The sequence below is a fragment of the Paenibacillus oryzisoli genome (assembly GCF_001653565.1).
In the GTDB taxonomy this organism is placed as follows: Bacteria; Bacillota; Bacilli; order Paenibacillales; family NBRC-103111; genus Paenibacillus_E; species Paenibacillus_E oryzisoli.
Genome location: NZ_LYPB01000048.1, coordinates 1 through 57,671, shown reverse-complemented (window position 1 = coordinate 57,671; position 57,671 = coordinate 1). Strand labels below are relative to the sequence as shown.

Genomic DNA, 57,671 nt, shown 5'->3' with positions numbered 1-57,671 from the left:
TTGTGAAGTAATTCTTCGCGAATACGACGTACGAAAGGTTGATTTGGTAAGAAGTTCCCAGCCTCAACATACTCCTTCCAATTCGGTGTTTGGTTAACCCCACTTTCCTCATTGGGATTCGAAACAATCGTGCCGTTGCCTTTACTACTCACCAGTAAGCCAGTAGCCCGAAGTTCTTCGTAAGCAGCCACCACGGTACTTCGATTGACTCGAAGAACAGAGGCTAATTTACGTTCGGAAGGAAGCATAGTGCCTGGAGGGAACTCTCCAAATACGATGCGGTGTTCCATATAATCCGCTATTTGTTGATAAATAGGCGTTTTGCTTGATCGATCTGGCTTCCACATAAAATATACCAACTTTTATCAAATTTTTGTCTATTCATATCCGAACTTACCTTATGTGTGCAACGAAAAAATACAAAAAAACACCCCGTGTCCCAAAGTCAGGGTTGTCTATTTTTTCAATTTTTCACACACTTGGCCAAAGATCATTATAATTTTTAAGTATCATATCATATATCTTAATCACTTGTGTATGCTTATTAAGTAAAAATATATTATTAAGTTATTAAAATGAAGTACCAATAATAAATAGGTTTTTAGGATAAACTTGGATGGTTAGTTTTCTTGATGAGTGGATGGTTACATCGTGATCAATTCTAGTTATGATGAGGAATGTGTGCCTAGTCATTATACATATCGCATGTCATTTCACACGTCATGAGGAGTTTCACAGATGAGAGCAATGAATCCACGATCTATGAGCGAGATAAATTCAAGAATTAAAATCCTTCAAATAAAAACCGATCTATTATCATTATTCGCTTCCGGTGAATCACTATCTACTATATTGAGAGCAATTGAAAAGACTAAACGAGCCATTACCTTACCACACAAACGTAGAAATTCTTTGCTTTCTTCAAGACAAGTAAAAATAAATCAAGATGAACAACAAGAGATCAAACAGATCTTAAGAGAATTGAAAGCTTGTGCGATCAAACGTAATGAAGATAAAAAGAACTTATTAGCTTTAGTGTATCACGATTCCTTAACTGGATTACGAAACAGAAGATATTTTAAGGAAAAATTAACAACCTTAGTTCAAAAACAACATAAACAAGACTTGAAAATTGAACTGATGTTTATTGATTTAGATCATTTCAAATGGATTAATGATTCTCTTGGCCATGAGGCTGGGGATCGCTTACTCATTCAGATTGCAAGGCGCATTCATGCATGTGTTGGTCCATATGGCACTGTCGCTCGTTTAGGTGGCGATGAATTTACAGTTATTCTTGAAGGGAATCATCCAAGTGGTCCAATGGTCGATGTGGCCGAGCGTATAATTGAAGCGTTTAAAGAGCCGGTATGGTTAGACAAGCATGAAATAAGGGTAACGATGAGCGCTGGCATAAGTGTATTTCCTGATCATGGATTAACTGCCAGTATGCTTATGAAGAGAGCAGATAAAGCCATGTATCATGCAAAGCAAGAAGGCAGAAATCAATTCGCTATGTATCAATCAACCTTTGATGAAGGGGAATATAAACGATTTCTATTTAAATCACAATTTGTCAAAGCACTTGCAGATCGGCAATTTTATTTGGATTATCAACCAAGAGTGGAGCTAGACAGCGGAGAAATTCAAAGTCTTGAGGCCTTGGTGAGATGGAACCATCCTGATCAAGGAATTGTAGGACCTATGGAGTTTATTACACTTGCGGAAGAAACAGGGTTTATCATGCCGTTAGGTGAATGGGTATTTCAGGAAGCTTGCAGGCAAATTAAAGAGTGGCAACAGAAAGATTTACCCCCCGTTAGAGTGGCAATTAACGTGTCACCGAAACAGTTTCTGCAACCTTCATTCGTCAATAAAATAAAAGAGATTCTTAGAGTGAACGACATTAAACCAAGTTGCATCGAAATTGAAATCACAGAAAGCGCATTAATGAAAGATGAACCACATATTATTGATGCTCTGAAAGTGATTAAGGGAATGGGGATATCCCTATCCATTGATGACTTTGGGACGGGCTATTCGTCGCTGCAGTATTTGAAAACTTTTAAATTTGATGCTTTAAAAATAGATAGAAGTTTCATTAAAGATTTGCCGCAAGACAAAGCTCTGACGAAGATGATTATCTCATTAGCACGGAAATTGAAGCTTAAAGTCATTGCTGAGGGAGTGGAAACACATGAACAGCATACTTGGTTATTGAATAGTGGCTGTCATCAAGCTCAAGGCTATCTATACAGTAAGCCGCTCGGAGCGTCGGATGTTGAATATATATTAAATGAATGAGGGAAAGTTACATGGGTCGTGAAGGGCAAATACAACATCGTAATTATGAGGAAATTGTTGAGCTCATTCTATCTTTACAACATATTGAGTTTACGGTAAATCAAGTTAACGATGAAGTGCCTGACAACTTAGATGCTCAAGCTCATTATGAGAATGAGGGAAGTAACCAATGCTTTGTGAAAGAGAATGCGTGGGGAAATGCCGTGGAACAGCTGGATACGCCTGATATCTTTCATATAAAAAAGTTTTATATATATATTGAAAATTGTGGGATCGAACATCCATATAGACAAGAATTATGTGATGTCATTCTGGAGTATGCGAGGCAGCAAGGAGCTACAACCATATTCTTGGATGCGCCTAGTGTCTCAGGAAGTTCACCCTCTTTTTTTGAGAGGAATGGGTGGGTCCCCGTCTCTAAGCACGATCTGCCGATTCGTAATCGGTATCCAGACCGAAGTTCCTCCTATCATCGCTTTGATATCATTTAGTTGGTAATCCAACTTTCGTATATGGATTCATTTCATTAATGATAACGATAGATTATCGAATATTGATACTTTTCATCAATTATTTGATAATGAAGCTGTAAGAAGCAGATGCGATTAATCATTAAGAAAGTATGATTTGATCCACGTATTAGAATGATGTGATACATGCACATAAAGAAAGTGCATCATTCATTGAGAAAGGTGGCAAAACCATGGAAACAGTTCAATACGACTTTGAATTTGATAATGCTATATTATTCGGGCAATTTATCATGGTCATGAGGGACGGAAGAATTGTTGGAGGAGATATAATTGATGCATGGAATGAAAATGAAGTCAAAGTGGGTGACAAATGGTTTTCACGTAAAAAGTGTTCATTTATTGTGTCACCTGCACCTCATACCTCTATTTTTTACTGATCAGACAAGGAGCCGCGATGCGGCTTCTTTTTTTTGACGAAGACGAAGTTAAACCGTACTTTTTTCTGCCAACTTCAATGTAACAATATGATGTGATAATAAGTCGATAAATAACCGGGCAGCCTGACTTAAATACTTATCTTTATGATGGATGATACCTATTTCCCTATGCAGCGTTGGATTTACGATTTTAATTGCTGTTAATTGTTTATCGTCGTACATGTTCAAGTAAGTTTTGGATAGCGCGGTCACGCAAGCACCTGATTTTACAAGGCCAATAATCGTTTCAATCGCGGTTGTCTCGATAATCGGCTCCATATGTATGCCACAGACTGTGCTATTTAAATCAATGACTTGACGACACTTATGCGATTGGGGGAATAGGATAAGCGGGTAACTGCTGATTTCGTCAAAGTTAATGCTTTCACGGTCGGCCAAATCGTGGTCTCTAGAAACAGCCAAATAGATATCTTCTTTGTACAATGGAATTTTACGAATACGTTCATCTTCAACAGGGAAAATCGTGATGGCTAAATCAATTTGATTCTGTATGACTCGCTCCACAATATCGTCAAGATTGAGAATTTTAATTTGCACTTCAGGATAAATGTGATGGAAGTCGAGTAATAAAGATGAAACAAGCTGCGTTAACTCACCAGGAAGTGCACCAATGGATAACGTTCCGCGGTTAACCTTCTGAAGCTCCAAAATCTGTACTTTGACATTATTTAAGGAAGAAAAAATCACTTTGCACTCCTGTAATAAAATTTTACCCGCTTCAGTGATTGCAATTTTTTTACCGATTCGATCAAATAATGGGACCCCTAACTCATCCTCTAGTGATTTAATTTGATGGCTCAACGTCGGCTGACTCATCCCCAGTTTCTCTGAAGCCCTTGTAAAATGCAACTCTTCACAGATGGCTATAAAGTATTCAAGTTGTCGAAACTCCATAATTCTACCTCACTTTTATCCGGATATTCACAAATAGTAGTATGTATCACATGAAAAGTAAATACGCCTCATCATTCATATTATTGATGATAACGATAGAATATCAAATATTGATACTTTTCATCAATTATTCAATAATGATACTTATGTTGCAGCATAAACAGTTGTGTAAGCCGAAAATAATAAAGATAGAAAGTAGTGACAATTAACTATGCAAACCATAACTGCCATACCCAAACAAAAAAGCATCGGTTCTGTACAATTTCTACCCGTTAATCTCTTTGCGTCGGTTATGGGAATTTCAGGTCTGTCATTGGCTTGGAGACAAGCAAGTAAGTTATTCGGTACTTCACTTGTAATCGCCGATATCATTGGAATTGCCGCGGTGCTTATTTTTATCATATTAAGCTTAGGATATATGTCTAAGTGGATTCTCTACCCGCAAAAAGTCAAAGATGAGTTTAAGCATCCCATCATAGGAAATTTCTTTGGTACGATCACGATTGCTATTTTATTACTGTCTTCCGTGGTTGGAAACTACAGTGAATTGACTGGTCAAGTGCTCTGGATCATCGGAACTGTAACGACATTAGTACTTAGTTTTATCATCGTTGCACGTTTGTTAGACGGGAATCATGAGCATGGTCATGCGGTGCCAGCTTGGCTCATTCCTGGGGTAGGAACACTTGATATTGCGGTTGCAGGTGGGAGTATGCCGTTTGCCTGGGCACATGAAGTAAATCTGCTTTCTTTAGCGATCGGCGGCATTGTAGCTTTAGTATTCCTTACTATGATCCTATCCAGATTGATACATCATACACCCATGCATGCAGGATTAACGCCATCTATGCTTATCATGATTGGGCCGTTTGAGGTTGGATTTCTTGGCTATGTTAATTTTGAGCATCGAATTGATCAGTTTGCATCGATCTTGTTTTACTTTGGTCTGTTCTTGTTCATTGTATTGTTCTTCAAAGTATTTAAAAAGTCAATTCCGTTTGGCGCTTCCTGGTGGGGTGTAAGCTTTCCATTGGCTGCACTCAGCAACGCTGCTTTGCAATATGCGATGTTTGTAAATTCGTGGCCGCTAATTGCCATTGCTGCAATCATTCTTGTTTTGATGAACATCGTATTGGTCGTTCTCTTTGTTCGAACATTAAAGTCGTTATTTAATGGGAATCTGCTTAAAGGATGATCCCGAATATATCCGATTAGGTCCTGATTAACTAACCTTTTAATAGATAAGTATTGATTGTCGGATAATCGAAATCTATTCATCAGATACTAAACAGTCCAAAGATTTTTAATAAATAAGAGGTATCCAGCTGCTATGAACGATTTCATTGTAAATAAAATTACGAAAAGTTCAATGAGGAAGTCATTATTTCACTTTACACGGGCACGAAATTTGCCTTCTATCTCACATATCGATGCCTTGTATTCTTGTAATCAGGTAAATCCTCAGTTATCGGATGCAAGGAGAGAAGTGAGGAGAGATATTCAATTTCATGGACATCTTTTTGTAGCAAACGCGCATTTAAAGATTGCCGATCAGGTAATGGCTAGCGACACCACTCATCTGGAATTTCACCAGTATGTGGATAAGCATGTATTTTTCTGGCCAACGCAACGAGATTGTAAGAAAATGCTAGAGATTTACTCAAAAAGAGAACCAAATGAAGATTTCGCTATCCTTCAATTAGATGCTCAGTCGTTGATGACTGACTTTTATGACAGTATTAAATTGACAAAGTACGATTCGGGAAGCTCACCTCGTTACCCAACTCGCACGTCATATAGAAAAAGTTTGGGAATGTTTTTACCAATAAACCAATTTGAGGTTGTGCATCGAAATGATGTTCCTACAAAACCATCTGAGATACGTGAAGTCCTTGTCGAAGGAAAAGTGACGAATCTGAGTCGCTATCTTCAAACCGTGTATTGTGATAATCGTAGCGTAATGAATGACAATTGGAAGGAACATGCACAGACTATACAAGGATTTTTAATGTAGGGTTGGGAAAGGGGAGCTACAAAATGATCTGGAAAACGTTGAAATCGAGAGGTTTTTTATCCGGATACATGCTAATTATTCTCATGCTAGTTGGTTCAGTAAGTCTGCAACAAAAAGAAATTCTCTTTCCAGAAATTGCTGGTATGGCTATGGGTGTGATGGTATTTCCAGTTCCCCATTGGATGAAGAAGCCTCTTCACCTGTGGCTTTCCCCAACAATAGCAGCATTCCTAGGTACTGCCCTAAATGGGTTCTCCTTAACAACTCTATCTAAACTTTGGCTAGCTTTTGTCATTATAGTTGTTCTCATGCACCTATTTCGTGTCAATTTTGGACCAACTATACCAGCTGCGTTGCTGCCAATTTTTTTAGGTTTGCATGACTATGTTTTTGCCATGACGACAGCTGTTTTTACTTTTGTAATTATGTTAGTCGCTTATAAATGGAGGAAACCAGATACGTTGACTCCCAGTGGTGCGCAAAATATTCGGAATATAACGGAAACGGTTATCATTAGCATCATTTTATGTCTTTGGATCGGACTGGCATTTGCAACTAACTTAGAAGTTATCTTGGTTCCACCTGTGTTTGCCCTCATATTCGAGGTTTTTCATACAGAAAAATTTAATTGGAAAATGATACCATCTCGGTTAGTGGTATTGACACTTACTGCTCTTTTTGCGGTTAGCGTCTATCATGTATTGCCCGGTTCAATCGTTTGGGTTGGTGTAATCAACGTGCTGATCACACTCATTCTCTGCATGTTGTTTAAAACACCTGTACCTGTTGCATTCGGTGTCTCCTTAATGCCACTGATCGCTCCTGAATGGGGGAGCTGGGCATTTCCAATAGGTGTCTTTGTCACTACAGGAGTTTTGTTGGGTATGTCAGCAGCCTATCGCCAAATAAGAAATAAACAAGCGATGATAAAAATGAGATGATCTATGAGTGGCCGTAAATTCGTACGGCATCATCCAACTTCATGTTATACTAAAATGAAAAGATGATGCAACGCGAAGTTGTCCTTAAACCGAAGGGAAAGATGAAGATGGATTCCAATCTTTATGTAAGTATCGGTGTCAAGCTTACGGTCGCTCTGATAGGTCTTCTAATCATGACTAGGCTACTGGGCAAGAAAGAGATTTCTCAATTGACTGCCTTTGATTTCGTTTCTTCATTAATGCTCAGTGAATTGGTCGGGAATACGATTTATGATGATGAGATTCATCTTAGCCATCTTGTTTTCGCACTGATTATCTGGACGATTCTAGCACTAGGTTTAGAAAAGTTTATTGCACTATTCCCCAAAATATCTCGATATGCCGCTGGAACGCCAGATTTGATTGTCTGTGACGGCGTGGTCGACTTCAAAGCGATGAAACGCAACAATCTCGATTTCGCCCAATTAGGGATGTTGCTTCGGGAAAATAATATATTCTCGCTGCGTGAAGTAGCCTATGCTTTGTTCGAGACGAACGGCAGCATCAGTGTACTGCGCCAGAAGAACCCGGAAGAGCACATCGGCAACGTCACAGAACGGCAGGGCGGCGTCAGCCTTCCCGCCTACATTATTGAAAACGGCAGCATCAATGAAGACACATTGAAGCGCTTAGGGCGAGACCGGAAATGGGTTGACCAGCTTTTGCAACTTAGTGGAATTGCGGATCATGAGTGCGTGCTTTTCGCGGAGTGGTCGGATTCGAGCGGTCTGTATTATCAGCTTAAGGAGAAGAAAAAAGCTTAATTTAATCCGGAAATAAAAAATAAAGGTGGAAGTCAAGGATTACATTCCTTTTCTTCCACCTTGAGTCGTTTTAATAGACTTATTCACATGATTTTACAATAATAGGGAGCGGATCGTCACATAGATCTGCTCCCAGATTTCGTTGTGGCAACACATTAAGATACTTTACGCAATGCAGCCGCGGCAGTACGTTGCGCTCTATCTGCGGGCAGGAGTAAGATCAACACCGCTAGGAGAGAAGCCGTCAAGAAAACGGCTGAACCCATAATCGAGACGGAGATTGCATGGGTGAAAGACGTAGTCGAAGGAACAGCCTGACGATTCACAGCCTCGAAGACGGCAATCAGTACCGCGAGACCGAGTGATGCGCCTGTCTGATGAGCAACATTGACGAGTCCTGATGCAGCTCCTGCATCCTTAGCTTCAACATCAGACAACCCCAGAGTTGTGAAGGGCTGGAAGATCATCCCCGCACCACACCCCATGACGATTAAAGGGAGAAACAAATGAGTGAAATAGCTAGAATCAGCTGAAAGCATGCTCAACCAGCTTGTTCCTGTGATCGCGATTAGTAATCCGATGATTAATACTTTCGCATTCCCGAACCGGGTTACAAGAGAAGGCATGGCATACATCATCCCAAACTGTATGACCGTGAACGGCATGATCGCAAGTCCGGCCTCCAGAGAATTGAAATGAAGGACGTTTTGTAGAAATTGTGGGACGAAGAAAAAGATTGGATAATTCCCACACAAAAGCAACAGTCTACCTAAATAGGCTCCAGATCGCGTGCGACTTGCAAACAGACGTAGAGGAGTGATCGGTTCTTTCACCCTTGCCTCAATCCACACGAAAGCCGCAAGTGAGATACTTCCGAGAGCGAGAGAGCCCCATACCTCCGGCGTCCCCCAGCCGGCAGAAGCTGCCTCAACAAAACCGAATGCTAGAGCCGTCATGCCGATCACCGAGGTCATGGCTCCCATGATGTCAAGTCGACCCGATTTCGACTCCGTTTCCTGCATGTAACGAGGCACCATAAGCAGCAAAGCGATACCGATTGGTACGTTGAGGAACATACCGGCGCGCCAAGAAATTAGATCTGTCAACAGTCCTCCGACGATTAAACCAACGCTGCCGCCGGCTCCCGCTACAGCGCTGTAGACGGCGATCGCTTTCGAGCGTTCGCGGGCTTCCGAGAAGCTAACGGACAATAAGGCGAGTGCAGACGGCGTTGCGATCGCTGCAGCTATTCCTTGCATTGCGCGAGCCACCAGCAGAAGCGTCGCGGAGGGTGCCATGCCAGCTAGCATGGAGGCAACTGAAAACAATGTAATCCCAACGCTGAATGTTTTTCTTCTGCCTAGGATGTCACCAGCTCGGGCTCCAATCAACAGGAAACCTCCGAACGCTAAGATATAAGCGTTTTGTACCCAAGTCAAAGCCGCCGTGGACAGGTGGAGTGTACGGCCAATTTCGGGTATTGCCGTGACCAACACGGAAGCATCGAGTACCATCATCAACTGACAGGTGACGATCATCGCCAAAATAATTCGTTTCGAATGTTCATTCAAGAGGAATTCCTCCCTTTCAAGGTATAGCGTTATTATGACGCGAATCCGAGTCAGGAAGTAGCTCGTTTCTGCCGAAAAATTGCACAATACTACAAATTCGATTTTTCTTAGTTGTATAAATAGGTTGGCGATCCTAGAAGAAAGCCTTATAATAAGATAAGGAATACGAATGGAGGAATAATCCTTTGGGGAAAGAATTAGAACAATTATTGAGTTATGTAGGCTCATTTAATCTTAGAGAGGGTCGTACGGAGACCTCCATACCTTTTTTTTCGCTGATTCGACGTAACCGTCCGACGGCAATTATCCCAGGCGTTCTGACACCGTCTTTTTGCCTAATTCTACAAGGGTCCAAAAAACTTCATCTCGGTGAGGAAACGGTCTACTATAGTGCAGGTGATTATTTGGTTTCGTTAATTGATATTCCAGCCTCCGGTCAAGTCGTCGGCGCTACGCGGCAATCACCGTATATTGGACTACGAATTGATATAACGACAGAAGAAATTACTTCTGTTATGACGGATGCCGGTATTCACGTGCAACCGCTTGACGGGAAGTTGAGCCCTGGCGCCTATGTAGGCAAGTCTGATGAGCATTTGCAGCTCTTATTCATCAAGCTAGTGGAGCTGCGGGGCAAGCCGGAAGCGGAAATCCGTTTTATGTCCTCGCTGATTAAGCGTGAGATGATTTTTCGTTTACTTACGGGAGATTATGGGCACTTGTTTGTCCAACGAGCCTTCATGGACCAGCAGAATGAAGGGATAGGTCAGGCCATTGAATGGATAAAAGAAAATTACAACAGAACCTTCTCAATCGAAGAGGTAGCGAAATCGTCCAAGATGAGTGTCTCAGGACTTCATCATAAATTTAAAGCTGTCACGACGATGGCTCCATTGCAGTATCAGAAGCAGCTCCGCCTTCAAGAAGCCAGAAGGCTCATGTTGAATGGCTCCGTGAATGCCACAGCCGCCGCGTTGGAAGTTGGCTATGAGAGCCCGGCACAATTCAGCCGGGAGTACCGCAGACTCTTCGGACTACCTCCATTGCAAGATATCAAAGCATTTCATAGAAAACCAATTCCGGAAGCGTTCGAGAGCAGTTAGAAAACTGCTAGTCGGGTCTAAACGACGTAAGGAAGCCGGTTAAATGAAATCGCGTAAAAAACGTTTGCAATTAGGGAGCTTTTTCTTAGCGAAAAAGGGACAACATACATCGGAATAGGATTGGGTAAAGATGGAAAAACAATCGGGAGGAAGAGCGTATGGCCGTATCCTAAATGGATTTCAATTCTCCAAACGTACAGTGTATTTCTACGATCTGAAGAACAATCGTACATTCACAAAAGATACGAACAATTATATTAACGCCTTGGGTATTCAGCAACTCAATACGCTGGGCAATGTTTGTATCTCTGCCCGACATCGAATGTAGTTGAGCCGCATATTCATCAGAACGCCAGTGAGCTGGTTTACTGTATTCAATAGGCAAGGATAAGTGTTAGTGCCAATATAATCTGGGCTGGATGTGCTCAGAGGCATTTCATTTTGACTTATTCACAAAATCCGTATTTTATACATATGTCTTTGGAGACTGTTCTCCAGTATTATTAACGATTACTGTCGGATGACAAGAATTTGTTCCGATAAATGACAAGAATGTATTCCGATTTCGCCGCCCCCTGCCCAATTATTATTATATAAAAAAAAAGAGCTGATCAAAAGTCTGTCAGCTTTTATTTAGTGATTCTATTTGAATTTTCCTTGCATATATCATCGACATCTCCGATGTGACATTCCTGAAACTTTTTATCTATTACATTGCCGTCGATTTGTATTTCCGCAAGTTTCGCTTCATCTAACTTTGGTTCATTTCCCCACACTGGTTTCCATGAAAGGTCTTGTTCGTAAGCGTCTCTTGGAAATACGTTGTCTAAATATTTCTTTTCCTTAGCCCCATAAATTATAAAGTTTCTTTGTGCTTGTCTCAAACATACAGCGTTCGCACCGCCCCAATAATCTGGGTTTTCATTCATAACAGCATCATCTTCCCAATCACAAACGTCGCAAATATCATATGTTCCAAGTGGTTCCTCATCAAAGGTTTTGTACCCACAACACGGACAAGTATATTTAGTCATGAAATTACTCCTCTTATAAAATTAAACTCTCCCTTTAGCTTAATAACTCGTCATCGTGCTTCTCTTTTTTGATGCTTTATTGATATGTTTTTTCAAACTGAAGCATCGTAGTAAAGGCAGATTCGATAAGTGTTTTTTTTGTGGCCAAATCCGAGAGCACTTTTTGCTGATCATTGTTTAAATAACGTCCATCTTTTGCGACAGCGGCTATATACTGACAAAGACTTTCTATCTCCTCAAATCCCATATAATAAATAGGCTGAAGTGCGATGATAAGAAGGTTTTGGGTTATATTTGTTCGAAACGGTGATATGGCAGCTAGCAGCTCTAAATAACCGTCCGCAGCCCCCTCACAGCTTTGACTGGGAATAAAACACCCCACTTTAACTGTAATTTCCTCATCCGATAAATTACATCTTTCTTCTTCAAGTGAAGATAGCAACTCATTAATTTCCTCACGTGTTGTTTGATTGTTAGCTTTGTTATAGATGGTTTGCCACATCGTACTTATCATTTTACTCAGTCCTCTATACGCAGAATTCTTTCATAATAATTTCTCCATTTATTGGAACTATCCTGCCCGTTAGCTGAGAAGGCTGCCGTTATTATTGTTGTCGGCAGCCTTCTCTAAATGTTTATTAAGCTTTTGTCCCTTATAACTAATTATTTTCTTTAAATAACAATGCTTTCATTACAAAACGAGGTAAAATTAATTGTCTTCTCCATCTAGATGGTTGATTTATTAATCGATAAAGCCATTCCACATTTAACTTCTGCCATATAACTGGTGCTCTTTTTACTGTCCCAGCAATGATATCAAGACTTCCTCCAACGCCAATAGCAACCCTAACATTTAATTCGTTTTTAAACTTATGTATCCAAAATTCAGCTTTTGGGGCTCCAAGTGCAACCACTAGAACATCGGGACTCAAGGTCGCAATCTCATCTACAATTTGCGCCTCGTCCTTCTGATCAAAAAAGCCATGCTGTCTACCCAAAACAGATACATTTGGGTATCTCTTACTTATTACTTCTGTTGCCATTTTACTTGTCATCTCATTCGCGCCCAGAAGATAAAATGACCACTCTTTTCTGTCCCCCGTCTCTAATAATCTGAATAGAAGATCACATCCTGTAACACGCTCGGGAAGTGGATTTCCCTTTAAACGAGAGACCATGACAATGCCTGCACCATCCGCGGTAAGGTGGCCCGCCTCATCAATTATAGTACGAAGCAGTAATTCTTGTTGACAAGACATGGTGATTTCTGGATTTAGTGTTACCACATGAAACAGTTCCGCTTTATTTTCGGTTATTACTTGGTCAATAATATGGACTGTATCTTCCATAGTTATTTTGGGAACTGGAATCCCCATTATTTGCGAACAGTTCTTCATAGAATCCACCTTAGGCTTTTTAACCATATTTTAACATAAAGGATTACTCCAAACTATCTTACTCTTCGTATTCCAGGATAACTCTTAACTGCCTAACCGTTGAAAGTATAAACCACGCTCTACTGCCCTTTAGTTTAATGAGAGTGCCCTTAGTCAAGGATAATGGTGATATGCTCGTGGTCTGAAATAATTTCCTGCAGCCAGTCAAATATAGTAGGTCCTACGCCATTCTTGGCTTGTCGCAGTTCTTCCGCAACGAGGGGAACATTTGAAGGATGGCATCCTAGTAATCGCTCTTCAAGAAGCTTTACTGTCTCCGTGTACCCTAAACTTTCCTTTAATTTACTGGAATTCTTCAAAAAGATTGAGAATGTTTCATCGTCCTCTATATCACCAAATCCGCCGCTTAAAATATCGTTAAAGGCATCTAAATTACCATTCCATTTATGCTTCCCTGATAATACAGCATCGGAAAACTCTCTACAGAAATCCTCAAAGTTGGAAATTGTACTGCCATCTATAATGAATGTCTTACTCATTCGAAATCCCCCTATTCCTTATTCATATTTGAACAAATCTCGCGTTACTTTGATGAATTAAGGGAGCAGATACCGCGACATCTGCTCCCTGTTTTTTACGCTATCGTGTTCCGTTAGGTTAATGCTGTATGCGCTATTGAAACTATTCCCAGTTTTTTAGATCATTGAAAATATCTATAAAATAACCAACTGATTTGTTTTCTTTAACAGATTTATCTAATAGATCTTCTAATGTACATCTTGCTTGGTCTTCACCAAATCTTTTTATAAGATCAGCTTTGTAGTACTCCATGTCACGGCCTTCAAAAACATAATCTAATGAACCGTAACTATCCCCAATATATATAGTGGAGTCACAACTAAAGTAATCGGCTATTTCTTTACATATGCTTCTAAGCTCTAATTGCAGTTCTGGGTCTTTCAAAAAACTATACCATCTAAAACATGAATTAAAATCACACATATATTTATTAAATATGAAGTCAAAACCTCCAGGACCGCTAACCTCGATATATTCCTCATCACCGATTGCTATTGGATCAAACGGATCAAAGTTCAAAGATTCAATTATTCGCTGACGATTTAATGACCATTCCATTCTTAAATGAGGGTTATTTTCGTTCACTTTTAAAATAAATTGAACAATTCTAGGGAATCTAACTCCTTTAATGAGCTCCTCTTTAAACTCCTGTATTGACTTGTAGTCAAAAGAATGTTGAAACGATGCAGAGAAATTTACCCCCAAAAGATCACTTCCTAACCGTTAAATTCACAATAAGTATATCATTATTTATCATCGACATTGCTGAAACTATCTGACCGTTTACTTCAAGAAAAAAGCAGCCCTCGTTGTTCTTCTGGCTGCATTGTGGTTCTATTCTGCTATCGTTCTGCTTTAGTTTAATAAATTGGTCCAGCCATTTTTGTAGTTTATTTTCTTTACAATTTTATTCTTAGAAATTTGGACTTAATTTCCTCTTCAAAATCATCAAACCAATCGGCTTTTATAGATAGAACTGTATCAAACTCTTTTTCAAGAGGGTCTATTAATTCCATTACATCAAACCCGAGTATCTTTTCCAATACTTTCACATCACTTTTAATATCTAAAGTATTCAACAAGGCTATGAGGTCACCATTAGTTATTTCCAATCCATAATCATCAGCAGATCCTTCACTTGAAACAAGTATTTTTGTAATTTGTTGTCCGTTATTAAACACATTAAGTTCAAAAACATCATCATCAAAATAACCAACAGAAATCAGAGGTAAAGTTATGTGCTTAGATAACCCAGCTGCGAAATCAGCAATACTTTCCCAATTGAACTCTTCATTTAACAAAATAGTCCAATCTGAGGTGATTTGCCCTAAATAATATACTTCTCCAGAAATGCCTACGTAAGCTTGACTAAGTCCTAGCATTTTTGCAAGTGCGCTTTTTCTAGCTTTCTTCTCTTCCTTGAAAGACTGACCAAATATCTCAATTGCACTTTTTACATGTTCAATATCATTTGTTCTTACTTGAATATTTGCGAATTTAGTACCCATCTATTCGTTATTCCCTTCTAAATTGGAACTTTTTTCTATCATCGAGATATTTATTGATTGATCACCATTTATTTCTATTTATGATTGTCATTATCCTCCCGTTACTTGAACGAGGCTGCCGATTCATGCCGGCAGCCTTGTTCTGAATTATTATTGAACAAACGTTTTCCGTTAGTTCAATATACGGCGTTTTACAGCCTGCATTTACTTACCTCATTCAATACGAATTCAATTTTTTCGATAATCTCTTTAGATTTTCTCGACTCAAAGACATAAGTGGGATTTTCCCAGTCGGGCTGTATTTCGTTCATCGAGTCAATTAGCACAAGCTTATATTTACCTTCGGGATTGAATTCGGGATACCAACCTAAGTCCAGCGTGCGATTCTCTTCATACACAAACTGTAGGAGGTCCTGTTTAAATTCCCACACATGCTCATGATTCTCGTCGACAAATGAGTCAGAATCTATATCAGTAAATTCATTAAATCTTACCTTCCAACCAGTTGGAACACAAAGCGGTACAAGTTTAAGACTCATGTAAAGCCTCCTTACTATCTGAGCATTTTAGCGAACTCAATCTTCCCTGTTAGGTATTCGACCAATTCTGAAGCACAAAGATGGTTATTTTATTGCGTTTTGATCGAACCAAACATCATGTTCTATCCCTTTAGTATTCAATCTATATCCATAAGGTAAAGCGAAATATTTGATTAGATCTGGTCTGTTAAATGCTACATGGTGATAATGAACAGTCATCAAAGATTCCACGTTACCATCATACATGTCAGTTGTAAGCCACCATCCCGACATATGCTCTGGTGAAGGATATCTCACTGCATCGATTGCTAGTCCTTCGTACACACCTTTAGAAATAACTATCATTTGATTAAAAATGGGGAATTCCGGAGTTGCCCCGTGTTCCTGACATTCTTGTTTTTGTTCTTGGACTACTTTAATTGCATAGTCTGCACCTTCTCCAAAACCTTCACCATTGTGTTCGACTTCCCATATCTCATAGTATACTTCAGAAAGTTCATAACACTTTACCAACCAAGAATGGTATGCAATGTTTTGGTCAGGCTTAATTAATGGATTAGCATCAATTACGTAATTAATTAGGTATCTGATCAGCTCTACATACTCATCATGCAACCTTTTTTTAATGGATATAATAAACTCTTTTTCAATTATTTTATACAGTCCATTTGTCCGAATGTATCCTTTTTCAAACAAAATTTCAATTCCGCGATATTCGATCATTCATTTTCTCCTCATATCAAATCAATTCGTCTTGTTAACAGTCGACTAATAATTCTAGTTTCATATCACTTTTCCTTTGTCATTAAACTAAACACCATCAACGAATCCAGGGAGCAGCTGCCGCGAGGCGATCTGCTCCTTGATTATTAAGCTATCGTTCTTCGTTAGTTGAAAGCGTTTCGATAGAGCTTGCAAGTATTATCAATCAGGGTGTACTGTCCTTCAGGCAACTTTTCATTTAACGATTGATTTATTAGAATAGCCTGAACTTATGTAGGTTATCTTTGAAATTAAGATTTGCGAAGTTATATTTTTCATTTGGCCATGCTTCATTAACATCAAACAAACCTTTCATATCTTCTTCAAATGCTAAACCACCCACGCTAAACTTTAACTCTTTATAGAGTGAGATTAATAACCTGATAAACTCATCAAGTTCATCATCTCTTATACCTGTCTGATTCCACTCTGGAGCATTATATTCAGATCCGAAAAAACACATTGAAAATGATAATAAACCTGAACTTATTTTTTCAACAAACAATAAAGCTCTCCGTTGTCGGGTTGTTTTCACAGTTAAGTTGATTTCTACTCGATGGATCATCACACTTTGGGGATCATTTTCATCAAATAGATAACCCTCGTAAAATTGCTGAATATATTCTGGCGAGTTGTGGACTTCTATTTTAATGTTAGTATTATTCAGATTAGTGATTACTTTTTCAATTTTCGTAGGTTCATTAAATATAAAACTAAGTTCTAAAAATGGTCCTCCTTGTAGCCATCTCATTAATAATCACCTCTCAAAAAATAATACCACATAGGAACTATCCTGCCCCCGTTAGCGGGCTGAAGGGATACACTCAGCAGCCTTTCAAATACTTAACTATCATTCATCATAATCGAATTTACAACTTCCCCTTTTGTATCCAAGACCAGATTCGGTAAGACCCGAAAAGTGAAATTAACAATAATAAAAAAAAGGATCACAAACCATATTCCGAGTCGATTGATATCTTTTAGCCCTTCTGAATTCGCAAATACAAACACAGAGAAACCTAAGAAAAGAATGTACATTAATATATTTGGAATAATCCAAGCCATTCTTATTCCCACATTCGGTTTAGTCATGCTCCACCTACACTGTTGGTCTTTAATAAATCATACGATTCCAAGTATTGTAAGTTCCGTTATTCTGCCCGTTACTTGAATGAAAAGAGGGAACAGCTGCCTTGGCAATCTGCTCCCTCTTTATTGTGCTATCATATCTAGCTAGTGCAATGCATTTTCTTCTTTTAACTCAGAAAAATTAGAGTAAAATACGTCATCTGGTACTGTCATACGCATATACTTCATTGTATCCTTTGCGTTAATGTCGTGGGGGTGGATGTATGCCATAAAACCAATAGACTTATCTAATTTTTCAAAAATAGGTGTTAGTCGCTTTATAACATTCACTAGCATTTCTTTGAAATTTTCGCTATGTTGATGTGAAACTTCCATCTGTGCATCCATTGCTTCATCATCGTCTGGATCAATTTCATCCATATCTCCGACGCTTACTTGATAGAATTTATCCAGAAATTCACCTAAGTCTTCTGAAAAATCAACAAAGTCTCTAAAAGAAAAAGCGCTGATGTCATATTTATAACCACAAATACCATCGATCCCATATTCCCTATAAAGATGTTTATACTTTTCTTCATATTCATTTATCCTTTTTGCAAGCCCATCTTCTGTTTTAAGCTTGCCAGGATACTTCCATGAACCTCATCACAATCGAAAACAAACGCATATACTTTTAAATTGCTTTCTGATTTACTGAAGTTTTCTAAAGCAACGGCACATTCCTGAAATAAAGTATCTTCAAACTTTCTGTAATTGATGTTATTCAAGTTCTCAGCTCCAAAATTCAATTATTTTATATTTAAAATTAATTCGAGAGGAGTTTTAATAGTCCTCTTCTTTAACTATACAATTCTGCCCGATAGTTGAGCGGATCGAGCAGAAACGAAACAGGCGATAGATCGGTTCCATCGCCACCCTATAGTTCTTTCGTTAGTGAAGCAAGGCTGCCATATTAGCAGCCTTAGTATTTCAAATTTGAGCTGCTTCCCATGCAGCCTTAAATTCATGAATATTACTATATCGTAGTTCTCGTTCATGGCTTACTGCTCGTAAAGCAACTTCATAGAGTGTTCTACTTGCATCCCATTTTGAATACGAATGATCCAACTCTCCACCTAGCAAACCAAATGCTATTGCTCCCATTGTAAACACCTTTGTTCTTGAATCAATTGTTGCACCTAATATAAATTCCTCAGGAGATTTTGTTCTTTTGGCTCCCCAAAAATTTTCTCCTATGTCATTGACAGTGGGTGACGTTCTGTAAAAATCAATATCACAGATCTTTGTTATGTCCTTTGCAAAATCATACATAATGCTACCATCATAAAAATCAACCGCTACATAGCCTTTAAATTCAACATGCTTGTGGAAAGAGTAAATAGCATTTAAAGACTGCAACCTCTTTTCAACTGGTAACTGTCTGAACTTATAAAAGGAAGAATCAGGGTGAGTATGTTTTGGTTTTTCCGCAAACAACCAATGTGGGTGCAAGCATTCGCCATTAAACCATTCATATACTGCTGCATAACCATCCTGAATGTGGAAATGATCAATCAATTTTATTAAATGTGAATGAGCTAAAGTTGTATACAGCGGCATTGCGGCAGACAATCGTAAAACTGCATCCTGTGGTTTCCCTGAAAAATCTAGAGGTTTGGACCCTGCATATTTAACGAATCGTTTTTCACTGTTCTTCTCGACACCAAAACAAATATTGCCTGAGTCTTGCTGATCAAATACACAAAAAACTTTTCCAATCGATTGTAACCATGAAAAATCATGATGGGACTATGTTCTTGTCACCCGACAACTCCTGTTGTCGGATGACAAAAACTTTCGGTATTCAAGAGCGCAGTTGTTCCACAGCAGGTGCGATCAGGGAAGAACTCGTTGACACATTTGATTTCAGCATGATATGCTTTGTTTAAACGTTCAAACAAAGATGGTGTTGTGAATGAAACGTGCAACTGGAGATACGAAAAATAAAATCATCGATGCTGCTTACCAAGTGTTGGCCGAGCAAGGTTTCGAGAAAGCTTCGACTAAAGAAATTGCCAAACAAGCCGGTATATCGCAAGGGCTGATCAATTATTATTTTTCGAGCAAAGAAGATTTGATGTTTGAGATTTTTCATTTGGAAAGCACACGTTACATTGAAGAAATGAACAAGATCTCGGAAATTCCGTTGAATGAAAACTTCATACGCCAGGCGTTGGCCGTTCCTAAAAATATGGTGCACCAGTACCCGGACTGGCATCGTCTTCGCTTTGAACTGTTTGCGATCGGTTTAAGGAGCGAAGCCGGCCGCAAAGAAATTCAGCAAAGCCTTGAGGCGGGTAAACAGCAAGTCCTGAAATCGTTGAACTTGCTACCGATAAACGAAAGCATTAATAAACAGGCGCTGGCATCGATTATCAATATAACCATCGATGGCTTGGCTCTTGAGCAGATGGCAGATCCAGACTTCGATATTGACGCTGCTTATCTTACTTTAATCGAGCTAATAGAAACCTATCTATTGAAGAGGTAGTTCAAAAAGTCCGCTTTTGATCACGAAGTATCTCGGGAAGCAGACTCGACATCGAATCTTGAATTAAGCCGGAACTTCCGGTGCTCACGTAGCTTCCACTACGTTCCGCTTTTCATTTCCTAAGTTTCTTTCAACCTTCCAGGATGCATGGCGAGCAGTTCGCCGTAAGGCGAACGACCAGCCTCAGTGCTGAAAACCTATTTTTTTGAACATGCACTTAAATAAATATTTTTTTTCGTAGAATTTTGTTTAAACGTTCAAACAATTAATTCATACGGAGGAGATAAACTTGATGAACTCTACCTTTCATCTTGTCTTTTGGTTACCGTACGTCGTCTTGCTTATCCACACCATCGAAGAAATCCCCGGTTTTTCCAAGTGGGCCACCCGGCACTTCGCCCCCATGTCATCTTACAAACACGTCGTCATTCAAGTTTGCATCATTCTGCTGGTCCTGTTAGTCTCCTATAAAGCCTCCCTTATCGGTTATAACGGCATCTGGGTCGTATTAGCAGCAGCATTTCAGCTGCATATCGGGATCAACGCGCTTTTCCATATCGTAACCACAATCGTGTACAAAGAGTATTCTCCCGGCTTACTAACAGCCGTTACCTTATCACTTCCATCAACCGTATTCTTCTTCTATCAAATATACTCAGACAACCGATTAACGACGCTCGAACTTACCGTTTCTCTAATTGCTGGAACAGTAATTGGAGCAAGTGCCATTGGCACGTTATTTCTAAAACCCAAACAACCATAAGGAGAGGACGACGGCAAATGTCGATTACGACTGCAATCATACAAATGATTCTGATTATGATTTTCCTGGTATCGGGTGTGGGAAAAGTATCCGGATCGCTCATGCATGTCCAGAATTTCGACAGACTGCAACTGTCGCAATGGTTTCGCGTCGTAACTGGAACGGTGCAACTCATCGGGGCGGTCGGATTGGCTGTAGGTTACTTCTATCCTCATTGGGCAACGGCAGCCGGTTTAGGGCTAATCTTAACCATGATTGGAGCTGTCTCGGCTCATGTGCGTGTCAAGGATGAGTTCAAGGAAATGATGGCGGCAGTTCTGGTGCTCTGCCTCGCATTGGCGTATTTGGTTTGTTTGACGGCCGCTTGACGAGAACTTTATTTTCCTTGATGAACTAATACTGCCACACTCTACTCCATGTTTGCTGTTTCCCTTGCGGTCTTGTGCTGCGGTCGTAGTAAAAATAGTCCAAGCACTACTGCGAGTGCGAGAAAGACTGCGAAGAATCGGAAACCAATGTTAGAAGCTTGAATCAGGGCATCGTTCGATTGACCCAACTCATAACCCTCGGCTCTAGAAAACAATTGTGAAGTCACATCTGACTTGGCCACTAACTGAACAACTGCCAATGCAAGCGCTTGGCTAATAGCCCGGCACATGTTGTATACGGTCCAGAACATACCTGATGCAGAACCCGCTTGCTCTTGCGGAGCGGCTAATAGTACTGCTTTTGCAAGTGATGGCCAGGAAAGTCCGGTCGCTGCAGAAATGATCAAAAGCGGAGCAATGACAGCTATATTCGACAGCTTGGGGCCGAGCTGTCCAAGCATCAGTAGCCCGAGACCGATTAGAAACGATCCCAGCAAAATCATTCTTACGGGGCCGATACGATCGGCAAGCCTACCTCCGAATGGAGCTGTGAACAGTTGGGGAACTGACAGCGGAATCAGCAACAACCCCGATTCTAATGGACTGAGGTGTAGTGCACCTTGCAAATAAAACGTTAGCAAAATGGTGACGGCGAAATAACCGATACAGTAGTTTATTGTGATTCCGAGCCCTATGGTGTATTCCCGAGAAGCGAGAAGACCCAAATGAAACAATGGATGCTTAACTTTCTTCTCAATGAAAACGAAGGCAATCCATAGGAACAGCGCTGCTGCGAACAGTCCGAACGTTCTTCCCGATACCCATCCCCAAGTCTGGGCCTCGGACAAGGCGATAAGCAGTGCGGTTAAACCCGTTCCGTACGTCAACACGCCGAGCCAGTCAGTCTTCGTTTTTTCGCTCGATTTATCATCCTTTAGAATTACAATACCGGCGACTAAACCAACGATGCCGATCGGAACGACCGCGTAGAACATGGAACGCCATCCAAATTCGCTGATTAGTACACCTCCGACAACAGGACCAATGAGAGAGCCCGTCACCCATGCGATGTTGTTAATGCCAAGTGCGACCCCAAGTTTATTAGAGGGAAATGTTTTTATCAAGATCGGAGTGGATGCCGCCATCGCCATGGCAGCACCGGTACCTTGCAGAAGGCGAGCCGCGATCAGAACTGGGCCGGAGTCTGACATACCGCAAAAAAAAGTAGCAATCGTGAACAAAGCGAACCCCCATAGAAAAATGCGTTTGGTACCGAATATATCGGACCATCGGCCGGAAGGAAGGAGGAATACTGTACTCGTAATGTAGAACGAGGTGATCGTCCACATCCCCGTTCCAATCGAAAGATGCAAGTCCTCCATAAGCGAAGGGAGACCGTTAACCACAATCGTAGCGTCTAGATTAGTAATAAATGACACAAGTGTAACCACGAATAAAATGTACCATTTGCCCGACTGCTTGATTTTCATCATCCTATGTCCTCCTCCACGCTCCCATTCTTCTCATGGTCAAGCAGCCATTGTTTCCGAGATAAACCTCCTCCATAACCGCCCAAGTCGCCGTTCGAGTTGATAACACGGTGACATGGAATCACAATCGCCACCTGGTTGGCTCCATTTGCTTGGGCTACGGCACGATAAGCACTTAGTTTTCCAAGCGCCGAGGCAATGTCGCCATACGAAGTCGTCTGACCCGGTTGAATTTCCCGCAATTGTTCCCACACCTGCTTCTGAAAAGGCGATCCAATTAGTTTCACAGGCGTTTTGAATTCTGTTAACTTGCCTTCGAAATAATCCCTGAGTTCCCTTTCAATCGAATCGATCGGCGGTGTGCTGCCCGGAATGACCGCGGATTTTGTCTTCCTTCTCAGACGTTCGATCTCTCGCTCCAATCCTCTGCGGTCTATAAATTCGAGTAAATATAGCGCTTGTTCATCAGCGATTGCGATCATCGGGCCAAGACGCGTATCCAACCACGATGCCTTTAAAATCTGCTGATTGCCCAGCCCAGCAGGTGCTGAACCCATAATGCGCGAAAAAGCATCCCTGAAGCCGCTGCCGGATTCGTAACCTGCGGATATCTGTGCTTCGATGACCGGGCTGCCTGCTCGGATATGCTTCAAGGCTATTCCCATTCTCCGAGCTCTTGCATATTCAACAAAAGTCATTCCGAACCTCTTCTTGAACTGGCGGCGCACAGTTGAGGCATCCACGGATAATTTTTGGAAGTCTTCGTCCGTCCAGCGGTGTTCCGGGTTTTCTTCCACCGCGCCTACTAGCTTACGAACCAGCTCCGAGACATGGCCCGGATGAGATAGCGGACGGCAGCGCTGGCAGGGTCGGAATGATGCCAGAAGGGCTTCCTTGGCTGTCTTATAAAATTCACAATTCTCAAACTTAGGTTTTCTTGCCGGACATGTAGGTCGGCAAAACACACCGGTTGTCTTAACTCCGACATAGAAAATGCCTTCATACTCGGACTTTTTATCGATAAGCGCCTGGTAATACACGAGTTTACTGTCGGTCGGTATCATTCTGCTCCTCCTCTTTAATGCAGTTTTGAATTTCAAGCCCTTACAGAATACAATTATGATTATAACGTTTCCGAAAAATAGTTCCGCCGAAAATCGGGCATTGATTTTTTTCTATGCTGGTATATTTGACTAACTTGGTTGGTGGTCGCAATAATAATATTCCCTTACATCCATCAATTGAGAATATTAGCACTGTCACAATGAGGCACTGGAATAGGCATCTATAATCTTTGTATTCAAGTAATCACACACTGCCAAAATTAACTCCCTCTTTCCTGCCTCTCTTTGTTATCCTGGTTTGTCCTGTATGTGTACCGGATGAATTTGTTTTCAAGTTCAGTCCAGCGAGCTTTGCGATCTGCTTTGGATGTCGGTACTGGTCAATGTCTCCTACCTCGGCTAGAAAGCCAGCGACTGTATCCCGGCCAATTCCTTTCATGGCCAATACTTGCTTCACATGAGGAATCTGCAATAGAAGTTCATCCAGCTTTACTCCCAATTCCTCAAGTTGGTTCTGAAGCCATTCGTATTGTGTCAGCAGTAACTTTAGCTCCATTTTAGCTAACTCGGAGCCTTGTTTGATGCCAACAGAACGGCTGGCTGCTGCCTTCAGATTCTGTATTCGACCTAGACCAAGCCCACGCTTTGCAGCTTCTCTTAAATGTTGCAGCAACGTCTCGTCTGGCAAAGAAACAAGCTCATGCGGCAGTATATTAAGACTTAGCAGTTGGATAGCAGACTTGCACTCCCAGTCCTTAAATACCGTCAGAAACTCTGGGAAATACGATCTAACCAGTTATGGACACGTGCTTGCACAACACAAAGGTCAGTTGTTAGGTGCTCGCGAATTTTCATGGCTTCCCTCAGTTCGGCATAAACACCTTGAGGAAGGCTCGGTACAGCGTATCTCCCGTCTTTGACCAACTGTGCAATCACTTTTGCGTCATCTAATTCTTTACTTTTCTTCACGTGTAGTGGGTTCACTACGCCGTATTTTACTTGCTCTTCTTTAAGAAAATGGGCTAGGTTTAGCCAGTAGTGACCCGTTGGTTCCATACCAACAATAGCCTCCTTGAACCCTTGCTCCGTCGCAATCTTCCTGAACCAGCTCACAAATAATTCAAAGCCTTCTCGATTGTTTTCAAATGTAAGTGCCTTCCCGAACTCGACCCCGCGGAAGTCTTGAGCTCTCGCCACATGTCGAAATTTTGCGATATCGACTCCGATAATTAAGGTGGAAAAAGTGATTTGATTAATTCGATCATTTTAAGTAGAATGCATGTTGTGGTCTCCTTTGGTTTTGTTTTTGGATCCGACGCTGGCCAGCATCAGGGACCCATAAACATCATACCAAGGAGTCTTTTTATTTCTCAAACCCCGTATTTCCTCAAAATAGGAATGCTGCCCGTTTACTTTAATGAACACAAGAGGATCTGCCACGAAGCAGATCCTAAACTATTCTCTTTTACTCAGAGAACGACTTAAAAGAACTTTTTTACTTTTTTCAAAAATTCACCTTCATAACCCAATAAAAGTAAATCTATCTCAGCAAAGTTTTTATTATCAACCATAAGCTTTAAATCACTATAGTACTTTATTCCATTATTAAAGCCACTGACATCACTATTAATACCTTCAACATCCTTTTTATGATCATGCAATCCTTGAAGAATTATATCCAAGTATCTCGAACTTATCTCTGAATCGTGTTCTTTTAAGGCCGAAAACAAAATCAATTGTTGATGGAGATAACTTGGAAGTTCTGATAATTTTTCTAAAACCAATTTAGAGGTATTTAAACCATCGTAATATGGTAGAACTTTATCGATAATTAATTTAATTATTTTGTTAGATGTCTCTTTATAGTTTAATTGTATTTCGTACCAGTTATGTAAATCTGATTCAAAGAAACATAAGCGTTTACTTGATTCAAGCGTATTATCTTCAGTATTTTTAAGAAAAAGCGGGCGAAAAGTTACATTAAGCGTCATTAATGGACTGTACGTATGTTTCTGGAAATTCATTTTCTGGTACATACATCCATCAATCCTTACTAAGTTCAAAACACCTTTTTTCCTAAAACCTAAGGGCTTTAATGCTTCGTACACATCCACAATTATTTCCTTGTAAATCTGGTTGATTTCACTACTAGTAAGTATATTTTCACTCATATAACTTCCACCAATCTATATCTATGCTTTTTATTACATACGTACTTCCTAGGGAGAACCTACAGAGTTTCTTCAGTAGTCTGTTTTCTTATTTTGATATTCACCTTAACTTTATCAGGAATGCTGCCCGTTAGGTGAGCGAAAGGCTGCCGATCTTGCCGGCAGCCTCCCATTGCTGTGTATTTAAGTAACGTTCCTAAGTTAGCGGAACGAATCAAGTTTATCTTTCTCACTCAATTTGGCCTTTTGAATCACATCAGTGATGAATGGATTTTTGGCCTTAGTATAAGCAGCCCTATCATTTCGATATTTTTCTGCGAGTTCTTTTTTTAATTGATTGTATTGCATTAGGACATCGGGATAGGTTCTTAAATAATCCCTAAATATAATATTGTTTTTCCACTCTTCGCTTCCATAATTGTATATATGCAGATGATGCGTTCCTGCTCTCCATTGACCTTTTCTAAAGAATCTTCTGTTAGGGAGTTCTTTATGATACACATGTTCATATCCTATTTTCGCTAAAGCTTCAATAAATTCTTCTACTTCATTTAGATCACTTACTCCGACCATGAAATCAATAATCGGTTTGGCCCCTAGCGTCTGAACAGAAGTGCTCCCAATATGTTCTATAGCAATTGCTTTATCAGCCAATACATCCTTGATTATTCTTTCTTCCTGCTCGTATTCGAAAACCCATTTTTCGTTGTATTCTTCAATAACCACTTGTTTCTCCATACTTCCTCCTATCTACTTATATGCTCATATCTTATCACGATATTGAAGAATCCTGCCCGTTACTTGAGCGAAAGGCTACCGATATTGCCGGCAGCTTCCCCATTGTGTTGTATATTGAACAAACGTTCTGCTTGTTAGCTTAATCAGTTACTGGTTAACTTATTTGTCTAAACGATGCGTTAATCGATCTAATAGATATTTAATACCTGATATAATAGCAACTACAAAGCCAATGCCTGCAATTACCAAACATATAAAAAATGGAGCTGGACTATGGGGTTCAAGAGCTTCCTCAAATGTTGGTTGGAATGGTGTAGAGGTTATCTGAATGTACAAGCCTATTACTGAACTAAATATCCACACAACTGCCCCAATCACCGCTATTATAAGTGACTTCGACCATCCTCTCTTCACAGCTCTTCCCCCTAAGAGTAAAAGTACATTCTTCGTTTATACTCGTTATTACGGATGATATACCTTTTTATGTAAAATACATACTGCTTTATATTAGTTGCATTATTCTGCCCGTTGAGCGAAAGGCTGCCGATCGTGCCGGCAGCCTCCCATTGCTGTGTTTTGAACAAACAGTTCGCCGTTAGTTTAGTCTGTTACGTAATGAATCACAGTTTTATACCCGTCTGTAGCACGAAATGAAATATATCAAATGCCCAATACACGCTTATACCCTATGAGTGGACGAATAAAATAGCAAAGTTTTTACCTTTATACTCTCTATAAAAGCTATCTAAATACTCTATCCACTTTTTTCTGGGCTCAATGTTGTCTGAATGTTGCTTAAAACCGTTATTGAAATCTAAAATTGGTTTGTAACCATAGTCCCTCTCAGAATGCCAATTACCATCTGGAGTAACTACAGAATATGGTACTTCATTCATTAAATCATATCCTATTTTTAATCCATCAAGCCGAAAGCCGTCCCAGCGCCCTTGTTCATTAAACGTGGTATTCCAGAAGTATAATCCATTCTCTATTCCATCATCATTTTTATTATTTTCTAGGTATTCTTCAAAATCGGATAAATTACTAAATCCTTTTCGTTTAGCAATTTCTAAAGTTTCTTTTTCAGAAAAGAATTTTTTGTAAGGCTCAACTTCTAACTCGGAATAATAATTAATAATATGATTTTTTACAAAAGTATAAACCATATTATTATCATCTAAAAACAAATTATCAGGCAAAACCACATAGCATATGCTTTTCACACCTATCATCACCACCAAAATGGACTTCTATTTCGTGAACTGACTTTAGTTATTCGCCAAGAATTTGAACTATCCTCCCGAAGCGCCGCCAAGCTCTACTGCCCGTCCCTCGGTTTTAAGGGTTTATCTCACTTTTACTCACTCATTCGCAGGATTCCATTGACCTGGATATCAGTTGTCGTCCGGAAAGTAGGCTTATTAGACTCTTCGTTCCAATTTTGGATATGCGGGAACAGAAGAAACGCTCTGGAACATTTCTCCAAGTGCTGTTATTCTGCACGCATACTCCACCATTTCCTTGGTGCTCACCATCCCATGGCTCGACGGGTCTATGCCCTTACATTCCTTCGTTACACCTGACCAAGGCGTGGAGACCGATAGCGTTTAGCGGACGGGTCAAAAGCCCTTGCCGGGAAGTAACTCTGTTCTCCGTGCTTTCTTTTTGAATCCTGCGAATGAGTCAATCCAAGTGATTGTGTGTTCTACTTAAGCAGCTTGCATAAATGCTGGGGCAGCTATCTCAGGAGAAAAAGTTTCTCCCTTCTGAACAATGCTAATAAGAATTCTTGCTAGTTTTCCAAGCAGTTTAAATACAGACTGTTGCTTCTTCATATGCTTGATTTGGACATTATACTCATGCAATTTTTGGAACACGGGATTAGTCCCAACGAGTTGAATCGTAGCCAGATATAGATATTTTCGTAGTGCAGCATCTCCTCTTTTAGAGAGTATGATCTGCCCCTTGCGTTTTCCAGACGTGCTTTCAGCTAGATTCAGACCGGCTTTACGCAGTAATTGACGACCGTGTGCGTATTGTCTTAGGTCACCAGCTCCTGAAAGAATAGCCGCTGTAAAAATTAAACCTAGTCCTTTAATAGAACGAAGCTGGTTGGCTATAGGTATTTCGCTTAGCAGTTCTTGTATATTCTTTTCAATCCTATCCAGTATCTCAGAATTTCTTTCAAACTCTTGTAATAATCGCTCCAAATCCTGCTTCGCTTCATGAACGGCAGTCGTATCGCATATACTTCTCTTTGCTAGAGAAATGAGTTGTTCAGCTTTCTGTATGCCCGTAGAACCACCGGCTCGCTGCATATGCCTTTTCCAACTTGTGATTACGACTGAGGTGGATAAGGACTCGACATCCTGCGGAAAAGGGAATTCCTTAAGGGTAGCCATGGAGCGCTTGCAGGACCAATCTTTAAACACAGAAAAATACTCAGGAAAGTGAATATCTACCCAACGGATGATTCGGTTCTGCAGCCGTACACTGTTCGTCACCCAGTATTCCCGATCACTCATAATTGTTCGTAACCTTTGAAAGACAACGGCCTGTCGTGAGTACTCATAGTAGAAACCTCGGCTGATCACGTCCGCAATAACTAGTGCATCTTTAGGATCATTTTTAGATTGGCAATTATCGCGGTTCTCCTTGTTTCGTTTGGTAGTGGCTGGGTTTACCATAACCACGCTTATCCCCTTATCTGAGAGCCAATTTGCCAAGTTTAATCCGTAATGCCCTGTCGGCTCCATACCAATAATGAGCCCTTTTAAAGAATTTTTCTGTCCAATTCCTTCAACCCATCTCATTAATTTTTCGAATCCTTCTATTGTGTTTGAAAATGAGAGGTGCCGCTTAGAGAGTACTATTCAACGAAAATTTGTTGCTTGTGCTCTTGTGCTACATGAGTATCCTTCGCGATGTCTATACCAACGACAAGATGAGATGTAGTAATTCGTTCTATTCGTTGATTTTGTCCGTCAGATTGTTTAAACTTCATAAGTAAGAGCGCCTCCTTGATGGTATTGGGTTACGAACCCGTCGACAAACCCATCATACCGAGGCGCTCCTTTTTTGACAAAGGCCATTTCTTAGCCTTAACAGGAATGTTTAGCGTGGAAAAGGCAGCCGATCATCAGCTGCCATAATGTTAATGTATTAATCAGCTATCGTTCACCATTAGATGAACGATCACTCGTATTTAAATTACACAATAATCGGATCCATCTACATATGGCTTCAAAGGTTATTCGACCTCGCCATCTTCATTGTGCCTGTCAGTTATATCCGTTTTTCAGACCAAAGTGAGTATCCCAACCAGACCAGTCCTAACCCCATCGGAAAAGCTGCTATCCGCCCGAGCTCGTGCGGGAGTACGGCAGCAGCAAGGGAGGCTACTGCTCCAAAGGCAAGTAAGCCAGCTGCCGCACGCGATAGGATTCCGGCGCGAAGCGTTGCGATACCAAACAGCAGACCTCCAAGTAAATACGCTACCGCCGATACCGGTCCCACTGCAACTAGAGCTCCGAGTTCAAACTTGCTGCCTGCTCCGCTTGAAAGCCCTAAGAACCCTTCCACAAACGTCGGTGCTTCGGTCGTGAGCAACGGCAAGATAAAAGCTTCGATGAAGGTAAGGGCCGTTAGTAGTACAAACTCGAAGCTAAACAGGAGATAGCCAGCTAAACCAAGCCACCCGACATGTTCCAGTTGCCTGACAAAGATCCCCGTAATACCAACCAGAGCGAGCAGACTCATGGAGATGGTTAAGTAATGGGTAATTGTCCAAGCATTGGTATTCACGGATGAGAGAGTATCAGCTGGATGCATCATCTGTATCACGATGAATAAGATCCCTGCCAACATAGCTGCTAAACCTGACCGACGAATGATTTCTGGGGCTGTGAGATTGTTTTTACTTCCTGCATTACCAGTAGTATTCATACATGTGTCTCCTCCTTCAAAAATATGGTCTGAATTGTTTCTGATCTTCGGCTCATGCCCTCTTCATGATTTTCTTCTTTCTAAAATTAAGATACACGTTCGTGTAAGAAATCGCATCACCACATGTGGTGATTTTTCTAATAAAATGTCAATCAGAAGATTGCATAGAAAAAAGCCCCAATACTGCTCGCTAACCTTACGAGTGTTGGGGCTTTGGATGCGGGCTCGACTAGAACAATTCCAACTCTTCTGCTCGACGGACTGCAGCCCTGCGGTTATTCACTTCAAGTTTGCTATACATATTCTTGGTGTGAGACCGTAGAGTGTTCAGTGATACATGGAGTTCGCGGGCAATTTCTGGGCCACTCAATTCAGATCGGAATAACTGTAGAACCTCAAGCTCTCGAACGCTTAGTGGTTCGTTTAGCACCTGTTTAACAGTCTCATTGCTTTTGGCTTTGACAATGGCGTTTAAAAGCTGAGGGATATAATTAATATGCACTCCCTGTCCCAAGACAGCTTTAAGCAGCGTGACAATCGGCTCGCCTTCTTCAACAAATATACGTACATAGCCTTCTGATCTAGCTAGGGTTAACGCGCGATCCAATGACACAAGCGCAGCAGGAATAGCGCCTTGAATATGGTGAGCAAGTGCTTGCAAGATCAGAATTTCGGTTGCGCTCTTCGTCCTCCCTCCTTTTTCCGCTGCATGGAACAGGCGCTCTAGAAGTCCTAGTATCTCAATAATCGACCGGGCCATACGATCCCGCTTGTATTGAGCCAGTAGTACCCTAGCTAAAGTGATGTGCTCGAATTCGCGAAGGTAGGAAAGATCGTCCTCAACGGATAACGCATGTTCCCGGGCCCAGTCGAGGGCATCGTCCACTTTCCCTTGTTTGATCCAAACGCGAGTCTTTACAGCAGAGACTGGGCGCACATTGGGGAAAAAGTCACTTCTATACAACCGCTCCGCCATTAAGAGAAGGGATAACGCACCGTTCAGATCACCTTTCGCCTCTAATATTTGAGCCATTGCGGTGTGCCATCGATAACTGTTTTGCGAACAGCCCGTGGTCTCGCTTAGTTCCTTGCTTCTCAGCAGGTGATACTCTGCTGCATGAAGATCGTTGTACTCGCAATAGAGTACGCTAATTCCCATGTGAATTTCTACGGTGCCGCGTAGTATTGGCTCTCCATTCTCCGCAGAAAGCAGTAATCCCCTCTCATAGGCATACATTGATTGGCGCATTCGGCCTTGGGCCATCCGAATATCAGCCAAAGTAATCGTGCCCGCGATCGCGTCTGATATGTTGCCAGCAAGCAGGACTCCAGCCATACCCTCGTCGAACATGCGATAGGCTTTTTCGAGATCACCACTCGTCCAAGCAGCCAATCCCAAGAGCGCTAATGCAGCACCACGCCGAAGGTGGTCTCCCTCGGGTACGAGATCGAGCACTCGCTGAGCGTATTGTATGGCAGCTGGTATATCACCCATCACCTGGGAACGTGCGGCACGATATCCAGCAATAGTAGCTGGGAGATGATGAAATTCCTCATGATCCATGATGATCATTTCAGCCATTCTTGTGTGAATGTCTTTGGTAGACTCCAGCCAGCGCTCGGCGTCACGGAGCCGCTCCTCAACGGCCACAAACTCCCCACCAGCCATTAACGCCCAAGCATACTCGACGCTCAATACAGGCCTGCAGCGAATCAACTCGTCGGGCAGCATCTTAAGCCAACCCAATATAGCAAGCCCTTGTCGAAGTTTCCGCATTGCTGGCCAGGCAACCTCAATCAGGTTCGCCGCTCGCGCGAAATCATTGGCGGCTAGAGCGTGACGAATCGCATCAGTCACTGAGCCATTCTGCTCGTACCATACACTGGCACGCCAGTGGAGCTCAGCTATCCGATCAGATTGATCCGCCTTCAAGTGTGTATATAGCACCTGGGCAAAGAGGTGATGATAGCGATACCATAGGCGCTTGTCATCCAAGCGGACGACAAAGAAGTTGCCTCTTTCCAGAGCCTCCAACCGCAAGCTGCCATCCTCTTGACCAGTAACGGCATCGCACAGTGGGCCATACAACCGTTCGAGAATGGAGGTTTGAAGTAAGAAGTTCCGGATATGCTCCGGCTGACGACGCAGAACTTCTTCAACTAGATAGTCTACGATGAACCGGTTGTCTCCAGAGAATACCCGAATGAATCCTGGAATGTCCTCGAGCCCCTGCATCGAGAGCGCCGCCAGTTGGAGCCCAGCTACCCAGCCTTCGGTACGTCTCTCCAACGCAGTTATTTCATCTGTCGAAAGAGCCATATCCATCACCTGGCTGAAGAATTCGGCTGCTTCACTGGTAGTAAAGCGCAGGTCTGCGGCACGCAACTCGGTCAAGTCGCCGAGTGCTCGCAACCGACTCAGCGGTAGTTGTGGATGTTCACGTGTCGCAATGACCAGGTGCATTTGTCGCGGTAGATACTCAAGCAGAAATGCAAGAGCATCGTCGATTCGTTTGTTACTTAACACGTGGAAATCGTCTAGAACTAGAACGAATTTGTATGTAAGGGCTGAGATTTTATTGATTAGGATCCTTAAAATCGATTTGGTTGACGGCGGTTGTTGGGATTCGAGTGTACCAACCACTTCTCCTCCAATATCCTCGATAATCGTACTCAGAGCAGCGATAACATGAGTCAGAAAACTTGCAACTTCGTTATCCCCTTCATCCAGTGACAACCATGCGACAGGAAGATCACATCCGGCAATCCATTCGCTGATCAGCCTAGTCTTGCCATAACCAGCGGAGGCAGTGATGAGGGTCAGCTTGCGGTCCAGACCCTTATCTAGTTGTTCGATCAGGCGCGATCGAAGAACAACTCTAGACTGGGGTACGGGGATATACAACTTTGTCATTAATATCGGTCTATTCATAACTTAATTTAGTTCCCCATTCTCTATCATTTCATCTCCATTAGAATCTCCTGAATGAATGTTTCTGTTTTCATCTGTAGATTCTATCATTAACGCAAACAGGGAGCAGTTGCTACGGGTGAGCTGCTCCCTGTTTATTGCGTTTTTGTTCAATTGCTTGGCTAGTCATCTTTTTCCATGTTTCAGGTAGATGACACTGCACAGCTGGTTAAGTGGTTTCGTATTAACTGTCATTATAAAGCATTCACAATGTTTATGTAAGACATTTCCATTCGAGAATTCTGCCCGTTAGATTCCTGTAGATGGATAAATTTCAGCTTTGTAAAAAAGGAGCGCCTCTGTACGATGGAAGTACGCAGCGGGTCAAAAGCCCTTTAATTCCATCATCCAGGAGGACGCTCTACTATGAAGTTTAAATCACAACATAAGCAAAATCAGCTCATTGAAAACATTACCTTTAATCATATTGTTGTGGGTGTAGATATTGCTCAGGAGGCCCATGTTGCTAGAGCCGTTATCTTCCGTGGGGTCGCTCTCGGCAATTCATTAGTTTTTAGTAATGACGAGGATGGATTCAAATCCCTCGACCTTTGGATTCGCGATTTGTTAGCTTCATATAAACTATCGCAAGTTATCGTTGGTATGGAACCGACTGTTCTTTAATCCAAAGTACGGCCGTATTCCGTAATCGAATATTCCACCTTAGGAGGTATGACCGCATAGGCGACTCGCTGATTGCCGTTTCTTTGTGGACTTAAAGCGCACTTTATCGTCTACAATAAACGAAATAAATCACTTCGGCTTATAGCGCCGAGATGTTGAATCTGAAAGGAGAAACAGACATGAGCTTCACAATAAAAGATGCCTCTGACAAGCTGGGCATTCCAGCACATACCATCCGGTATTACGATAAAGAAGGGTTGCTCCCTTTTATTCAAAGAGATGCTAATGGGAACAGGGTTTTTGAAGTGAAAGACCTGGAATGGATCAATTTAATGACGTGCTTTCGAGTGACAGGAATGCCTGTAGCCCAGTTAAAGCATATTGTTGAGCTGGCCCTTCAAGGGGAGTCCACCATACAGGAAAGAAGGGCTATCCTGGAAGAGCACAAAAAGGTGCTGAAAAAGCAGCAGCGCCAATTAGACCGTGCATTTGAAGCGGTAAATTATAAATTATCCAAATATGATTCGATTCATAAAGGCGAAATGCCTCAATCTTCGGAATTTGACATGTCCCTATAAAAGCTCAAGGGTATGGGGATCTGCACTCGTTATCTTTATGATCGCTTTTATGCCTAGAAATAGTAATGTCTTAAACTGGTTTCCTCAGTTCTGGAAGTCAGTTATTTTCCCCATATTCATTGTGGGTTTCCCAATAATACTGCTTATGGTTAGCCTTGTCAGAATTAGATTCCAAAAGAAAAGCATTTGATCTAAGCAGTTAACGCCTTTTAGGAAGTTTTACACTTCAAGCCACTAACTTCCATCTTTTTCAAACAACGATTCCATTTAATGCAACACCTCATGAATTTTCGGATAAACTGCCGCAGCCAGATCATCTTCCTGTTCCCTATCAGGCAACATAGAAGCATGAAAGGAATAGCTTCAACAGACGACACGGAAATAATATGTCCAGATTGCTGCTCTCTCTTCGTAGGCAGCACTGCAGCGATTCCGAACAGAATACCCTTAATATTGACGTGAACCAACGTATACCGCGCTACCCCCTCTCTGTTGTATTTGTTCAGCAATCGCCTTCAACCGATCTTCCCTTCGTGCTGTTAGCACAACTTTTGCTCGTTTTTAGCCAACAAAAGAGCCGTTGCTTACCCGATGCCCTCGATTCTTCAGTGAAAGCATGTTGTAGTCTCCTTTGGTTTTGTTTTTGGATCCGACGTTGGCCAGCATCAGGGACCCATAAACATCATATCAAGGAGTCTTTTTATTTCTCAAACCTCATATTTCCTCGTAATAGGAATGCTGCCCGATAGCTTAATGAGGCTGCCGATAAAATCGCGGCAGCCTCACTTTGTTGTTTATTGAACAAACGTACCTCGTTAGTACAATGATTAAAGTTGAATAAAGTCAAGTTTAATATCTCGAATCCTAATCACTTTTTCATTGTAAAGTTTTAACTTAGTTTGGATTCGCCGGACCGGACCCGCAAGTTCTGCGAATCCCGTTGCCTCATATACCAGCAGGCGATTTGGACGTCAAATTTCGTGTACATCAGTTAATTAGCTGGTATAAATTCTTTGATTTTCTGTGCAAGTGCATCAGGTGCAAAATCTTGAAGATAATGTCCGTAGTCATCCATTAATACATACTTGCTATTAGCTATTTTTGAAAGGTAAGATATTTGGAACCCTTGCCATTGTTCTTTCGTATAACCAAGACCAATTCCGTCACCATTTGATATGAAAAACAATACTGGTAACTGTGGCGCTGGCAATGCATCTACTTTATGAGCATTATCCATAAGATCCACTATCTCTTCCACCATTGGTGGTGTATTCGTTCTTCTATAAAATATTGCTCTGTAAACATCTTTTTCATGATCTGTCAGGTCCCCTGACGTTATTGCCGCTTCGCTTTCAACCATGGATGGGATAAAACGTGTTATTCCCATACGTTCTGCAAATGCCAGTATCTTTATTTTAGTTATAAAATCAGCTATTTTCGGACCAGTGGGGTCGAAATAAGCATTTACAGTACCTACATCTATTCCTACAATGGCAGATACTTCTTTTGGATATTTTTGAGCCCAATAAACTGACTCCAATCCCGTAATAGAATGAGGAACTAATACATAGGGAGGTTTCAGACCGGCTAATAATAACGCTTGTCTGTCCTCCTCCAATACGGTATCAAGATCTCTTGGAACGTCCGCAACATCACTGTAACCATACCCTATTCTTTCTGGTACTGCGATTTTATATTTATCACTTAATCGAGAATATAAGCTTTTAAAATCTAATATAGGGGAGGCTGTTCCGCCTCCTGCCAGAAATACCAGGGTGGTATTTCCTTGACCTTCTGTATAGATACTCATTTTATGTCCACCTACTGAAACCATTTGCCCCATTGGCTTAACTAATGCATCTTCCCTGCTCAAATGGATTTTGTGATTGATAACTACAACTAGAGCAGCTAATACAAAAAGACCAACAATTCCTCCCAAACAATAACCTATTCTCTTTAGTATTTTCTTCTTCACTATTGACCCTCCCTAGAATTCTGTAACCACTGAAATGTAAGTGGGTTAATCATGTAACTCTCCCTGTCGGTTACTGTGTCCCCGATGAAATAAAATGGAACCGATTATTCTTGCTAAATCATACCGTTGTGATATTTGAAATAAGTTGATACATACATCATAGCAAGCTCGAAAGTTAATTAAACCTGTCCTTGGTCCCACACTCCGCTAGACAAAAGTCTGGTCAGCCTGGCTATTACAGCTCCGGCATGACTTAACAAAGTTCTTTGAAAGTTGCTGGGAGGGTATCTCGTAAGCAATGACTCTACAGGCATACTCACTTGCATAGGATATAATTTTGATCGTTCGCCATGAAAGTGATCTTTGTCAAGCATATGAATCGCTTGCATGGGTAACCGGAGATACCATGTAGTTATCTTTTGAATCAGAATTTATAATTTTTAAGAAGCAACATCTTCTTGCCATTAAGTAAGCCGTCACAAGGACCATTATAAGTGGGCAGACCACTATGTCACTCCATTATTGGATCACATGACAATGTAATTGATGTTGGGGTTTGAGATTATTGATAAATTCTTTGGATTAGCTGGCTGTCCAATCAGAGTAGATTTATTTTGTTGTTGTACTTCTTGAAGATTTGAATTGATTGTTTGTGTTCCATAAACTATCAAATTATTGCACTCACCAAGTATCAGCGTAATCTGCCCGTTAACGGGGTGAATGGCTAACATGTAGCTCTGGATATACAAACAGCTTAGATTCCTCAATTTATAGGTGATTTTTTTCCATAAAATTAACAATTTAAATTACACTTTTTGAACTGTTCTAACATAAAATTTTAAATATCGACAGTTGAAGGTGGAGATCTCTTATGTACGCTAGATTAAGTATGTTTAGATTAAGACCTCATGCCCCCCTATCTTTCGCAGAGCAATGGGCGGAGAAGACTAACTTAGTCCATCAATCGTTAAAGGGATTTAAAGGTATTACATTCTTGGGAGAAAATATAACAAATGAGTTCGGTTACATAAGTTATTGGGAAACGAAAGAGGACGCTTTAGCAGCAGGAGATATAATTGAAGTCAAAGTATATTCCACCTTATCAAGAACTTATATCGAATCCCCGCCTATTATTGCTATTTATGGAGTTTATAACCTTCCTGCGGGGAATGGTGAATTAATATTTACAGGTAAGTTTAACTGGTCGGAGCTCTCAGGTAAAAACAGTTCTCATCAAGTATGCTTCTTTCGAGCAGTAACTGGTGGTACACCACGCATCCATGGTAAGTTCGCTTGCTTGGTCGTCTGCTGTATGCAGAAAATAAGTAGATTAGAGTTGTTGATTTAGCGGTGTTTTTGAATCGAAGAAACGGCAACTTTTGTAAAGTAAGTTTTAGACTGAAGCATTAATATAAAGCAACGGCAGCCAAGGACAAGAAAATAAAGTCCTAGACTGCCACTGTTGTCATTCATTTATCGTTCTCCAATAGTGGGATGTTATCATGCGTTATACTATAAAAATTACTCTATTATCGTTTATCTCCAGATTTTTGTTCAAATAGCCTCTCATCCCATTTCCCTTGCTTTGTTTGAAGTTGTATCCGCTTTGCTCTGCAACGAACATGGCTGTAGTATGATACAAGTCTCAAGCACTGAAGATCGAAGTCCATAGAACGCCAACCAGGGCTCCCCGAGCCGCTCTAACTCGATTTTTCCGGGTTGCAGCGCCCGCCATAAATCCAGGCGCCAAAGCCATCCATTATGCCGGAGGGGTCAAACCCGTCGTGATTGCGATACGGTTCCAGCTGTTGATCGTGATTATTGTCATCAGCAGCTCACTGATTTCCTGCTCGCTGAAGTGGCGGGCCGCTTCTTCATAAACGTCGTCCGGAACGTGATTGGAGGCTACCAGGGTCACGGCTTCCGTCAACGCCAGCGCCGCGCGCTCTTGTGGGGTGAAGTAAGTCGTTTCGCGCCAAGCGTTAAGCATGTAGATGCGAACCTCCGTTTCACCCAGCTTGCGGGTGTCTGTTGCGTGAATATGGAGACAGAAGGCGCATCTGTTGAGTTGCGAAGCGCGAATTTTTACAAGCTCCTTTAGTTTTTTGTCGAGACTTGCGCCATCCAGAAATTTTTCGAGTCCGACCATCGCCGCGAAAGCCGCAGGGTTTACCTCTCTCAACAACATTCTTGGTTCCATTGCCAATCACTCCTTAAATAGTAGTGCCGACCTGCTTGCATCGACTTTCACTATCTAAGACCAAGCGGCGAATTGGTTTGTGACACCTGCAAGCTTGTCAGGGTTCAAAATAATAAAAATGCGCGAAATCCGCCTTTTCACGTCCCAACCGAACACCATGACCATGGCCGGCTGGCCGTTCTGGATAACGATAAGGCCGGGTTGCCCGCTCGCGTCGACGGGCATGAACGAATCGCCCATCGTGCCTTTGCGCGCGTTACCAATAAAGAATGCTGCGATGCGCTCGCTGCCCTCAATCGGATTGGTCGCCGTACGGGCTTTCCCGCCACCATCGGTTACGATTACGGCATCATGCGCCAGCATGTCCACGAGCGCGGACGAATTTCCAGTCTCGGCCGCCTGCATGAACGCCTTGGCGAAAGCCCATGCTTGTTCCTCGTTGCGCCGCATGGGATCGATCGCTTCCGCGCCGCCGCCTTGCAGCTTTTGTTTTGCCCGGCTGAAAATTTTGCGGCAATTCGCTTCGGACTTCTGCACGATGTCCATGATTTCCCCATAGTCGAAGTCGAGTGTCTCGCGAAGCAGGAAGACGGCGCGTTCGACGGCAGTCAGCCTCTCTAGCATGACGAGCATCACGTATGTGATGTTCTCTTGCCGCTCGATGTAATTGGCAGGATTCCCGTTCTTTCCGGTCTCTGATCCGAGCGCGGCGGCCGCACTGCCGCCCCCGCCATCGGCAATGGCAGGCTCCGGGAGCCACTGCCCGACGTAGAACTCTCGGCGTTTGCGCGCGGATTGCTTCAGTTTCAAGCATCTGTTGGTGACCATTCGAACCAAATAAGCTTTTTCGTGCTTGATGCTGGCGCGATCCGCAGTCATCGCATAATCGACCAGCGCATCCTGCACGATGTCTTCCGCTTCGCTTAAGGAACCGAGCATCCGATAGGCGAGCGTCATAAGCAGAGGACGGTACGATTCGACCGTCGACATATCCAACATCCCTTTCAACTCCTTATCTCTATTTAATTTATTAAATTCTACAAGTGATAGATTTACAGAGCGCCCCTCCCGGATATAATGACATATAGAAGTTCCGGAACGCAAGCAGACGCATCGAGATGTGCTGGGAATATCAGGGCGCCACCCTAGCCAAGGGCGATATCCCTTCCGAAGCGATCCACCTGCGCATTCTGAAAATTCCGAAAGGGCGGCCAATCAGTTCGTGAAACGCTTCGTGCGCGACGAGGTCGTCAAGGCGATGAACGGATGTGCGAACGGGCAGCAAACGATTGAAGAAGCACGAACGACGATTGGGTCGAAGCTGCCGGAGCAAGCAAGCGCGGTTCTAGCTTAATGGCCAATGATTACGGATATATGCCATCAGAATCAGGGCCTGTAGTTCTCGCCGAGGTGGAGCGCCATACATAAATCTTTCAATTATTTTTGGGGTATTATCCCCAATAACTGATTCTCTATTCCTTTATTTCAACGAACAAAAGTAACCGATCGTGTAGTCGTTTACCTTCATGTCGTGGTGCTATCGTTCCGCGTAAAGAATATTAATGTAGCACTTATCGCATCTTTTGTCACAAATGCGATAACAGATTGGTCTTAATTAAAAATAGATAAAGGAGGCAGTAAAAAATGAAAATTTTAGTTGCTGGAGCAAGTGGTGTCATCGGGAGGGTACTCATTCCGATGCTTGTACAAAAGGGACATGAAGTGATTGGGCTAATACGTAATCCAGAGCATGCTGAAAGTTTAATGAAAGCTGGTGCTTCATTCGTCCTAGCGGATGTATATGATCGCAAGAATCTGTTCAGCGTACTTGCCGAAACTTCCCCAGAGATAGTCATTCACCAACTGACTTCGCTGCAGGCTATGGATCCATCCGCCAATGCAAGAATTCGCGTGGAAGGAACGAGAAACTTAGTGGATGCTTCGCTCGCCGCTGGCGTTCGCCGGATGATCTCGCAAAGCATCACAATGACCTATGCTCCCGGAGAAGGGCCGGCAACGGAGGATTGTCCACTAGACTTTGAGGCTCTGGAACCGCAACTCACAAGCGTGAACGGTGTTCATGCGTTGGAAAAAACCACTGCGGAAATGTTGGAGTATGTCATTCTTAGATATGGCGTGCTTTACGGTGAAGGGACCTGGTACGATTCAAATGGATTTTTCGCAGAGCAAGTTCGGCTTGGGAACTTGCCAGCTAATGACGGCGTCACTTCTTTTGTGCATACAGAAGACGCCGCATTTGCAGCTGTTTTGGCACTGGAATGGCCCACAGGAACATATAACATTGTGGATAGCGATCCAGCAGCGGGTACCGAATGGGTGCCAGTCTATGCGAAATCCCTTAACGCTCCTGAACCCAAGAGAATGCCAGGAAGCATGAGAGGAGAACGTGGAGCGCTTAATGCAAAAGCACTTCGGAATGGCTGGAGTCCGCGGTTTGCTTCATGGCGAGAAGGTTTTCCTAAGACGCTTCATTAAGCGGCAGCTATAGAATAAACAATTGAATCTGTTCAAGAAAGCGGAGATTTTTGATCTCCGCTTTTTCATTCAATTTATACCAATACACAGGAGAAGCGATATTTGTCGGAAGTATAGCCCCCTTAGAGCTCCTCCTGATCGAATTTGATTCTCAGTATAGAATACCAAATTTATTGAAGTATCCTGCCCAATACTTCAATAAAATAGGGAGCAGCTGCTGATCACGGCTATCTTCTCCCTACTTTTAATATCGTTAACCGTTAGTGGTATTCCTTTAATAGAAAGCTTAATCTTTCCTGAAATCATATTTCTCATTTGGCAATTTTAAATCATGATCATTAATTCTAACAGTATTATCGTCAATCCGTTCGATATATGCATTCTCTTCTCTATAATTCCAATAAATATTTTTTTTGTTCTTAGAGCTTTTGTTGAGAACAAGTTCTGCTCTTACAGCAAAGTCAGTCGTTGCCCCTCCACTAGTTATGTAAGCATTCATTGTATATTTGCCATTAGGAGAGCTTGATTGATCAATTAAATCCCCTGTCGGGAGAAGATTCATATCAAAGAAAGCCCAGTAAATCCCATAACTAATTAAACAAATGAGCAACAATACAATTGAAATTATAAATTTAAGTACTTTTTTTAGTTCTCGTAATTTCAGAAATAATATTTTGATCATCGTTTAAGTGCTCCATATTCCTCCACTAAAAATGACCTAGTTCATATTGGCAGGCGTTTTATCTTGCTGTTGACTTCACTTGTTTAAACTCTCGTTCCCAGTTAGCGCGACGAGGTTGCCGATCATCATTTTTGGCAGCCTACTTGTGGAGTTTATGGAGCTGTCGTACCCGATAGCTCAGAATTTATGGGAATTTAAACCTTTTGGGAGCCGGAATTTGCGGTGTGCCGGACGAACCAGTCTAGTGCGCCGTTCAACATGCCATCGGTAAATTGATGAGCGGCATCGAATTCGGTAATCTCGAAACGTTCTGGGCATGCCGCATAATGGTTCAACACCGCCGCCCTAAATCTATGAGCTCCGTCGGGAGGCACATGACCATCTTTCGCCCCGTTCAGGAAGCGAATCGCGGGAGCATGTTCATATTTGCTCGTATTCGAGAGTGGATTGCAGCGGTGATAACAATTCCAGGCGTACGTATCCGGATGGCTCTCTTCTTCATCCGTACCCGGACGTAACCAATCTGGCGTTGAGATGCAGGCAGCGACAGCGGTGATCCGATTGTCTAGCCCTGCCGCTACCAAGGCGATGTCGCCGCCCATCGAGATGCCCCCGGCCATCACGCTGCCGGTCAGCCCAAATCGTTCTACCGCCCAGTCGATCACTCGCGGATATTCCTCCGCCGTCATTGCTATCATCGGCCAGAAATAACGGCGCTTGTTACTTCTTAGTTTACCGATAAACAACTCGCGGCTCTCCCTCATCCGCTCTCCGTGTTCGTAAGGATCGTACGATAAAGCTATGAAGCCAGCGTCAGCGAACATCCGCAGATGTGGACGTAGTCCGTCCTTGCCGCCGGTCAGCCCCGGAAGCCAGATGACTAGGTGCCCATTTCGCTCCCCATCCGGCTCCTCCCAGATGATCGGGATATGATCCACTAATTCATGATTGAACTTATTCGTTTCTATCGCACCCATCGACTACCGTCCTCCCAATTACGATCATATATTCTCCTCATTATATAAAGGAAATCCATGGAAATCACTATCTTTCTTTGGTTCTTGCGCCCATAAACTGGACAAGCTTCCTTGATGTAAGCGCCTGGTATCGTTGTGCTATCGTTCTCCGTTAGGTCAATTCACTTCCGAACTAGCACCTTCTTAAAAACTACCCTCATAGCATCGTGACCATCATAATTAAGACATACAGGGAATCCTTCAAATTCCTGTTCTTGTGGTTCAGATTGCAAATCCCATTCGCTTATGAAATGCTATAGAATACTTATTTGTAGGAGCTGTCACTCATCGAATCACATTCCTTCCTAGCATTCCGACGGTTTTTGAAGACTCTTCGTATAGCACTCGTCCAGTTTGCCATAAGAATCCCATAACAAATCCTACAATACTTCCATTTTCTTCTTCAGCTATAACACTTGTATCTCGAAAGTGATGAATATGCCATTTGGAAAACATATCACTTAAATAGTTGCTTCCTATCACCTGATCGAACCGTGTGGAAGTACAGCATGCACTCCTCGAACTCCATTAACAATTTGTGTAATCCTTAAATCAACGACAAGACTAGCTAAAGCTAAGGCTTCTTTACGTTCAAACCCAAATATTTCACTCATGAGATTTAACCATGCCTTCTAACGCGATTATGGATGCTTCGTTCAAATCTTCGTGAAAGCCCATTGTGACCCATGCCGTAGGTGTTTTTGCTCGAGGCATGGTTAAACGAATATCTTCTCTAATGGAAAACGTAAGGTCCACTAATTCCATTGGGCACTCTAATGCTGGACATCCCACTTCTCCATCCCCTTGCGCCGCATGTCCATCTCCGACTGAGAATAGCCCCCCCGATACAGGAACTGGAAGATACAATGTGCTTCCTACAATTAATTCTTTACAATCGATATTCCCTCCACAGGAGCGGGGAGGAAAAGTGGAATGAATCCCAGGTTCATCAGGTGGCATCCCCATTACTCCCATAAAGGGACGCAATGCTATCTTGTGTCCTTTATCGCTTGTTCCAATTATTGAACTTGCATCTAATTTCCAATTAAGGTGAAATTCCTCGCCTTCATGAATACCTAAGCTTTTATTTATTGGATGAGGGAACCCTCCTGCACTATTCCACCCCCATGAACCTTGGCGAATTTCATTAATTTTTATTTCGAGTATCATACCAGGCTCAGCCCCTCGAATGGTCACAGGTCCACAAAGAGCGTGACCACCGTCGCGAGGACATTCTCTAGGTTCAAATTTTTTACGAACGCCTGACGCTGAATATGGCTCGAGCCCCCATCCAGCGTCAAGAGTACTGAAACGAACGATCTCCCCTGAATCAATAGTTAATATAGGTCCAAAATCTCGTGAGAAAGAACCGTGCAATGAATGTCTTCCAGGAAGAATTGAATAAACTGCCATATGTTGTCCTCCAAGACTCCAAGAATGTAATCCGTTACATAATTATTTTACATGAAAAATATGGATATCTCCTGAATGAATTGTGTGATTATTTTGACAAACAAAAAAAGTAGCTTGATTCTGCTTTACTGCCCTTCGTTAATCAGACTACTGATTATACCGGCTGCGTGTTGTGATACGCTCAAACAGCAGCGCGGGGAACCGAGGAACCTTATCTACAAAAGGCATGATTAAATAGTCGTTTCACCACGCTCTACTGCCCTTTAGTTGAGAAACGGCCGCCGATTCATCGGCAGCCGTTTCTTGATTAAGCTATAGTTCCTACTTAGGTTAGTCCATTGTAGCAAATCACGGTTTTATACCTTCTTATCTCATTTTTGATTAAGACTTCAATAAGTTAAATTGCAAATTAACAAAAAATATCATTTTACTTATTTATTGATAGGTTTCCATCAATTCTCTAGCCATATCTTCTTTCACTATAATTTTTTTTCTTCCCGTAATAATTACACCATCATTAGAAAGTTCCTGAAGAACTAAAGAAACCGATTCTCGAGTAGCACCAATCATGTTGGCTAATTCCTGATGTGTCAGAGGTAAATCAATTTTCTGGTAACCATTCTCTTCAACTCCAAATTTTTTAGACAGTTTTGTTAGAAAAAATAGAACTTTACCACGAAGATCACTTAATGCCAGTTTTTCCAATACTTCGTCCCGGTCAAGTAACCGATTACTCAACTCTTCTAAGAGTTTCCAACTGAATTCTGGATGTGTATTTAAAAATTGCTCAAACTGGGCCTTATGAATAGTACAGATATGTGTTTCTTCAATAGTTTCCATATAATTTCCATTAGTACCAAAAGAGAGCGAGCTAATTTCGCCGTAAATACTGCCTGGCCCCAAAATACCAACCGTATATTGCTTTCCTGCCGTGTTTGATTTAGACAATCGAATCATACCTTCAAGAACAAAAAACAATCCATCACTTTTGCTTTCTGGTGTTTGTATTAAAGAGTTTTTAGGCCATGTATTTGTCATGATTGCCATTTGTTCAATTTGCTCTAAGTCTGCTTGTGTAAGTAAATCAAAAATTTTAAGATTTGATAAATTCCTCGGCTTTTTCATGTTAGATAATTCAACTCCCCAAATGATAGTATTCAATGCCTTATATGTGAACCTTTAGATTTGAATTGTTAGGTTCCACGTATACGTTCTTTACTTCTCTTTCGGAACACTGTAACTATTGCTAGTAAAATCGGGAGAATGAGACATGGGAGCAACGAAGATACAGGGTATATAGTATCTCCATATGTGAAGTGATCTGCTGTTCGAATATAACTTCTACTAGCATGAGCAAAAAATAGCAGACCAACTACAAATACAAAAGGTCTTTTTTCCTTTATGTTAAAAATGTTTGCTAACACTAGTGTAAACACATATTGCATAACAACGACGTAGAGTAATGTAAGAACCGTCCATAATCCGATAAGTATGACTTCAATTCTTTCTAAGTATTCTCCAAATTTCACTAATTGTATGGTTGTGAAAAATGGAAATGTTGAGGTCTTAATATAGTTGAAACCTAATGAACCAAGAGTCAAATACGTAATTATGATCATGTAAATCCCTGACATAATAATGGCAACCATAGCGCTTACAAATATTTTTTTGGGTCGCTCAACTCTTGACATTAGAAAACCAAATGTAATTACTTCAGAAAAGTTAAATGTAAATATGTGCATTCCCTGTATGATGACTTCGGATATTTTACTTTGAAATGGAGGAAGGAATGGGTTAGTTTGGATTTCAGGTAATACAAATAGGCAAGTAATAAGAAAACCCATTAAGAAAAATGGCAAGACAACCATATTGGTTCGAGCTAATGAGCCAAGACCTATAAATACACCATATGTAGAACAAATAGCACAAGTAAAGATCAGAACATTTGCATGTGTATTGGGCAATATAATTGTTCTGTAGAACATAGACAATGCTCGAAATCCTCCAGAAGCGGTTTCTAGATTATACAGAAGATAAATGCAAAGCATAACTTTGCCAACCCATTTCCCCAATACTTTATTACAAATTTCGGCCAAATCTATTTGCGGATACTGCCGTTGAACAAAATAAATGAGAGACAGTACGCCAATTCCCATACCTATATTTAAAACATTAGCCATCCAAACGTCCTGCTTTAATACTTTCACTTCTGTTAGAAATAGACCTTCGAATCCTGCAATAAATCCGAATAATAGACAACTGAACTGTATATGAGATATTTTTTCTAAGCCTGCCATTTAGATCCCACCTGTTCACTTTTTTAACAATTCTTGATTTATGTATGCTGATATTGGTGTATACAAAATATTATACAAACTTTCAACTGTTGGCCATTTTTCGCCATAATATGGAGCAAAGTAACCTCCAATAAAACAACATAATACCAACATTAAAATGGCATCAGATGATGACTTTTTGAGCAAATGGAACAAAAAAAAGATTCCATAAATGAGAGAACCGATCATAAAAAAACTATTTACCATTAATGCCCTCCTCCAATGGACGTGGTCATACCCGCTTTGTCTATTTTAACTGAGGCGTGAATTTGTATAGGTATTGTAGGAAAAATATCTTCCCACTCCTTCTGAATGGATTTCCATTCATTTGGTTGGTGTTGTATCATAATTTCAGAGAATCCTAGGATGTCTACCTTTAAATTTTTTTGAAGATGGTCCAAACTTGCTCTCAATGATTCTTCAATATGCTCAGTAGCGGCTCTCTCCATCTGTTTAATGGTTTCCGAATCAATAACGTTCATATCTCGATTCACACTTTCGATGGATGCATTTAATTTCATATCAATTTTCATGACTGGCAAGCCGTTCACAAACTCACTGTGAATTGCTGAATCAGATACATGAAATATAGAAGTAAAATGGATGTCAGATTCCAATTTAATATCCCCAGGGAATTCTAGACTCCTCCATATTTTTTTATTTGATAAAATGTTAACCATTACAACATCGTTCCCATCCAACCAATCAACCAATTTCTCCTTGTATATCACTGCGCCTCCACGCAGTATTAGTACATCATTGGGTTTGGTTTGAGATGGTTTCACAACTAAACTGGCTGCTACGAAACCACGATAAGGATCAGAGAAAAAGTTAACAAAGTCTTTTAAAATGAGTGGGGAACTCTGTCCGAGAAGTTTATTGTTACGTATTTGACCTAATAGATCATTCGAAATGATATCTCCCGACTCGGATTTTAATCTTAATTTAGATGAAGCTTGACCTTTAGTTATGATCGGGAAGGATGTAATTCGGAACTCACGTTTTCTTGTTAGATAATCTACTACCTCATATAAAGAATACCGTGCCGCGTCCTCTCCAATGATGAAAAATTTATTGTGCTGAAAAATGACATTTTTTCCTGCATGAGCCCGCATTTTTTTACCTGCCTCTAACAGCGTACTTCCTGTTTCACTTGTTATCCATTGGTTAAATGCTCCTGCTTTTTCTTGACTTGAGTTTGAAGGCAGAACGCAAAATGTTGTAAATGTAAATTGTTTTGATTTTTGATCATAATCAATGGCTACCGCAGTATCTAGTGCAATATCACTGATTTCGTTAGCGTCGCCCGAGCATCCTTCAGTTAGAATCAAAGTTATACATAATAGTATTGGCCGAACAACTCTCTTCAAATTAATCCCACTCTTTTCCGGACAAATATTTGGTTGGACGTTTTAAAGAATCTCCCAACTTTACATTTTGGCGAGACGAAACTTTTCTAAACTTAACTGGGAATAGAAAAATTTCTTTCAGAACATTCTTCCATTTATCCGATCCAAGCGGATCTAGAAAAAGAACCCCACAGGATCTTAAGGAACATAAGTGGTAGATAATCAGAAATAAACCCACAGATACACCAAATATACCTTGATTGGCCGCAAGAACCATTAACGGAAACCGTAATATGCGAAATGAGATTCCTGTACTAAAGGACGGAACTGTAAAGGAAGCTATACCCGTCATTGCAACTACAATGACCATCGGGCGTGACACAATCCCCGATTGTACAGCAGCTTCGCCTATAATAAGAGCACCAACGATACTGACTGATTGCCCCACAACGCGAGGTAAACGCAAACTTGCTTCTCTTAGAACCTCGAAAGATAATTCCATTATGATCGCTTCAATGAATGTAGGAAATGGTATCCCTGCTTTTGCGGAGAGAAAAGTCATCATAAGTGGGGTTGGAATCATCTCTAAATGAAACGTCGTTAAGGCTATATAGAGAGAAGGTCCCATCAAGGAAATAAACAAGGTGACCAATCGTATGGCTCTCATTAAATTAGCGAAGTAAAATCGTTCATACAGATCTTCTGAAGGATGAAGTATTTCAAAGAATGTGCTTGGCGCAATTAGGGCATTTGGCGACCCGTCCATCATAATTACGATCTTCCCTCGATTTACCGCAGTGACGACACGATCAGGTCTTTCCGTATCCAAGATCTGTGGAAATGGTGAGAAAGTACTGTCTTGGATCAATTCTTCAATTTGTGTACTATCTACCAGCGTCTTGATTTTGATTGCTTCAATTCTCCGCATGAGCTCACGTAGCACATCGTTATCTACAACATTCGCAAGGTAGAGAATCATCACTTTAGTTTGACTCTCTTGTCCTAATTGAACCATTTTCGCTTTCAAATTTGATGATTTCATTCGTCGAAAAATCATTCCTAGATTGATTTGCAAATCATCAGAAAAGCCTTCTCGTGGACCGCGTACGTTAAGTTCAAGCTGTGGCTCGCCAATTGCTCGGGTCTCGTAACCGGGCAGACTCATGGCATATCCTTCAGAATGTCCATCCATAAAAATAACGAAATTGGCATCAGCAACATGACTCGCGATTTCATTCATATCCGTAAGTACTTGTACATCGCCTAGCGAATACAGGGTTTGAAGGATTGTTTTTTGTATATGTCGTTTATCTTTATTTGCTGATAAATCCAAGTTGATTTTTCGGATGATTTGTTCATTTAATCTCTTTTCATCCACGAGAATCGTTAAATATACGATGAATGCTCCACAGTCCAAATCCGAATGAATAAGGTTTCTAACGACAAGCAACTCATTCTCGGTATAGCATTGTTGAAGTTTCTCTAAGTTCATAGCCGCAGATGATGTCATCGATGTTTGGCTCAATTCTAAGTTCCCTCCTCCCTTTCATTACATGAACATTGGATAATTCCCCAAATTCTAGTGTTACCTGTATTATTAGCAATCGTCCCCAGAAGTATGTTCAGTGTTCATAAAAATAGGCGATCGCCTCTCGATTGTATGTCGAGAGGCGATCGCCTGTGTTACTGCTTAAAGATCCCATTAGGTAAAATGTTTACCTGCTGTAATGGTAGTTCCCCATTCACCCAATGTTGTGTAGAAACCAAGTTCTCTAGCTAACAAAAATTCTGCTGCTCTCGTGTAAGGACCTTGACGGTAAGATTTGGATTCTTCTTCAGCCAACCAAACCTCTTTAGAACAGTTCCAGATTTCATAAAATACAACTTCGTCCGGATTATCAACATTTTCATGTACAATTGCATTTACAAAAGTCGGCTCTTTGGACATCGTGTCGAACAAGGGTTTCAAGTTATCAAAGAATGCCTGCTTGTCTGAATTAGGTTTAAGCTGAAAGCGTGCAATAATTACAGTCTGTTCTGTATGATTCATTTGAAAAAACTCCTATTCATTTCTATTTTTTTCTTCTAGAATTTTTATGAAACTGATAACAAATCATGTTAGATTTGAGCCATTCCACCATCCACGAACAGTTCGATGCCGTTTACATAGCTGCTTTCCTCTGAAGCAAGGAACATCACAGCGCTGGCGATTTCCTCTGCCTTGCCCACGCGGCTCATCGGTACGTTATCCTTGGCGGACTCCCCTTGCTTCTATTAAAATAAGTTTACTATTTGGGTTTTCATCAATTTAATGTGTCTAGATACTCACGAACTTGTGCTGGCGTTTTGGCGAGCTTACTGTGCAAATGTGCGATTTTCTCACCATTTTTGTAAACTAATAAACTAGGGATACCACGCACATCATTTTCTTCCGCTATGGGTTGAAACTTTTCAGCATCGATCGCATAAAAATCCTTATCTGTTTGCTCTTCAATAATATCACCAATAAATCGATCCAAGTTCTTACAATCCGGACACCAAGTCGTATCAAATTTCAAAACAGTATATATTTCCCTTGCAATTAGATCTTGATATTGTTCTTTTGTTTCTATTCTATCCATGATCATTCTCCTCTTTTAAGTGATTTATTAGATTATTTAGGGAATTAATTGAAATAAATCATTTAGCGATTCGCTCATCGTGGGATGTGTAAAAATATGGTCTCTAAGATAGGTATAGGATTGGCCTGTTTCCATAGCGATCTGAACAATATTAATCATTTCATGTGAATCTGAACAAAATAGGGAACAACCTAAAATCAATCCAGTTTTTGCATCGACGATTGCTTTTAGGAGACCATCCGTTTCTTCCATTAATTTTGCTCGCGGAATAGCTGCTGCTGGCATGGTGGCCTTATTAATTTCGTAGCCTTGTGCTAGCGCTTGTTCCTCACTCAGTCCCACTCGTGATAAGGGAGGGTCCGTAAACACGGAATAGGGCACATGAAGTCGATCTTCTGTTGTTCTTTGCTTTGTACCGAAAAGGTTATCAACAATAATACGTTGATCATCAAGCGATATATACGTAAATTGTAATCCTCCAACGACATCACCCATGGCATAAATATGAGTAGTTGTCGTTTGTAATCGCTCATTAACTTGTATAGCACCTCGTTCCGTAACTTGTACGCCTGCCTTTTGCAACTGCAAGCCCTCCGTGTTGGGCTTTCTCCCTGCAGCCACTAAAACAGCATCCGCATAAAGCTCATGTGTCTTATTCTCATTATCTCGATAAGTTACAACCACACCTTGTTCACTATCGTGAATAGACTGGACCTCAGTGCCCAGCTTGAATTCGATTCCTTTTTTCTCAAGAGTGGATTGAAGAGCTTTAGCGATATCTCGATCTTCCCTTGAAAGAAATTCACTATGTTTATCCAATACCACCAGCTCAGAACCGAAATTCGCGTACATAGATGAAAATTCTAAGCCAATATATCCTGCCCCGAGGACGATCAGCCTTTTGGGCAGAGAGGTCAATTCCATAATAGAAGTACTTGTATATACATGCTCACTTTCTGAAATTCCTTCAATGGCAGGTATAATGGTTGATGCTCCAGTATTTATATAAATCTTCTCTCCATATATGGTAGTCGATTTTTCATCACTTTGAATTGAAATCTCATGTTGAGAAGAAAATGTCGCTTTTCCCGTATAAATTGTTACCTTATCAAGGTTGTCGAGGTTATCATAATTCTTTTGACGAAGCGTAGAAATCAAGGCAGTTTTTTTATCAATAGCAATTCGATAAGCAGCGGCTTTATCATCGAATTGCTTTAAATGACTTAGCTGTGAATGTTTAGAATAGTGAACTAGAGCCTTCGTTGGAATACAACCAATATTAATGCATGTTCCTCCATACATCAGTTTTGATTGCTCAATGATGGCTACTTCTTGACCTCTTTTAGCCAATGTGGCTGCTAGTGTTTTACCGCCTTTTCCAAATCCAATGATAATGGCCTCATACTTTTTCATTCCGCACATCCTCGTTTTATGACTCAATGAATGAAGTAAATAGCTCTGTCCTCTTAAAAGAATGAGAACTGAGCTATTTTTTTGAGGTGCTTTAGTCACCTGGTTTATCAATAAATATATACAAATGTTGGATCAATCCCTCTTCAATGAAGAAGAAGTCTTCCCCAGTAACCCCTGGTTGCCCCCCAACAGGTCCATAATTCCAAGTGAATTTAGCAACATTATGATGTTCATCTTGAGAGGTTTTAATGAAGACAAACCCTGGGAATTTCCCTTGGACTTCATCAATCAAAGTCATGAGTGCATCATGTCCCCGAAATACTTCGGGATAAAATGGATCTACGACGATACAATCCTGTGCATAAATTTCCTCGATAGCTTTTCTTCTTCGCGCTCGATTGGAATCACTCCAGATAGACAAATGTTTATCTATTATTTCAATATATTTAGACATAAAATTCACCCTAATTGTGCAGTTGTTAACTTACTACCCCATTCGCCCTTTGGCTCTAACCAACTAATACTTCTGTCGACAATTAGCTCACCTAAGGTACCTTCATAATTTTTGCGATATGGCTTCGTAAATTCTTCTTGCAACCAACTATCCCTTGTTCCATGCCATATTTCATAAATGACTAAATCATCTGGCTGATCCAAATCATCAGATACGATAGCACTAATGAATGACTGTTCTACCGACATTTCTTTAATAAGTGAAGAAAGGGCAGTTCGAAATTCCTCTTTTTTACCTGGTTTAGTTTTAAATCGAATATTCAATACAACTTGATGATTTGTATGTGTCATTATAAATTCCTCCTCTTAATGATTGCTGTGTGATGACTTGACTTCATAATCATATATTGTTTTGAAAAATCATTCTGTAATCTAACTTACATATCATGCATCCTTCAATTGCATTTTAGTTAGTATCTATCTAACAGAACGGTTTATACCCAGAAAATTGAATAGTTACGTTCTTTAGCTAAATTGTTTTACCATCTGCTACCGCCAATTTGAGAGTTCCGACAATGAGCATTATTTATTTTTCTTATTACAGTCTGCTTTGATGATTATCACTCTTTTTGAAATATTTATTTACTATATTTTATTTTTTAAAGTACTTAAAAGCCAAAACAGCACATATTTTGTGTTGGCGACAATTAAGTATTTTAGCGTTAAGAAAGGGCGTAGAATAATGGTTATTTATAAAAGGATGAATATTGACGGGTTATCTATATTTTTTCGTGAAGCCGGTAGTTCAAATAATCCGACGATTATCCTCCTTCATGGTTTTCCAAGTTCTTCTCATATGTTCAGAGATTTAATCCCTTGCCTTGCAGACCATTATCATGTCATTGCTCCTGACTACCCTGGATATGGTAACAGCAGCATGCCTTCAACTGTTGAGTTCAATTACACCTTTGAGAACCTGTCTTTAATAATTGAAGAGCTTATCAATAAGCTTTGTATTTCACACTTTTTATTGTACGTGCACGACTATGGTGGACCGATTGGTTTTCGTCTAGCGGTTCGTAATCCAGAGCGCGTTCTAGGATTTGTTATTCAAAATGCTGTAGCTGATGAAAAAGGATTAGGTAAACCATTCGATTTATTTAAAGCGCTTTGGGCAGACCGTAACCCTGTAACAGAAGCAGCATTTTCCACTCTGACAACATTTGAATTTACAAAAAAACAATATTTAACAGGAGTCTGCCAGCCATATTTAGTTGGCCCTGATGGATTTTCAATGGACCAGTTCTTTCTGGATCGTCCTGGTAATAGCCAAATCCAGTTAGAACTCGGCTATGATTATAGAAAAAATGTAGAACTCTATCCACTCTGGCAAAAATATCTTCGAACTTATCAACCCCCAACTTTAATAACATGGGGTAAATACGATTTTATTTTCACTTTGGAAGGAGCACATGCCTTTAGCAATGATCTAAAGTACATTGAAACTTACTACTTATGTGGTGGACATTTTATCCTAGAGGAACAGAGCCGACAGATCTCCGTATTAATAAAACGTTTTTTTGATAGCTTTTACAACTAGTAGTATTTTTAATAAATGTACCAACTCCAAAGAAATAAAGCTGTTGGATTTCCAACAGCTTTATTAATATATCAGCAGAAGTCGATCTGTTTATTAAATTATTCTGCATTCATTTTCTAAACAGCTTCCTTCGTTGTCAATGAACCGCTACTCAGTAATCCGAAGTTAAGCTTTCCAGCGTTATAGGCATCCATACCAGGAGCTGCAGTTGCATCATGGATAACAGCAACTTCAAAACCTTGTTCAACAAGCTCTCGCATATGAGTTGATTCAGGGCCAAAGATTTTGTGAGGACTTGTAACAGCTGTCTTTCCATCTTCTATATAAGGATTATAGGTGCATAAAAATCTACAAGTGTAACACCATGTTATGAGCTTCTTCCATGGCAGAATCTCCACCACCCACAACAAAGATTTTTTTATTTCGAAAAAAGTATCCATCACATGTTGCACAGGTGCTAATACCTCTTCCTACATTTTCCTTTTCACCTGGTATGCCGAGGTATTTCGCGGAAGCACCTGTAGAAATAATTAGGGAGTTGGCTAGAAGTTCTTCTCCACCTCACTATTGATTATGCAAATATTAGATGGCTACATAAATATGGATAATCCTTAACAAGGTGGAACATATTATGCAAAGTACACAAAGTCATCCGAAGAAGAGGGGCAATTTATGAGTAATATTCAAAGGTGGGTAATCGTATTTTTGTTTATATGCAGTACTTGTTTTTACGGTAATCAGCAACCAGTCTTAGCCTTACAAGCAGCACCTCATCAATCACATTCAGGTATGAGGATAGATTCTACCAATACTGCATTAGTGCTTACTGATCCCCAAAATGATTATCTCAGTCCCAAAGGTGCCGCTTATAATTTGATGAAAGAAAGCATTGCAAAGAATCACACAATTGAAAACATAGAGCAACTATTAAAGACGTCAAAAGAAAATAAGTTTAAAGTATTCATATCTCCGCATTATTATTATCCCTATGATCAGAAATGGCTATTTGGCGGAGTTATGGAAGATTGGATGCATTCCAACAAAATGTTCCAAAGAAAAGGCCCTTTAACACTTGATGGCTTCGAAGGTTCTGGCGCTGATTTTTATGATAGTTTTAAACCTCTTCTCGAAGAAACTCATGCGATTATAACAAATCCACACAAAATATACGGACCGGAATCGAATGACTTAGTCTTACAATTGAGAAAAGCAGGAATTACTCGCGTGCTTCTTGCTGGGATGGCAGCGAATTTGTGTGTTGAATCACACATGAGGGAACTTGTTGAACAGGGCTTTGAAGTTGCAGTGATTTATGATGCAACAGCAGCTCCAATAATGAATGGTTTAGATGGAGATTTTGTCGCTAAAACTAATTTTAAAATGATAGCAAGTGCTAGTTGGCCAACTACTGAGGTCATAAAAAAAATGAAATCGAGGCTGAATTAATATACCTAATAAATTTCAAGAAGCTGGATATCCATTTTAAACAGTTTACACATAGTCATACCAAAAATAAGCCATCGACTCATCGATGGCTTATTTTTATTAGATCGAGCCGATATAGTAATGAATCCCTATCAGGGTAATCGTAACTAATTGGTAAATCATCTTCAGTTATTAGATTAAAACCATTTTTCTTGTAAAATTGATGTAATCTTTTTGCAATAGATGGCGTAGCTAGTTAATCCATTATTAATTGCCCGGGCTACCTGATTGTACGCACGGCTTGATGCCTAACAGATTCCTCAGCATCTTCAACGATTTTACCAGACTGATCTATAGTCAAACTAGTTCCAAGCAAAAAAAAGAAACCCGCTGTATTAACACGGATTTCCCTTCTTCTCTGATCAAAAGAATTAGCCTAACTTAATACCAATCGAGGCATTATCGTCAGGTGTTCCCAGCCAATACCCATATTCTATCGCTACTTTGACAAAATGCTGTAAAGCTTCTGGTGTAGGTGGACCTGGTTTCACATTTTCAACTGGAACTCCAATTTCATTGAAAAATTCTCCCATTTTTACTGTCGAGACTACCAGTAATTTTACTGTTTCATTAGAGGAATTTCTCCAAGCGTGTTTCACGTCTCCAGGAATATCAACAGTTTCTCCAGCCTTTACTGTTTTCCAGCTGTCTTCCGTAAACGCCTCAAGTTCCCCTGATAACACAACAAAGGTTTCACGATCATCATGACTATGAACAGGTACAATAACACCAGGCGGAACTTCTGCTTTCATTAGGGAGTAGTCCTTGTTTACCGATAAATCCGTTACAAGTTGAATTTGTGGTCCCATTACATCTAATACTTTTGACATATATGTTTGCCTCCTAATTAATATTGTTTTCAAACGAATGCAGTGACAGTGACTACTAAAGTGATTAGAGAAAAAGGTGAAGGACTACCAAAATTATTGAGCTGCGCAGAAGCTCGTTTTTCAGGCAAACCGTCTTTTCTCTTACTTGCCTCCCTATTATAAGTTTGACCATTCATTTTTTCTGTAACCTATCTAACAATAAGTTCGAGCCATTCTTTAAATCGGCAATCAACCAATTGTAAGTAATAACTAATAGTATCAGTGAATAAATAGTTGTGTTTTGTGAAGAGGAACAAGCATTTTAAAGATTAATGATAACCATAAAAATGGCGTAACAATACTGCAATTACTAATCAGCTTTATCCAGTTCAGTTTTACCTTATACTCTGTAAGTTGTTCAAGCACCAGTAAAATGTATTTCAACTGATTACACAACTACAATTGGACTCTTCTTTATAAGCAATATCCCAACTAGAGTGGTTGCTTCTTTCAATTCTATGCATCAAAACGCTTGTACCGCGCGTCACAAAACTAGCTTGATTTATTTATTCCCTGATCAACTATAGGCAGACATCTTTAAGAGCCATTTTTTAGCCACCGTGGTTTTGTTAGTTTGTAGATCGTAGTGAATTAGGTTTGTTCTGAAACGGAAACGACTGACTTAGCAAAATTGCATCCTATATGCAATCTACCTTACTGAACGATTGTTAAAAGAGAGTACTATATAGAAGCGCAGAAGAAGTAGAAGAATTTAATGAGGATGAGAGAAATAACCGACATCACTTAGTTAGTATCATAGCCAATTGAAAATTAATTAACCACAAGGAGGAATATTATTATTACTTCTGATAATATTAAGAATATTGGTTTTTGGCCAATAATGATTGCAATATTCGTTGGATCTTTCGTATGTGTACTATCGTGAACCACGATCAATATCGGCGTCAAAAAAAAATGACTGCCCCTAAGGGCAATGTCATTAAGTTAAACTCAAGACAAGACCGGGTATAAAAAGTGGAAACAGAAACGGCACGGGAGAAATCTCTGTGCCG

Annotated in this window: 61 protein-coding genes and 7 pseudogenes (1 of these 68 running past the window's edge); 19 read left to right on the top strand and 49 right to left on the bottom strand. The window is 40.8% G+C overall.

Annotated elements, in window-relative coordinates; genetic code table 11:
* Window positions 1-347 carry the 5' end (the start) of a MocR-like pyridoxine biosynthesis transcription factor PdxR gene (gene pdxR, locus A8708_RS05135; RefSeq protein ID WP_068662445.1) on the bottom strand. The gene continues 1,090 nt to the left of window position 1, outside the view, so 347 of the gene's 1,437 nt are visible here — the first part of the coding sequence; it begins with the start codon at window positions 345-347; its stop codon lies off the left edge, out of view.
* 391 nt (window positions 348-738) lie between these two features.
* On the opposite strand from pdxR, the gene A8708_RS05130 reads away from it, so the two are divergent.
* The 3 genes from A8708_RS05130 (at window position 739) to A8708_RS05120 (ending at window position 3,214) form a co-directional block, all read left to right on the top strand.
* Window positions 739-2,304 (top strand): putative bifunctional diguanylate cyclase/phosphodiesterase, encoded by a 1,566-nt coding sequence (locus A8708_RS05130; protein ID WP_068662444.1) that lies wholly within the window; start codon window positions 739-741, stop codon window positions 2,302-2,304.
* Window positions 2,305-2,315: 11 nt separating this feature from the next.
* On the top strand, window positions 2,316-2,795 hold the full coding sequence (locus tag A8708_RS05125) for a GNAT family N-acetyltransferase (RefSeq protein WP_068662443.1): 480 nt from the start codon (window positions 2,316-2,318) through the stop codon (window positions 2,793-2,795).
* Between the two features lie 212 nt (window positions 2,796-3,007).
* Entirely contained in the window at window positions 3,008-3,214 is a 207-nt protein-coding gene (locus A8708_RS05120) for a hypothetical protein (protein ID WP_068662442.1), read from the top strand.
* A gap of 48 nt (window positions 3,215-3,262) precedes the next feature.
* On the opposite strand, the gene A8708_RS05115 is transcribed toward A8708_RS05120, so the two are convergent.
* Window positions 3,263-4,168, bottom strand: coding sequence for a LysR family transcriptional regulator (locus tag A8708_RS05115; protein WP_068662441.1), 906 nt, complete (start codon window positions 4,166-4,168; stop codon window positions 3,263-3,265).
* A 211-nt stretch (window positions 4,169-4,379) separates the two neighbouring features.
* Between A8708_RS05115 and A8708_RS05110 the strand changes: the two genes are divergently transcribed.
* The 4 genes from A8708_RS05110 to A8708_RS05095 all read left to right on the top strand — a co-directional run bounded on the left by A8708_RS05110 (window position 4,380) and on the right by A8708_RS05095 (window position 7,926).
* Window positions 4,380-5,363, top strand: a complete 984-nt coding sequence (locus A8708_RS05110) for an SLAC1 anion channel family protein (RefSeq protein WP_068662440.1) — start codon at window positions 4,380-4,382, stop codon at window positions 5,361-5,363.
* 135 nt (window positions 5,364-5,498) lie between these two features.
* The gene (locus A8708_RS05105; protein ID WP_068662439.1) at window positions 5,499-6,182 is read left to right on the top strand and encodes a DUF7002 family protein; all 684 of its coding nucleotides are present in this window, start codon (window positions 5,499-5,501) and stop codon (window positions 6,180-6,182) included.
* Window positions 6,183-6,205: 23 nt separating this feature from the next.
* Entirely contained in the window at window positions 6,206-7,123 is a 918-nt protein-coding gene (locus A8708_RS05100; protein WP_068662438.1) for a hypothetical protein, read from the top strand.
* A 107-nt stretch (window positions 7,124-7,230) separates the two neighbouring features.
* Complete coding sequence (locus A8708_RS05095; RefSeq protein WP_068662437.1) at window positions 7,231-7,926, top strand: DUF421 domain-containing protein; 696 nt, start codon at window positions 7,231-7,233, stop codon at window positions 7,924-7,926.
* 155 nt (window positions 7,927-8,081) lie between these two features.
* Here A8708_RS05095 and A8708_RS05090 read toward each other — a convergent pair whose 3' ends face one another.
* Entirely contained in the window at window positions 8,082-9,497 is a 1,416-nt protein-coding gene (locus A8708_RS05090; protein WP_239696544.1) for an MFS transporter, read from the bottom strand.
* Between the two features lie 185 nt (window positions 9,498-9,682).
* Between A8708_RS05090 and A8708_RS05085 the strand changes: the two genes are divergently transcribed.
* Together A8708_RS05085 and A8708_RS36355 are read left to right on the top strand one after the other, a co-directional pair.
* Complete coding sequence (locus tag A8708_RS05085; protein WP_068662436.1) at window positions 9,683-10,600, top strand: AraC family transcriptional regulator; 918 nt, start codon at window positions 9,683-9,685, stop codon at window positions 10,598-10,600.
* 130 nt (window positions 10,601-10,730) lie between these two features.
* Window positions 10,731-10,975: pseudogene (locus tag A8708_RS36355) on the top strand (cupin domain-containing protein); the annotation flags it as partial.
* A gap of 398 nt (window positions 10,976-11,373) precedes the next feature.
* On the opposite strand, the pseudogene A8708_RS36350 reads toward A8708_RS36355, so the two are convergent.
* The 13 genes and pseudogenes from A8708_RS36350 to A8708_RS05015 all read right to left on the bottom strand — a co-directional run.
* A pseudogene (locus A8708_RS36350) lies at window positions 11,374-11,634 on the bottom strand (CPCC family cysteine-rich protein); the annotation flags it as partial.
* A gap of 76 nt (window positions 11,635-11,710) precedes the next feature.
* Window positions 11,711-12,148 carry a hypothetical protein gene (locus A8708_RS05070; protein WP_068662433.1) on the bottom strand — a complete coding sequence of 146 codons (438 nt, stop codon included), beginning with the start codon at window positions 12,146-12,148 and terminating at the stop codon, window positions 11,711-11,713.
* A gap of 145 nt (window positions 12,149-12,293) precedes the next feature.
* The gene (locus A8708_RS05065; RefSeq protein ID WP_338044179.1) at window positions 12,294-13,058 is read right to left on the bottom strand and encodes a WecB/TagA/CpsF family glycosyltransferase; all 765 of its coding nucleotides are present in this window, start codon (window positions 13,056-13,058) and stop codon (window positions 12,294-12,296) included.
* Between the two features lie 122 nt (window positions 13,059-13,180).
* Window positions 13,181-13,570, bottom strand: coding sequence for a barstar family protein (locus tag A8708_RS05060; RefSeq protein WP_068662431.1), 390 nt, complete (start codon window positions 13,568-13,570; stop codon window positions 13,181-13,183).
* Window positions 13,571-13,712: 142 nt separating this feature from the next.
* The gene (locus A8708_RS05055; protein ID WP_068662430.1) at window positions 13,713-14,315 is read right to left on the bottom strand and encodes a hypothetical protein; all 603 of its coding nucleotides are present in this window, start codon (window positions 14,313-14,315) and stop codon (window positions 13,713-13,715) included.
* 194 nt (window positions 14,316-14,509) lie between these two features.
* Window positions 14,510-15,118 carry a hypothetical protein gene (locus A8708_RS05050; protein ID WP_068662429.1) on the bottom strand — a complete coding sequence of 203 codons (609 nt, stop codon included), beginning with the start codon at window positions 15,116-15,118 and terminating at the stop codon, window positions 14,510-14,512.
* A gap of 191 nt (window positions 15,119-15,309) precedes the next feature.
* On the bottom strand, window positions 15,310-15,657 hold the full coding sequence (locus tag A8708_RS05045) for a hypothetical protein (protein ID WP_068662428.1): 348 nt from the start codon (window positions 15,655-15,657) through the stop codon (window positions 15,310-15,312).
* Window positions 15,658-15,741: 84 nt separating this feature from the next.
* Complete coding sequence (locus A8708_RS36030; protein ID WP_204787469.1) at window positions 15,742-16,380, bottom strand: immunity protein Imm33 domain-containing protein; 639 nt, start codon at window positions 16,378-16,380, stop codon at window positions 15,742-15,744.
* A 253-nt stretch (window positions 16,381-16,633) separates the two neighbouring features.
* Window positions 16,634-17,170 (bottom strand): hypothetical protein, encoded by a 537-nt coding sequence (locus A8708_RS05035; protein ID WP_068662427.1) that lies wholly within the window; start codon window positions 17,168-17,170, stop codon window positions 16,634-16,636.
* A 92-nt stretch (window positions 17,171-17,262) separates the two neighbouring features.
* Entirely contained in the window at window positions 17,263-17,511 is a 249-nt protein-coding gene (locus A8708_RS36025; RefSeq protein ID WP_239696542.1) for a hypothetical protein, read from the bottom strand.
* Between the two features lie 141 nt (window positions 17,512-17,652).
* Window positions 17,653-17,928 (bottom strand): hypothetical protein, encoded by a 276-nt coding sequence (locus A8708_RS05025; RefSeq protein WP_068662426.1) that lies wholly within the window; start codon window positions 17,926-17,928, stop codon window positions 17,653-17,655.
* Between the two features lie 164 nt (window positions 17,929-18,092).
* Complete coding sequence (locus A8708_RS05020) at window positions 18,093-18,275, bottom strand: hypothetical protein (RefSeq protein WP_068662425.1); 183 nt, start codon at window positions 18,273-18,275, stop codon at window positions 18,093-18,095.
* 202 nt (window positions 18,276-18,477) lie between these two features.
* Window positions 18,478-19,266: a serine/threonine protein kinase gene (locus A8708_RS05015; protein WP_157264551.1), complete on the bottom strand. Its 789-nt coding sequence runs from the start codon at window positions 19,264-19,266 to the stop codon at window positions 18,478-18,480.
* A 196-nt stretch (window positions 19,267-19,462) separates the two neighbouring features.
* On the opposite strand from A8708_RS05015, the gene A8708_RS05010 reads away from it, so the two are divergent.
* The 3 genes from A8708_RS05010 (at window position 19,463) to A8708_RS05000 (ending at window position 21,169) form a co-directional block, all read left to right on the top strand.
* The gene (locus tag A8708_RS05010) at window positions 19,463-20,038 is read left to right on the top strand and encodes a TetR/AcrR family transcriptional regulator (protein WP_068662424.1); all 576 of its coding nucleotides are present in this window, start codon (window positions 19,463-19,465) and stop codon (window positions 20,036-20,038) included.
* A 292-nt stretch (window positions 20,039-20,330) separates the two neighbouring features.
* The gene (locus A8708_RS05005; RefSeq protein ID WP_068662423.1) at window positions 20,331-20,801 is read left to right on the top strand and encodes an HXXEE domain-containing protein; all 471 of its coding nucleotides are present in this window, start codon (window positions 20,331-20,333) and stop codon (window positions 20,799-20,801) included.
* A 17-nt stretch (window positions 20,802-20,818) separates the two neighbouring features.
* Window positions 20,819-21,169, top strand: coding sequence for a DoxX family protein (locus A8708_RS05000; protein ID WP_068662422.1), 351 nt, complete (start codon window positions 20,819-20,821; stop codon window positions 21,167-21,169).
* A gap of 41 nt (window positions 21,170-21,210) precedes the next feature.
* Here A8708_RS05000 and A8708_RS04995 read toward each other — a convergent pair whose 3' ends face one another.
* The 11 genes and pseudogenes from A8708_RS04995 to A8708_RS04945 all read right to left on the bottom strand — a co-directional run bounded on the left by A8708_RS04995 (window position 21,211) and on the right by A8708_RS04945 (window position 33,509).
* Window positions 21,211-22,662, bottom strand: coding sequence for an MFS transporter (locus A8708_RS04995; RefSeq protein ID WP_082927281.1), 1,452 nt, complete (start codon window positions 22,660-22,662; stop codon window positions 21,211-21,213).
* On the bottom strand, window positions 22,659-23,723 hold the full coding sequence (locus tag A8708_RS04990; protein WP_068662421.1) for a bifunctional transcriptional activator/DNA repair enzyme AdaA: 1,065 nt from the start codon (window positions 23,721-23,723) through the stop codon (window positions 22,659-22,661). Before A8708_RS04990 ends, A8708_RS04995 begins: the two co-directional genes overlap by 4 nt.
* Before the next feature lie 271 nt (window positions 23,724-23,994).
* Window positions 23,995-24,980: pseudogene (locus tag A8708_RS37165) on the bottom strand (IS110 family RNA-guided transposase); the annotation flags it as partial.
* A 224-nt stretch (window positions 24,981-25,204) separates the two neighbouring features.
* Window positions 25,205-25,894 carry a DUF4304 domain-containing protein gene (locus tag A8708_RS04975; protein WP_068662419.1) on the bottom strand — a complete coding sequence of 230 codons (690 nt, stop codon included), beginning with the start codon at window positions 25,892-25,894 and terminating at the stop codon, window positions 25,205-25,207.
* A 201-nt stretch (window positions 25,895-26,095) separates the two neighbouring features.
* On the bottom strand, window positions 26,096-26,632 hold the full coding sequence (locus A8708_RS04970) for a GrpB family protein (protein ID WP_068662418.1): 537 nt from the start codon (window positions 26,630-26,632) through the stop codon (window positions 26,096-26,098).
* A 159-nt stretch (window positions 26,633-26,791) separates the two neighbouring features.
* The gene (locus A8708_RS04965) at window positions 26,792-27,046 is read right to left on the bottom strand and encodes a hypothetical protein (RefSeq protein WP_068662417.1); all 255 of its coding nucleotides are present in this window, start codon (window positions 27,044-27,046) and stop codon (window positions 26,792-26,794) included.
* A gap of 272 nt (window positions 27,047-27,318) precedes the next feature.
* The gene (locus A8708_RS04960) at window positions 27,319-27,864 is read right to left on the bottom strand and encodes a hypothetical protein (RefSeq protein WP_204787468.1); all 546 of its coding nucleotides are present in this window, start codon (window positions 27,862-27,864) and stop codon (window positions 27,319-27,321) included.
* A gap of 477 nt (window positions 27,865-28,341) precedes the next feature.
* A complete protein-coding gene (locus A8708_RS04955) occupies window positions 28,342-29,445 on the bottom strand; it encodes an IS110 family RNA-guided transposase (RefSeq protein ID WP_420848531.1) in 1,104 nt (367 codons plus the stop codon).
* A 56-nt stretch (window positions 29,446-29,501) separates the two neighbouring features.
* Window positions 29,502-29,636 (bottom strand): hypothetical protein, encoded by a 135-nt coding sequence (locus tag A8708_RS37060; protein WP_420848530.1) that lies wholly within the window; start codon window positions 29,634-29,636, stop codon window positions 29,502-29,504.
* 281 nt (window positions 29,637-29,917) lie between these two features.
* Window positions 29,918-30,577, bottom strand: coding sequence for a hypothetical protein (locus A8708_RS04950; RefSeq protein ID WP_068662415.1), 660 nt, complete (start codon window positions 30,575-30,577; stop codon window positions 29,918-29,920).
* A gap of 229 nt (window positions 30,578-30,806) precedes the next feature.
* Complete coding sequence (locus tag A8708_RS04945) at window positions 30,807-33,509, bottom strand: LuxR C-terminal-related transcriptional regulator (protein ID WP_068662414.1); 2,703 nt, start codon at window positions 33,507-33,509, stop codon at window positions 30,807-30,809.
* Window positions 33,510-33,914: 405 nt separating this feature from the next.
* Here A8708_RS04945 and A8708_RS35245 point away from each other — a divergent pair.
* A pseudogene (locus A8708_RS35245) lies at window positions 33,915-34,163 on the top strand (IS110 family transposase); the annotation flags it as partial.
* Between the two features lie 5 nt (window positions 34,164-34,168).
* Here the strand turns inward: A8708_RS35245 and A8708_RS37055 are convergent.
* A complete protein-coding gene (locus tag A8708_RS37055; RefSeq protein ID WP_157264557.1) occupies window positions 34,169-34,279 on the bottom strand; it encodes a winged helix-turn-helix transcriptional regulator in 111 nt (36 codons plus the stop codon).
* Window positions 34,280-34,324: 45 nt separating this feature from the next.
* Here A8708_RS37055 and A8708_RS04935 point away from each other — a divergent pair, with 45 nt between their 5' ends.
* Entirely contained in the window at window positions 34,325-34,750 is a 426-nt protein-coding gene (locus A8708_RS04935; protein ID WP_239696540.1) for a MerR family transcriptional regulator, read from the top strand.
* 365 nt (window positions 34,751-35,115) lie between these two features.
* Here the strand turns inward: A8708_RS04935 and A8708_RS37050 are convergent.
* Window positions 35,116-35,211: pseudogene (locus A8708_RS37050) on the bottom strand (oxidoreductase); the annotation flags it as partial.
* Between the two features lie 530 nt (window positions 35,212-35,741).
* Entirely contained in the window at window positions 35,742-36,725 is a 984-nt protein-coding gene (locus tag A8708_RS04925) for an alpha/beta fold hydrolase (protein WP_082927280.1), read from the bottom strand.
* 871 nt (window positions 36,726-37,596) lie between these two features.
* Here A8708_RS04925 and A8708_RS04920 point away from each other — a divergent pair.
* Entirely contained in the window at window positions 37,597-38,073 is a 477-nt protein-coding gene (locus A8708_RS04920; protein ID WP_068662409.1) for a hypothetical protein, read from the top strand.
* Window positions 38,074-38,484: 411 nt separating this feature from the next.
* On the opposite strand, the gene A8708_RS04915 is transcribed toward A8708_RS04920, so the two are convergent.
* Both A8708_RS04915 and A8708_RS04910 read right to left on the bottom strand, forming a co-directional pair.
* Window positions 38,485-38,925, bottom strand: a complete 441-nt coding sequence (locus tag A8708_RS04915) for a carboxymuconolactone decarboxylase family protein (protein ID WP_068662408.1) — start codon at window positions 38,923-38,925, stop codon at window positions 38,485-38,487.
* A 54-nt stretch (window positions 38,926-38,979) separates the two neighbouring features.
* Entirely contained in the window at window positions 38,980-39,924 is a 945-nt protein-coding gene (locus A8708_RS04910) for a sigma-70 family RNA polymerase sigma factor (protein WP_068662407.1), read from the bottom strand.
* Window positions 39,925-40,147: 223 nt separating this feature from the next.
* Between A8708_RS04910 and A8708_RS36740 the strand changes: the two genes are divergently transcribed.
* Complete coding sequence (locus tag A8708_RS36740; protein ID WP_275667869.1) at window positions 40,148-40,279, top strand: hypothetical protein; 132 nt, start codon at window positions 40,148-40,150, stop codon at window positions 40,277-40,279.
* A gap of 290 nt (window positions 40,280-40,569) precedes the next feature.
* Window positions 40,570-41,421 (top strand): NAD-dependent epimerase/dehydratase family protein, encoded by an 852-nt coding sequence (locus A8708_RS04905; RefSeq protein ID WP_068662406.1) that lies wholly within the window; start codon window positions 40,570-40,572, stop codon window positions 41,419-41,421.
* A gap of 286 nt (window positions 41,422-41,707) precedes the next feature.
* On the opposite strand, the gene A8708_RS04900 is transcribed toward A8708_RS04905, so the two are convergent.
* From A8708_RS04900 to A8708_RS04835, 14 genes and pseudogenes are all read right to left on the bottom strand, one after another.
* Window positions 41,708-42,103 carry a DUF5412 domain-containing protein gene (locus tag A8708_RS04900; RefSeq protein ID WP_068662405.1) on the bottom strand — a complete coding sequence of 132 codons (396 nt, stop codon included), beginning with the start codon at window positions 42,101-42,103 and terminating at the stop codon, window positions 41,708-41,710.
* Between the two features lie 194 nt (window positions 42,104-42,297).
* Window positions 42,298-43,080, bottom strand: coding sequence for an alpha/beta hydrolase family protein (locus A8708_RS04895; RefSeq protein WP_068662404.1), 783 nt, complete (start codon window positions 43,078-43,080; stop codon window positions 42,298-42,300).
* Window positions 43,081-43,725: 645 nt separating this feature from the next.
* Window positions 43,726-44,532 (bottom strand): acetamidase/formamidase family protein, encoded by an 807-nt coding sequence (locus tag A8708_RS04885; RefSeq protein WP_338044176.1) that lies wholly within the window; start codon window positions 44,530-44,532, stop codon window positions 43,726-43,728.
* A gap of 435 nt (window positions 44,533-44,967) precedes the next feature.
* A complete protein-coding gene (locus A8708_RS04880; RefSeq protein WP_068662402.1) occupies window positions 44,968-45,657 on the bottom strand; it encodes a Crp/Fnr family transcriptional regulator in 690 nt (229 codons plus the stop codon).
* Between the two features lie 68 nt (window positions 45,658-45,725).
* Window positions 45,726-46,829, bottom strand: coding sequence for a GerAB/ArcD/ProY family transporter (locus A8708_RS04875; RefSeq protein WP_068662401.1), 1,104 nt, complete (start codon window positions 46,827-46,829; stop codon window positions 45,726-45,728).
* 15 nt (window positions 46,830-46,844) lie between these two features.
* Window positions 46,845-47,075 (bottom strand): hypothetical protein, encoded by a 231-nt coding sequence (locus tag A8708_RS04870; protein WP_068662400.1) that lies wholly within the window; start codon window positions 47,073-47,075, stop codon window positions 46,845-46,847.
* Window positions 47,075-48,238: a Ger(x)C family spore germination protein gene (locus tag A8708_RS04865; RefSeq protein ID WP_068662399.1), complete on the bottom strand. Its 1,164-nt coding sequence runs from the start codon at window positions 48,236-48,238 to the stop codon at window positions 47,075-47,077. The genes A8708_RS04870 and A8708_RS04865 overlap by 1 nt, the downstream gene beginning before the upstream one ends.
* Window position 48,239: 1 nt before the next feature.
* The gene (locus tag A8708_RS04860) at window positions 48,240-49,742 is read right to left on the bottom strand and encodes a spore germination protein (RefSeq protein ID WP_068662398.1); all 1,503 of its coding nucleotides are present in this window, start codon (window positions 49,740-49,742) and stop codon (window positions 48,240-48,242) included.
* 177 nt (window positions 49,743-49,919) lie between these two features.
* Window positions 49,920-50,267, bottom strand: a complete 348-nt coding sequence (locus A8708_RS04855) for a putative quinol monooxygenase (RefSeq protein ID WP_068662397.1) — start codon at window positions 50,265-50,267, stop codon at window positions 49,920-49,922.
* 68 nt (window positions 50,268-50,335) lie between these two features.
* Window positions 50,336-50,479, bottom strand: a pseudogene (locus A8708_RS34700) (SDR family oxidoreductase); the annotation flags it as partial.
* A gap of 41 nt (window positions 50,480-50,520) precedes the next feature.
* Complete coding sequence (locus A8708_RS04850) at window positions 50,521-50,838, bottom strand: thioredoxin family protein (RefSeq protein ID WP_068662396.1); 318 nt, start codon at window positions 50,836-50,838, stop codon at window positions 50,521-50,523.
* A 36-nt stretch (window positions 50,839-50,874) separates the two neighbouring features.
* Window positions 50,875-52,251 carry an FAD-dependent oxidoreductase gene (locus A8708_RS04845; RefSeq protein WP_068662395.1) on the bottom strand — a complete coding sequence of 459 codons (1,377 nt, stop codon included), beginning with the start codon at window positions 52,249-52,251 and terminating at the stop codon, window positions 50,875-50,877.
* A gap of 91 nt (window positions 52,252-52,342) precedes the next feature.
* Window positions 52,343-52,705 (bottom strand): nuclear transport factor 2 family protein, encoded by a 363-nt coding sequence (locus A8708_RS04840; RefSeq protein ID WP_068662394.1) that lies wholly within the window; start codon window positions 52,703-52,705, stop codon window positions 52,343-52,345.
* Between the two features lie 5 nt (window positions 52,706-52,710).
* Window positions 52,711-53,055, bottom strand: coding sequence for a putative quinol monooxygenase (locus tag A8708_RS04835; RefSeq protein WP_068662393.1), 345 nt, complete (start codon window positions 53,053-53,055; stop codon window positions 52,711-52,713).
* 409 nt (window positions 53,056-53,464) lie between these two features.
* On the opposite strand from A8708_RS04835, the gene A8708_RS04830 reads away from it, so the two are divergent.
* Window positions 53,465-54,304, top strand: coding sequence for an alpha/beta fold hydrolase (locus A8708_RS04830; RefSeq protein WP_239696538.1), 840 nt, complete (start codon window positions 53,465-53,467; stop codon window positions 54,302-54,304).
* 116 nt (window positions 54,305-54,420) lie between these two features.
* On the opposite strand, the gene A8708_RS04825 is transcribed toward A8708_RS04830, so the two are convergent.
* Window positions 54,421-54,756, bottom strand: coding sequence for a hypothetical protein (locus tag A8708_RS04825; protein ID WP_068662392.1), 336 nt, complete (start codon window positions 54,754-54,756; stop codon window positions 54,421-54,423).
* Window positions 54,677-54,865, bottom strand: a pseudogene (locus A8708_RS34695) (NAD(P)/FAD-dependent oxidoreductase); the annotation flags it as partial. The pseudogene A8708_RS34695 and the gene A8708_RS04825, both read right to left, overlap by 80 nt.
* A 111-nt stretch (window positions 54,866-54,976) precedes the next feature.
* Here A8708_RS34695 and A8708_RS04820 point away from each other — a divergent pair.
* Window positions 54,977-55,750, top strand: coding sequence for a cysteine hydrolase family protein (locus A8708_RS04820; RefSeq protein WP_082927278.1), 774 nt, complete (start codon window positions 54,977-54,979; stop codon window positions 55,748-55,750).
* Window positions 55,751-56,160: 410 nt separating this feature from the next.
* Here A8708_RS04820 and A8708_RS04815 read toward each other — a convergent pair whose 3' ends face one another.
* Complete coding sequence (locus A8708_RS04815; protein ID WP_068662391.1) at window positions 56,161-56,619, bottom strand: cupin domain-containing protein; 459 nt, start codon at window positions 56,617-56,619, stop codon at window positions 56,161-56,163.
* Window positions 56,620-57,671 lie beyond the last annotated feature (1,052 nt).

Coding starts and splice junctions, on each gene's coding strand:
- A8708_RS04850 (WP_068662396.1), bottom strand. CDS start 50,838: ATGGATAGAATAGAAACAAAAGAACAATATCAAGATCTAATTGCAAGG.
- A8708_RS04895 (WP_068662404.1), bottom strand. CDS start 43,080: ATGGGTGCGATAGAAACGAATAAGTTCAATCATGAATTAGTGGATCAT.
- A8708_RS05065 (WP_338044179.1), bottom strand. CDS start 13,058: ATGGTTAAAAAGCCTAAGGTGGATTCTATGAAGAACTGTTCGCAAATA.
- A8708_RS04845 (WP_068662395.1), bottom strand. CDS start 52,251: ATGAAAAAGTATGAGGCCATTATCATTGGATTTGGAAAAGGCGGTAAA.
- A8708_RS05070 (WP_068662433.1), bottom strand. CDS start 12,148: ATGATAAGTACGATGTGGCAAACCATCTATAACAAAGCTAACAATCAA.
- A8708_RS05035 (WP_068662427.1), bottom strand. CDS start 17,170: ATGAGATGGCTACAAGGAGGACCATTTTTAGAACTTAGTTTTATATTT.
- A8708_RS05005 (WP_068662423.1), top strand. CDS start 20,331: ATGAACTCTACCTTTCATCTTGTCTTTTGGTTACCGTACGTCGTCTTG.
- A8708_RS04835 (WP_068662393.1), bottom strand. CDS start 53,055: ATGACACATACAAATCATCAAGTTGTATTGAATATTCGATTTAAAACT.
- A8708_RS04830 (WP_239696538.1), top strand. CDS start 53,465: ATGAATATTGACGGGTTATCTATATTTTTTCGTGAAGCCGGTAGTTCA.
- A8708_RS04975 (WP_068662419.1), bottom strand. CDS start 25,894: ATGAGTGAAAATATACTTACTAGTAGTGAAATCAACCAGATTTACAAG.
- A8708_RS04990 (WP_068662421.1), bottom strand. CDS start 23,723: ATGATACCGACCGACAGTAAACTCGTGTATTACCAGGCGCTTATCGAT.
- A8708_RS05095 (WP_068662437.1), top strand. CDS start 7,231: ATGGATTCCAATCTTTATGTAAGTATCGGTGTCAAGCTTACGGTCGCT.
- A8708_RS36030 (WP_204787469.1), bottom strand. CDS start 16,380: ATGATCGAATATCGCGGAATTGAAATTTTGTTTGAAAAAGGATACATT.
- A8708_RS05025 (WP_068662426.1), bottom strand. CDS start 17,928: ATGGATGAAATTGATCCAGACGATGATGAAGCAATGGATGCACAGATG.
- A8708_RS04855 (WP_068662397.1), bottom strand. CDS start 50,267: ATGAATCATACAGAACAGACTGTAATTATTGCACGCTTTCAGCTTAAA.
- A8708_RS04905 (WP_068662406.1), top strand. CDS start 40,570: ATGAAAATTTTAGTTGCTGGAGCAAGTGGTGTCATCGGGAGGGTACTC.
- A8708_RS04880 (WP_068662402.1), bottom strand. CDS start 45,657: ATGAAAAAGCCGAGGAATTTATCAAATCTTAAAATTTTTGATTTACTT.
- A8708_RS05110 (WP_068662440.1), top strand. CDS start 4,380: ATGCAAACCATAACTGCCATACCCAAACAAAAAAGCATCGGTTCTGTA.
- A8708_RS04910 (WP_068662407.1), bottom strand. CDS start 39,924: ATGTTGGATATGTCGACGGTCGAATCGTACCGTCCTCTGCTTATGACG.
- A8708_RS04935 (WP_239696540.1), top strand. CDS start 34,325: ATGTTGAATCTGAAAGGAGAAACAGACATGAGCTTCACAATAAAAGAT.
- A8708_RS05000 (WP_068662422.1), top strand. CDS start 20,819: ATGTCGATTACGACTGCAATCATACAAATGATTCTGATTATGATTTTC.
- A8708_RS04955 (WP_420848531.1), bottom strand. CDS start 29,445: ATGAGATGGGTTGAAGGAATTGGACAGAAAAATTCTTTAAAAGGGCTC.
- A8708_RS37060 (WP_420848530.1), bottom strand. CDS start 29,636: ATGAAGTTTAAACAATCTGACGGACAAAATCAACGAATAGAACGAATT.
- A8708_RS04885 (WP_338044176.1), bottom strand. CDS start 44,532: ATGGCAGTTTATTCAATTCTTCCTGGAAGACATTCATTGCACGGTTCT.
- A8708_RS05115 (WP_068662441.1), bottom strand. CDS start 4,168: ATGGAGTTTCGACAACTTGAATACTTTATAGCCATCTGTGAAGAGTTG.
- A8708_RS04815 (WP_068662391.1), bottom strand. CDS start 56,619: ATGTCAAAAGTATTAGATGTAATGGGACCACAAATTCAACTTGTAACG.
- A8708_RS04870 (WP_068662400.1), bottom strand. CDS start 47,075: ATGGTAAATAGTTTTTTTATGATCGGTTCTCTCATTTATGGAATCTTT.
- A8708_RS05100 (WP_068662438.1), top strand. CDS start 6,206: ATGATCTGGAAAACGTTGAAATCGAGAGGTTTTTTATCCGGATACATG.
- A8708_RS05125 (WP_068662443.1), top strand. CDS start 2,316: ATGGGTCGTGAAGGGCAAATACAACATCGTAATTATGAGGAAATTGTT.
- A8708_RS05130 (WP_068662444.1), top strand. CDS start 739: ATGAGAGCAATGAATCCACGATCTATGAGCGAGATAAATTCAAGAATT.
- A8708_RS04960 (WP_204787468.1), bottom strand. CDS start 27,864: ATGATAGGTGTGAAAAGCATATGCTATGTGGTTTTGCCTGATAATTTG.
- A8708_RS04900 (WP_068662405.1), bottom strand. CDS start 42,103: ATGATCAAAATATTATTTCTGAAATTACGAGAACTAAAAAAAGTACTT.
- A8708_RS04875 (WP_068662401.1), bottom strand. CDS start 46,829: ATGGCAGGCTTAGAAAAAATATCTCATATACAGTTCAGTTGTCTATTA.
- A8708_RS05050 (WP_068662429.1), bottom strand. CDS start 15,118: ATGGGTACTAAATTCGCAAATATTCAAGTAAGAACAAATGATATTGAA.
- A8708_RS04950 (WP_068662415.1), bottom strand. CDS start 30,577: ATGAATACTACTGGTAATGCAGGAAGTAAAAACAATCTCACAGCCCCA.
- A8708_RS05105 (WP_068662439.1), top strand. CDS start 5,499: ATGAACGATTTCATTGTAAATAAAATTACGAAAAGTTCAATGAGGAAG.
- A8708_RS05010 (WP_068662424.1), top strand. CDS start 19,463: ATGAAACGTGCAACTGGAGATACGAAAAATAAAATCATCGATGCTGCT.
- A8708_RS36025 (WP_239696542.1), bottom strand. CDS start 17,511: ATGACTAAACCGAATGTGGGAATAAGAATGGCTTGGATTATTCCAAAT.
- A8708_RS04915 (WP_068662408.1), bottom strand. CDS start 38,925: ATGGAACCAAGAATGTTGTTGAGAGAGGTAAACCCTGCGGCTTTCGCG.
- A8708_RS04995 (WP_082927281.1), bottom strand. CDS start 22,662: ATGATGAAAATCAAGCAGTCGGGCAAATGGTACATTTTATTCGTGGTT.
- A8708_RS05060 (WP_068662431.1), bottom strand. CDS start 13,570: ATGAGTAAGACATTCATTATAGATGGCAGTACAATTTCCAACTTTGAG.
- A8708_RS04920 (WP_068662409.1), top strand. CDS start 37,597: ATGTACGCTAGATTAAGTATGTTTAGATTAAGACCTCATGCCCCCCTA.
- A8708_RS04970 (WP_068662418.1), bottom strand. CDS start 26,632: ATGGAGAAACAAGTGGTTATTGAAGAATACAACGAAAAATGGGTTTTC.
- A8708_RS04945 (WP_068662414.1), bottom strand. CDS start 33,509: ATGAATAGACCGATATTAATGACAAAGTTGTATATCCCCGTACCCCAG.
- A8708_RS04840 (WP_068662394.1), bottom strand. CDS start 52,705: ATGTCTAAATATATTGAAATAATAGATAAACATTTGTCTATCTGGAGT.
- A8708_RS05120 (WP_068662442.1), top strand. CDS start 3,008: ATGGAAACAGTTCAATACGACTTTGAATTTGATAATGCTATATTATTC.
- A8708_RS05045 (WP_068662428.1), bottom strand. CDS start 15,657: ATGAGTCTTAAACTTGTACCGCTTTGTGTTCCAACTGGTTGGAAGGTA.
- A8708_RS04820 (WP_082927278.1), top strand. CDS start 54,977: ATGAGTAATATTCAAAGGTGGGTAATCGTATTTTTGTTTATATGCAGT.